The organism is Cytophagales bacterium, assembly GCA_033344775.1.
Classification (GTDB): Bacteria; Bacteroidota; Bacteroidia; order Cytophagales; family Cyclobacteriaceae; genus JAWPMT01.
Genome location: JAWPMT010000004.1, coordinates 115344 through 173014, shown reverse-complemented (window position 1 = coordinate 173014; position 57671 = coordinate 115344). Strand labels below are relative to the sequence as shown.

The following is a 57671-nucleotide window of genomic DNA, read 5'->3' as shown; positions in this document are numbered from 1 at the left end:
GACTTATCCTAGGATCCTCAATTGATAATAATTAAGGATTATGAATGATAGTGATCAAAACAAAAAGAACGAGTGGTATAAGGACATCAAAGTGGAGAAGAATATTGAATTAGCCGATATTATTAAGAGTATCGTTGGTTTGATTGGAGCGGTAGTAATCTACTTCAGTATTGATATGGCGAGTGTAAGAATAGCCAGGAACAGCTACCAACTAGAGCTAGTAAAGGAATTAAATGTACTACTACCCACTTTGGATAATAATTACACCAATGAATTAAATGAAACTAAAGACACTCTTAGTATCCGGGTAGTTATTCGAGTTGTATCGGAAATGCCAAGTTATATCCATACACCTCGGATTAGTTTAATTAATAAGATGGATTCCACAATCTTAGATAGGAGTTTATTTAGCGTTCTGGATAGTGCTCAATCCCAGGGAATATATAGTCCTGGAATTAAGAATGAAATTACTTATCACGTTAAAGTTGATCCTTCGATAGATTTTGAACATTTGTTTATCAGAGCACAATTTCTAAGTGAAATTCCGAATAGCATCTTAAATCGTTATGAAAGACTACTTGAAAAAGACGAATGGAATAACCTGAAGGGGTCATTAAGTATAGATTATGGTTATACTGAAAGAATCTACAATTCTGGAGAGAATCCGATTTGGGGTGATTTCTTTGAGAATCCCAGATAAGAAAAAGAATCACCTCGCCTTCCGGATATGGCATGAGCTGCCCTGCAGACCATAGGTGCGAAGGACTAAGCCAAAAAGGCAGTGCGGAGGGGCGTCCCTTCGTTTATCTAGGAAGCACCCCATGATCAGGATTCAGCGTGCCACTTGGTGCCTGGACTTCTAATATTCCAGGACTTTGCTTAGTTTACTTGTGCTAATTCAATTTCGCTATGTCTTCAAAATGGAGTACAGACCGGATCGTCAGCATCAGTGCCATAGTCGTCAGTTTGAGCACCTTGCTGGTCATTATCTATCAGACACATCTGATGGGCAAGGCACAACGGGCTGCAGTGATGCCTTATCTGGAAGTCCGGCTATCGTTGAGAGGAGACCGGCAAGTCATCATGGTAAATAACACGGGCATTGGGCCTGCCATGATCAAGGAGGTCCGGATCATCACACCGGATAGCACTTTTGTGGGGGAACCGTTTGCGTTCGCCAAAAAACTGGTGGATGTCAGCATCGACTTTGATTGGTACTCCACGGACCTGGTGCTACCCGGAAGATTGATCATTGCCTCTCAGAGCATCAGTGCCTTTTCGCACTCGGTCGTGGGTAATCGTGGGAATTTTATTAGCGATACGTTCCGTTTTCCCTATGATCCTCAAGGGTGGGCGGTCATTGAAGTGACTTATGCTTCTATCTATGGCGATCAGTGGGTAAGCCGTTCGGATCAGTTAACTCCGGAATCGCGGTAACTCTGACGAAGAGTGGAGGGTAGCGGCCTGACTTGACTTCCCTTTTGGGGCTAGGAGGATATAGTCTCAAGTATTATCCCATTTCTACATTTGAAGCTCGAGATTCCGGCGGATCAATTTCATCCACCATGCAATTCAAAGCTGATAATTAGATCACCGGAATGACGCTAAAATTTTGTACTGGGAGTAGGTTGTGACCTCTCGCCTTTTTGCAGTACTGGGCACCCCTTTAGGGACGCCCGGTTAGGGGATGGGGGTGGCTAGGCCTGTGATTTACCGTGGCATTGCTGCTAATCATGTGCGGATCGTCATCGACTGGAGTAGCAATGACAGTGATATTGACCTGTGGGTGATCGATCCGAATGGTGAGAAATGCTTTTATGGTCATAAATACACCCAGATGGGTGGCAAGATCAGTTCGGATTTTACCCAGGGTTATGGACCGGAGGAGTTTTCATTGAAAGAGGCTGAACGTGGTTTTTACACCGTTTATGTCAATTACTTCAGCGAGTCGCGGCAGACCATCACTGGTCCGGTAACGATCTACGCGACACTTTATACCAATTACGGTACTGCTCAGCAACAAATGGAGCGCATTGCGGTTCAGGTAACCGACAATAAGGAATCCAGACAGATCGCACAATTGGAGTTTGGCGAGTAGCATGGAACATGATGATGCAAGTATCCCGCCTGGCCAGTAGAGATTTTTACACTTCCAAGTTCCCCTTAAGGGACGCCCGGTTTGGGATTGGGGGTAGCTAGTAGAGGTTTTACAATGCTTCAGATTCCCTTACAATCATCAATGAGTAAGAAAACATTCATGGATTCGGGATGATTCCTGCCTCGTTCCGGCAGGCGGGCTGGGAACGACGAAGCATTGAACAGTTTAACCTTTTATTCGGATGTTCTAACCAAACGCCCAGTCAAACACCCCTTTAGGGGCTGGGGGTAGATTGCAGGCTCCTCCCCCTAAGCGTAGCATTCGCTACGCTTGCATATGACCGCTTCTACATCGATTAAAGGAGATATGAAAGTGTAGGTTCAACCTACACTTAGTCCGGGGTAGCTAGTAGAGGTTTTACCATGCTTCAGATTCCCTTACAATCATCAATGAGTAAGAAAACATTCATGGATTCGGGATGATTCCTGCCTCGTTCCGGCAGGCGGGCTAGGAACGACGAAGCTTTGAACAGTTTAACCTTTTATACGGATGTTCTAACCAAACGCCCAGTCAAACATGGGGGTAGATTGCAAGCTCCTCCCCCTAAGCGTAGTATTCGCTACACTTGCATATGACCGCTTCTACATCGATTAAAGGAGATATGAAAGTATAGGTTCAACCTTCACTTAGTCTGGATGGTAATCGGAGCACTACCTCGCCAGACTCGTCCGCGCCGGCCTGTCAGCGGACGAGGCATGTCTGGCGAAATAGGTGCGCACGGCTAGTGGTGCGTAGGAGCGTCCTTGGTGAATACTAATAAAGTTTGAGATCCATTGGTCACTGGATGACGATCAATCGGTTTTTAGATCCTTCTTTTTCCACAATTTCGTTGCACCCATTACCACCAACAAAACAATGAAGCCGAATAGGAGTCCCGTCAGGGATTCGAACAAAAGTCCTGGTATGGGAATCAGTTCTTCCAGGTGATGCATGAAGGCGAGGTTGTGGACAAATAGACCACCGGATACCATGAACAACGCAATGGTGCCAATCACAGAAAGGCTTTTGATCACTTTGGGTAAAGCGCGCACCAAAAAGTGACCCAGTTTATCAGAAAAAGTGTTGTCCTCCGGGTTAAGCTGAATGAGTTTGTATCCAACATCGTCCATTCTGACTATGAGTGCCACAATACCATATACACCTACAGTGGCTAATAAAGCAATCAGAGAGACGACTATGATTTGAGTGGTCAGTGGCGCATCGAGCACGGTGCCCAGGGCGATGATCACTATTTCTACGGATAGGATAAAATCCGTAATGATGGCGGACTTTACTTTTTTCTTTTCAACCACCAGCAACTCCTCTTCTGTGAGATTTTTTGCAGTGGGGTGTCGTTTGTCATGGGTATGTGGGAATAAGAATTCGTAGATCTTTTCTGCTCCTTCATAAGCCAGGTAAAGGCCGCCAATGATCAGAATGATTGTAATGGCTGCCGGTAGGAAGGCGCTGAGCAGAAAGGCAAAGGGCAGGATGATCGCTTTATTGAGCAATGATCCTTTGCCAATGGCCCATAAAGCGGGTAATTCTCGAGAGGACAAGAATCCTGATGACTTCTCCGCATTTACAGCCAGGTCGTCGCCGAGGATACCTGCAGTACTCTTACCTGCGACCTGGCTCATGGTAGCTACATCATCCATGAGTGTAGCGATATCATCGAGTAGTGCGAAAATTCCGGAGGCCATATATGATTTTGGTTTTGGTTCGCTAAAATAGTCTTTATGGGATCAAAACAAATTTTGGCCGTCAGAATCCTGGTAGTACCTGGCGTTAAGTTCCCTAGTTAAGAGGATGCTATCGAAGTTTGAGGTTCCTTTCGCACTGGATGACGGATAGTTTACGAACAGCTGGGACCTTTCGCGTTATACAGACGTAGGTAAAGACCGAACTGAATTCCCCTTTAGGGGTTAGGGGTAGCTAGTAGAGAACTATATCCATGCTTCAGATTCCCTTGCAATCAACTCCTCGAAACGGGAAATGGCAAGGATTTCTTTGTGATTCAGGGAATGCCCGTCTGCCGGACTAAGCATTGAACAGTTTTACCTTTTATTCGGATGTTTTAACCAAACGCTCAGTCAAACACCACTTTAGGGGCTAGGGGTAGATTGCAGTTCTCCGTCTAAAGATCGCCGCGGACTTCTATCAAAATCCTCGAGATGACGGAAGAGTAGAAGCAAATCACCCCTTTAGGGACGACCGGTTAGGGGCTGGGGGTAGAAAGTAGAACTTAGGCTGTTAATTGTCTATCCTTCCTGCCTTTCCGGCCGACAGGCGACGTAGCTCAGGATGACATGGGAAACAGAGAGCCCAGGGCCCTGTGGGTAGCTCAGGGCCCTGTTATTAGATGCCGGAGGCTCTCATGAAAATACTACAAGTGTGTTCGTTTCCGGCACATCGGGTCGCCATAGACCGGGTCAAGAAGACCGCTGGAAATTACCGCTTTCTGCCGACGGTAAATAGCCGTAGCAGCATGGAAAAGCGGTGTAGTCGTGTGCTGAGGTGTCGCTTTTTAGGAGAGGTGTCCGGCGCTGCTTGCTGGTGCAACAACCGGACTAACCTGACCACTGATTGCCATTTCATGATGGGTGATAGTGTTTGAGTACTCATGGGTTCGTATTGGTTTGTGCAAGCATTCCTTTTGAGGGCTGCTTCACGTTAATGAAATCCACCCCTGACTGGATCAGCTCTTTCCACAAGCCTTGATCGTTGGGGACGTCATACAGTCTTAACTTTTTTCCTTGTCGGTGCAGTGTTTTTGCGGTAGCCCGAAGGCTTTTAGGATCGAGATGGTCATAACTTACTCCGGTGATTGGCATGAGATACTGGGACGTACGCTGGTCCATACTGTGATAGTCGCCTTCTAATGTGATCAGGGAAGATGCTTGTTCTGAGATACTTTGAATCAGTGCCGGAGAAGGGTTGATCAATACCACTTTGACCGGATTGGCCTGGGTTTTCCAATGGGAGCCAGCAATCATCGCCTGATAGTTGGTCAATACTTGCTCCAGGGCCAGTCGTGTCCTGTTTTCATTGTCCTTGATCTTGATGAACAGGTAAAACATGTCCGAATGATCTTTATAGATGTGGCCATCGTTTTCCCGGAAACGATCAAACAGGGGAGTGAGGTAGCTGACTTCCAGCGTATGACTACTTGAAGCCATTAACTGACCATCGATCAGCTGGACTTCTGCCTTAACAGAAACATAGCCTTTGCGTAAAGCTGTGTAGATAATGGATTGGCAGGGTTTTTCTGCTTGAATGTGTGGATTCAGATCGGTTGAAAACTGAGCATGGGAGGACAAGGCCTGGAGTAAAAAGAAAAAAAGAACTCCTACTTTAAAGGCCTCCTGATTGAATTTTTGAATGAATTGATTCATGTTTTTGGCGTATTTGTGTGTGGATTCGAAATTGAGCATGACACACGCCATCATGAAATCCGATGAGTGAATGACCGGAATTGATGAGTAAATGAAGGAGTTTGTTGATTGGATGTGTGGGTGGAGGTAGGTTTAGAGAAGAGAATGTGACTTCTGAACAGACCCCCTCCTAGCGCGGAAGTTACTTCCCTGCGTTCTTCGTACCCTTCCAAAGCAAATATCTCCTCCGTGCCTGCTTGAACTAATTCCCGTACTTTTTTGAACTTACTTCCGTTTAAGTCTTCTAGCTCTTCTAGCGCGGAAGTTACTTCCGTGCTTGTAAGAACTCCGTGCCTTTTGAACAACTGTACTTCCGCGCTAGAGGGAGGGTTTTGTCGATTAGTTGAAAGGAGATGGTTAGAGAATGGTAGTCCCTGAGGCTTATAGATGTAGATGAGATGACGCGTGGATAATCCAACTAAAACGGTTTTACTACTTAAATGTGTGAATCCCTGATATCGATGAGTAAATGAATTCGGTTTCTTACCCCGGTTTTGTAAGTAAAAAGTGCCTCGAGATAATCACGGGCGCATATATGGACGTTATGTTTTTGACGGACGAATCCCCTGAATTCTTGAGTAAGTGATGGCTTCATGTACAAATCTTATAGGTACGCTTCACTATCTTTGGTTCATCACAAACCACAACCAATAATATCGTGAGTACCAAATTTTTTAACCTGAACTTAACCGCTACCACCGGATCTCTTTACGACTATTTGACCAACACTTGTCTGTCGCATGGTAGCTACCTTAACCCTGTAAAAGTCGGACCATTCATCCACGGCTGGACAGATGATACTTATCAGGGTGGCGAAATTCCCGCTATTGACCAATCGTTACCACAAATTGATGATTCCTACGATGCCATTCGCTGGCGTTCCAATAAATCCGATTGGCTCAACTATGATGATCGCATTGGTCAGCCTATACTGCAGTACATTGAGATCATCAACCTCAATCCCTTCGGTGATAATGGCACGCCCAAATATTACCAGCCCATGACGAAAAGTGATTGGAAGCAATACTTTAAACCTTATGATGAGGATGGCTTTCATGTGTCGCCCAATGGCAAATTATACATTACGCCGGAGGATAAGGATGGAAACTCAGCTTCGGTAAAAATCAAGGGGAATAACCCAGGCATTTTTGCAGGTTTCAATGTGGTCTTCCTGTTACCTGTTGATAACGTGAATTATTGTTGTATCATTGATCCGATCATTAAAGTGAAGAAGAAAGAGGACTGATCTTAAAATAATGGTTTATTGAAATTTAATCTACTCTTTTTATTAAGCCTAGCTTGCTTAATACCTAAGATTTCAATTGGTCAGAATCAACGTATTGCAGATAGCCTAAAATTCGTGCTCGAAAGCGAGGCTGAAGTCAGTGATTCGGCATTGTACCATGTTCTTAAAGAAATTGTTGATAATGAAGGCAAGCCGGATGTGGCGTTGAGTTATGGGTTGGACCTAATAAAGCTCTTATCCAATAGCAAGTACAAGTCCAATAGCAAGTACAAACGTCGACTTGGACGGGCGTATGATGATGTTCACCTGATACATCGTCAGCTTGGAAATTTGGAAATTGCATCAAAGTATTATTACAACGCCTTATCTATTTTTCAGGAAATCGGAAGGAAGGACGATTTAGCTGCAAGTTATGCGCAAGAGGCTTCGCTTCTAGTACTTGAAGGACAATACAAGGAAGCTGTATCCGAGTATATCAAAAGCCTGGAAATTTATCAAGAATTGCAGGATACCCTGATGACCAATATTATCAGGATCAATTTGGGTGAAACTTATCGACTCTTCGAACAATTTGATTTCGCAGCGCTATACAGTAAGTTGGCCCTAAGAGAGAACTTTCAGGGAGATGAAATCGTGACCGGTTATGGATCAGGCAACCTGGGCATGGTCTATTACGCCATAAATCAATTGGATTCTGCAAGGGTATTATTAGAAACTTCCATTACCATATTAGAGCCACTTGGTGATGTGTATTCCGTAGTGGTCTACTCTTTTGAGTTGGGGAAGGTGCTCGTGGCTCAAGGGGATCGTTCCGCGGGAGAAGACAAAATGTTGGATGCGTATCAGGTAGCATTAAATGAAGGATTGAAGGAACAGGTACGGGACTTCAGTCAGTATTTGGCCACTTATTATGCGGAACAGGAAGACTATCGGACTGCCTTGAGGTACCAAAAACAGTACGAAGTTTACAAGGACAGCCTGATCAATATCGACAATGTGCGCAATGTAGAGCGGCTGAGGGGGCAGCATGAAGTGGAGCAGCGTGATACGGAAATTGCTTTTCTGAATGAGTTGAACAAAAGCCAACAAAATACCCTCATAGCCATCGGTTCCGGGACGACCATTTTATTCATTTTATTGGCCCTGCTCTATCGCAACAATCAAGAGAAGAAGAAAGCCAATATTACTCTCGCAAGGCGGGAAAAAGAAAAAGGTCTGCTGTTAAGCGAGCTGAATCATCGGACAAAGAATAATCTGAACATGATCTCCAGTTTGTTGAACCTACAGTCTGATGAACTTGGAGATGCTTCAGCAGCGGAGGCGGTTCGGCAAGGACGCTACCGGGTGGACAGTCTGGCCCTGATCCATAAGAAGCTGTACCAGGAAGATTATTCCAGCCTCCAGATGGATCAGTACCTGCTTGAATTGCTGGAGCACCTACAGGAAAGCTTTGACCCGGGGGTTACCATGGATGCCACCATTCTGCCGGAGGCGATGAAGGTGGACCGGGCTATACCTTTGGCGCTGATCGTAAACGAGTTGGTGACCAATGCCTTGAAATACGGCAAGGCGCCCAATGGCAGTTCATTGATTCGGGTTTCACTGGAAGTGGTAGCGGCAAATTACCAACTCTTTATTCGTGATAACGGACCGGGAATGGAAGCTCCGGACGTGGATAATTTGTTGTCTTTTGGATTGAAATTGATTTACTCTCTGGCTGATCAACTCGAGGGAACACTGTATTTTCGAAACGTGAATGGGGCCGAATGGACCCTCACGTTTCCTAAATGAGCGAGAAAGCAAGCATACTTGTCGTAGAAGATGAAGCCATCCTGGGGATGGACATGGTCAACCGGCTGAAGAAAATGGGGTATGAGGTTTTGCCTTTGGCGAAGAACCCCGAGCAGGCTTTAGCGCAACTGGCTGAAAGACAACCTGATCTTCTTATGCTTGATATCCATCTCGGCGACCGTCACATCGACGGGATCGAGCTGGCGACGAAGATCAAACAGCAATACCAGTTACCTTTTATTTTCCTCACCTCCCACGCAGAAGGGGAGTACATTGAAAGGGCCAAAGCCGTCAAGCCCTCTGCGTATATCCTGAAGCCCTTCAAGGACAAAGAAATCAGTATTGCTATCGAAATGGCTCTGGCCAATTTTACAAGGCAGGATCGCGAAACGGTAACCATCAAAGATTCACTTTTTCTCAAAAAAGAAGACCGCTTTGAGCGAGTGAAGTTTCAACAAATATTGTGGCTGGAAGCAGATAGCAACTACACGGAGATCCATACAACAGCTGATACGTTTATCTACTCGGTTGTACTCAAGAAAGTGGAATTGGTATTGCCAAAAGATCAGTTCTATCGCGTTCATCGGAGCTACATCGTCAATAAAGAAAGTATCACAGGGTTTTCCGGGAATATGCTATTGATCGATGACCATAAAATTCCGGTCAGTACGCAATACCGAAACATGGTCTTTGGGTGGTTCAATACGATTTAGTGTGATTTTTATCGTCTTTGCGAGAACGATGCCAATCGGGCGAAGCAATCTTAGACGATGTGATCATTGCTAGCTTCAGTATTCCGTTTGGTTACTTGAAGAGGGGTGTATGTTTAGTAGTCGTCAATCCCCCTTTAGGGGTTAGGGGTGGATAGTGGCTTTAAGTTGCTACTTTGCTGGTCCAATTTACTACTTGGGTTATGATAGCCTTCACTTGCGTTCTCCTTAGGGCAAATTGGATCTAAAGATGAGCATTATCCTTTCTTTTTAAATCCACCCCGAATCAATAATCCTTTTCTAAAGGCGTCGGAAAGTGCTGCAGGTACTTCTGCCTCTGCCTCGATGACGAGTGCACGGGCTTTTTGAACTTGCGCCAGCATTTCCTGCTCAAGGGCCACAGCCTGAGCGCGCTTTTCTTCGGCTTTGGCCTGAGCAATTTCCAGATCCGCTGAGGCCTGATCAATTTGCAACTTGGCACCGATGTTTTGACCGATGTTGATGTCGGCGATATCGATGGACAAGATTTCGTAAGCCGTACCTGCATCCAGTCCACTGGATAAGACCAGTTTGGAGATGTCTTCGGGCTGTTCCAGAACGATTTTGTAATTCGTGGAAGCACCGATCTGGGAGATGATGCCCTGTCCGACGCGGGCTTTGATGGTTTCTTCGCCAGAACCACCCACGAGTTGGGCAATGTTGGTACGTACAGTTACCCGGGCTTCTGCAATGAGCTGAATACCGTCAGCGGATACCCCGGTAATGGCCGGAACGATAATCATGTAGGGGGTGATGGAGATTTGTACCGCTTCCAGTACATTCCTGCCCGCCAGATCGATGGCGGTAGCTTGCTGAAAAGACAAATTGAGATTTGCTTTATCCGCAGCGATAAGGGCTTTGATCACGTTGGTAAGATTGCCTCCGGCCAGATAGTGAGTTTCCAGTTGTTGCGTATTGATTTCTTTGATCCCTGCTTTCGTACCGACGATCAATGAGTTGACGATTAACTTTGGAGGTACTTTACGGAAGCGCATGAACACCAGTTCCAATAAGTTGACCCGAACGCCTGAGAAGATGGCCGTGATCCACAGACTAATTGGGAAAATGTAAAGAAGTAGCCAAATGGCGACTAATGCGATTCCTGCTAAGATCAATAGTTCAACTGGCATATGGTACGATCGTGGTAACTAGATAAGTAAGGCCTGAAGGTACGTCTTATTTCGTTGGAAAGTGGAATTATTTATCGTCTACCCATTGAGTCCATAAGCTTGCTGCGAATCCTCAGCGCGACACCCTGTATTAAATATCCTTATGAGTGGTGCTCTTTAGACGGTCACCCATTTAAATGCTGGGGGTAGATAAAGTAACCCATTCCTAAGGATGAGACACCCCTACGATTAAAGGAACGCATTCAAACAGATGGCATGCACGGATTAATCCGGGGAGTAACAGTAGGAGAGATGACAAAGAAGGATGGAAACGAGTAATTACCACAATTCTTTAATTTCCCTTTTATTCTAGTCCATAAGGCATGAATATTGCATTAACACGACGATGCTAAGGGTACTACTTACATGCTTTTTGTTTTTAGGTCTGTTGTCAGGCTATGGTCAGTCCATCTATACAGGTACTGTCACGGATATCGTGTCGGGTTCGCCGTTGGATGGTATGTCGGTGGATATGGTGCTGGAAGATGGAATAGTTTCCACGGTAACCAACAGAGACGGAAATTTCTTTCTCGAATACAATAACACGGTAGTTGCGTCGGATCAGCCGGTGGTTTTGCGAAATACATTGGCCTGGAGTGAGCAAGAAAACGTGCGGGTTGAGTTATTCGATTTGGGAGGGCGTGTGCTCCGTAGAGAACGAGTAGTTACGGATCGCTATATTATTCCATCGCTAAAACCCGGTATGTTCGTGATGCGAGTGACGGTGAATGGATCGGTCTTTGGCTACAAGGTGGTGTCAAATGGACTGCAGACCTATCTTGTAGACCTAAGGGCACAACACTTCCGGTTTTTAGAATCAAGTGATACACTGATCTTCAACAAAGCAGATTATCTTGAACGGAGAATGGTGGTCCATCAATCGAATGGGCATCAGCACATCAGGATGTTACGGACTTCCTATCAGGACAACCTGGACTTTTTGCCGGAGTTAAGCGATCCGATCGTGTTTGACCTGTTAGGAGGTAACCCGCCCAGGAGCAACCTTTCGGATGTCACGAGTATCAAGTTGATCTATGACATGGACAGAGACCGGATCTACTATCAGAATACGTCCAAATACATTTATCACTTTCAATTTGCTGAGCAGGTACTCGGGTACGATAAGGGACACTTTACATACAACATCACCCAATATCAGGAACATCCCGACAGGAGATACCTGATGGGTAGTGTGAATTATTACCATACGCAGGATCGATATGTCCTTCAATTGGTGACTGCCAATGAGATGAGCTGCAGTCAGTTGAAGACTTTGTTCAATAAGATCAGTGAGACGAGTTATTTCGGGGAAGAATTGACCTTTTTGATGCAGACTGATCGATATGAAACCTGCGACGGAATCCGTAAGATTGATCCGGATGAGTTATTAGAAGGGCAGAATTTTCAGGCCATGAATGCTGGTATCAACTATGGGTATTTGCGTAAAGTACGCCTGGAAGATTTGGAAACCACCTATCTCGGGCGTCGTGATCTTGTCGTGCTGGACGGCATTCCCAACGATATACCAGTAGTGGCCGGGATCATCACTACCGCATATCAAACACCACTAAGCCATATCAATATCCTGAGCCACAGCCGTGGTACACCTAACATGACATTGCGCGATGCTTTTGAAAGTGAACTTGTAAATGAGCTTGAAGGGCAGCTGGTGTACCTGGAAGTGAGGGCCAATGCATTTGAGCTAAGAGCCGCGACCTTTGAAGAGGCAGAACAACATTGGCAGGTGAATGAGCCTCAAGAAACAACTGTATTGGAAAAGAATACGGACTATTCTACATTGATCAGCATGCAAGATGCGGATTTGTCTTTCCTCAACCGAATTGGAGGCAAGGCGGCAAACTTTGGAGAGATTGCCAGTCTGGTGGATTCTCGTGGATTAGCTATGCCTGTACCTGAAGGCAATGCTTTTGCTATTCCTTTTCATTACTATGAAAGACACATGGAAAGATCAGGGATTGATGTCTGGATCAATGATCTCTTGCAAGATGATAGGTTCAATGAGGACCCAGCACACCGCGCTGAAATGCTCAAACAAGTAAGAGACAGCATTCGGGCCTATCCGGTGGAGCCAGGTTTGATCGAAGTAGTGGAAGAAAGAATCAACTTCTTTCAGGACTTTGATGCGTTTCGGTTCCGATCTTCTACAAACGCGGAAGACCTGGAAGGATTTACCGGAGCTGGTTTATACACCTCCAAATCTGCAAAAAAGGATAATCCCAATAAGACGGTGGAAATCGCCATAAGGCAGGTATGGGCAGGTCTTTGGAATTGGCGCGCGTTTGAGGAACGGAGCTATTTTAAGATCGATCACCTGAGTTGCGCGATGGGTGTGTTGGTGCATCGTTCATTCCCCAATGAAAATGCCAATGGGGTGATGATCACCACCAATCTATATAACGACAATGAGGGGTACATCATCAATGTGCAGTTCGGAGAAGAGAGCATTGTCTTCCCGGAACCGGGGGTATTGCACGATCAAATCATTTTGTTCGATGGTTCTATCGATGGTCGTGAACCGTTCATTGTAGAATACCTGAGTTTTTCGAACTTATCTGGTTATACCCGTCCGGTGATGACCGATGAGGAACTGTTTGAACTGGGCCGTTTTGCCAAGTTGATCAAGCGACATTACTTTTTCAATGTACCGAATAACTGCAATTGTAGGTATGAGTCGTTCGGGATGGATCTGGAGTTTAAAATAGATTCGCAAGTCTCGCCGCGAAAAGTATACATCAAACAGGCGCGACCTTATTATCAATATCAACGATGAAAACAACAAAACACATACTATTCTATCTGATGGTTTTGCTTTCGACGGGACTCATCAGTTGTTTCAAAGACGATGACGTATTACAATCAATTATTGTTTCAGGTCTAGAGCTTCATGCAGGCTTCATTACCAATGGGGAACGGATTAGTTGGGTTAGTCCTGCTGCTCCGGATTTAGAAGTATCACTTGCTGATTTTGGTCTGGAAGTAGAAATCACCGAATGGGAAGACGATGGTGCGGACATAAATGGAGCCAATACTTTTCTCTCGGTTAATACCATTGTTGAATTTTCGATCACTTCGGATAGTATCGTCATGGTCACACAGGATTCTATCTTCTTGCCGGGAGAAGACTTGTCGGCTTTGTTCATGACTGACCGAATAGAAAGAGTGACAGGCTTTTTTGGTCAGAGCCGTTTTGAACCAAGGTTTTCTGTTGATTACATGATCGGGAAAAGCCTTAGGATTGATCCGATGATTTTTCAATTGGTTGCCCCCCTGGAACGAGACCTGAACCAGACATTTTTTGTGGCTATTACCATGAATGATGGAGATGAATACTTTTTGCAGTCGAATGGTGTGAGGGTAATCAGGTAAGGGGCTGTAGTTTAAGTAGATTCACAATTTCTTCTACGAAAAGTATATATCAAACAGCAAGTCCTCATTAACAATACCAATGATGAAAACAATAAAGACGAAACTATTCTATTTTTTGATCTCGCTTTCCGCAGGATTGGTGGGTTGCTTAGAATCAGAAGAGGTGGTTCAACCAATTAATGTTACAAGCCTGGAACTAATCGCAGGAGGTATCACAAATGGACAGGGGTCTACTTTTGGAAGTTCCGTGTCTACAAATTTTGAGACTGATCTTTCTAATTTCGGTTTACTTATCTCAGTTGATGATTGGCAAGCGGCAGGCGATGAGGTAGAGGGGGCTAATACCCATGTTTCTGTCAATGAGATCATCGAATTTTCAATTACGTCGGATAGTACAATTTTGGTAACTCAGGATTCGGTTTATGCGCCAGGTGAGGATTTGTCTGACCTTTTTATGACCGATAGGGTTGGTAGTAGCTCTTTCGAGCCCCGATTTACGATGGATCGCATGATTGGAAGTAATCTCGAGTTTGATCCCGTGATCATGCAAATGGTCTGTACGTTGGAACGTAATCTTAATCAATCGTTTACCATTGAAATCACTATGGATGATGGTCAGGAGTTTTCCATACAATCGAATCGTGTCAGGGTGAGTAGGTAGTTGAAAATTCCTCCGGGCCCTAAAAGGGGATTCAGAAATGATCGAATATGAAGTGTGAATTGCAGTTATACAAAACAATGGATCGTCATTCCGGCGATCAAAGAGTAACATGGATGGATCAGACAAATTCATTGATCTGCCGGAATCTCAAGATCGTTTAGCTGCTGCTTTTTTGTTTGAGATTCCGGTACGTCACATTCATCGCATGCGGAGAGATATGATTCTGTTGTGACGACCGGCATGACGGTAAAAAAACTGGTTGCTCAAAATTCGGCATGACAAGCTGAAACCCTGTTATGACATGGATTCACTAACAGGGATTTATGGAGTCATTCTTTAAACGTAAACTGCTTCTCTTTCGCGGCTTGTTTGACAGACTGGAGAATGGCAACTTCCAGGGGATTTTCCACGGACAGATTGTCGTTATAGGCTTTGATATATCGGGATCTTTTCGAGCCTAACTCCTGGATCTGCTTTTGGTACACAGTGCGTGATTGCTTCTTATGCTGGATATACGTTTCTTTTTCTTTCACAGTCATTCCGGTCATTTCTTCGGGAAGCTCGGAATCCTCCAGACTAGACAAGTCAACTTCCTCTTCATCCAGGGCATCCACCAGGTCCCATGTAGCGTTTTTGTAGACGTGCTTGCTTTTGGAAATGGCTCGTCGCACTTTGTTGGCGCTGCTATAAGATTCAGCGTTGCTGTCTTCTTGCAATTGCTGTGCTTTCTTCTGTCTGCCCCGAACACCATAGGCGATATAGGTGTCATTGAGTAGGTTATTCAGACTGTCAATGGAAGCGTCGTAGGGAGTCGCAACATAGACTGTTTTCTGATCCATGTCGATGTTGAGGTAACTGCCACCGCCCAGATTGGCTCCTTTTTTCCAAAGTCCACTGATGCCTTGGTTGTAGGGACCACAAAAGATGGTATTGACTTGAATGTTACTTTGCTGCGCGAGTACGCATTGCTGTTCAAAGGAGATACTACCCTGATCGAATGGTTCATTACCCGCGATGAATACTAGCTTTAGGTCTTCAGGATCATTGCCCCAGTCCAGATCAGTCAGGGAGCGCTTGATAACTGTGCCACAATACTCCGAGCCACCATTGGTTTTCAGTGCAAAAAGTTGGGCAGATATATCATCAAGGTCTGTCGTAAATTTTGTGATCTGACGCACATAGCCGCTGCGCACGCTAAGGTTATCATTGCCGTATTCATAGAGCGAAATATTTAGTTCGGCTTCAGTCCCTCCATGTTCTGCATTGGCGAGTTCATCAACAATGTTCCATAACTGCGATTTGGCCTGATCAATTAAGCCATCCATGCTATTGCTCGTATCGAGTAATAATGCGAGGTAGATCCGTTTTTGTATGTGTTCATTGGTTTTGGGAGCTGAATTGGAGCGCGTTGCATGTGAAGCCAGCGGTTGAAAGATGCACATGATGGCCAATATGCCTATCACTTTCAGGTACTTATGGGGAGTTGAGGTGTTCATGATATCTTTTTTAGTATTATAGACGTATCTAGGGTAGCTGTTGGATCGCACCACTTGATGAACAGGTCACTTGACTCCTTGAAACGACACCCTGACCTCATCGAGACGATTTAACTTAGCGTTACAATGAAAGCGCATACGCTCATATTGCTATTGATGGCTTTTCTGGTCGGACCCTTTTCAGTGGCGCAGAAAAAAGAAGCAGACTATGCTCAGGTCAGGAAGGGACGATCTTTTGATTTTCAGGAAATAGAAAAATTGGCGGATAGTGATCCGATCAGAGCGCTGGATATGTTGGATGCATTGGTTCGTCGTAACTCCAGACTGCTGGATCAATCTTCTCAAATACGTGTGTATGAATTGGCGGGAAAAATCAATTATAACCTTGGTCAGTACCAATTGGCAGTGAACAACTACCGCAAAGCGGTGGAAGCCAATCAGGGCTCGAAGTTGTCTCTAGGTAGTCTTAAGCGAAGGACTGGGTTGTCAGGGAATGTACGGTTCGACTATGCCAGTGCACTATATGCCAATCAGCAATACGGAGAGGCGATGCGGTATGCCAATGAGTATGTGTCGGGAATGAATGACCCTAAATCAAAAATCAATGGTTTACTACTGTCTGCTAATGTCCTGATCGATTCCGGAGCGGTAGCAGGAGCATTTGAATTCCTGGATAAGGCGCAAGCATGGCTGGATAATATTGAGGATGCGGAATTGCAATTGGAATTGGAGCTGGCTCTAGGTAGGGCCAGAGAACAAGCCATTCAATTGGACTCCTCGTTGTTCAATTACCAGAATGCCCTGGAATTGTCGGATTCACTTAATTTGGAACAGCGTAGCGAAGATATTACCAATTCCATTGGTCGTGTCTATCAGAATCAAAACGACCCGGAAGCAGAATTATCCTTCAAGCAAAGCCGCCGTGCCCGAAGTATCGCCACTAATAACAGAGCGAGACAAAATACCCTCGATCTTGACATTGCGTCGATCTACCTGGATTTGGATCAGGCCGAAGAGGCCATTCCTTATTTGCAGGAAAGCGTGGAATTGTCCGAAGAAGAGGGAAACCTTGAGACCAACATCGCGGCTAGAAAATCATTGTCAGATGTGTATGCTGCTTCCGGAGATTATAATCGGGCGTTGGATAATTATCGTAGCTATACCCAATTGGTGGATAAGCTCTATCAGAACAAGGAAAGAGAAATTGCCTTGAGCGCGCAGGTTCAGCGTGATTTGTTTGAAAGGCAACAGACCATCAATTCTCTTGAAAAGGACCGGCAATTGTACGAGAATGAAATAGCCATTCTGGAGCAAGAACGTACTTTTCAGGCAGAATCCTTGTCGTTTCAGCGGCGATCTATCTATGGGCTCAGCTTGTCACTGTTGACGATACTGGGGATTTCATTGCTGTTGTATCGTTCCAATCGAAAGAAGAACTTATCGAATCAATTGCTAGCATTGAAGTCACTCAGGAGCCAGATGAATCCGCATTTTATATTCAATGCGCTCAATTCCGTTAACAGTTTTATTTCTATGAATGATGTTCGTGAGGCCAATCGCTACCTGTCGGACTTTTCTAGATTGATGCGCATTGTGATGGAAAACTCCCAGAAGGAATTTATCCCTCTGGAGGAAGAGTTGGAGGTGTTGAAACTTTATCTGAAGCTGGAGCATTACCGATTTCAGGATCAGTTTCAATATGAATTGCAGATTGATGATGGACTGGATTCGCAAGACTTGCAGCTACCACCGATGTTGGCCCAACCATACATTGAAAATGCCATCTGGCATGGTCTTAGGTACAAGGAAGAAAAGGGCCATTTGTACGTTGAAATGGTGCATGGCAAAGAGGAACTGACGATTACTATCAAAGACGATGGCATTGGAAGAGCACGGTCACGAGCACTAAAAACAACGAATCAAAAGAAAAATACCTCGACAGGAATGAAAAATACGCAGGAACGGATCGATCTGCTGAATGCTACTTATGGTAGCGACATTCGGGTGCTGGTAAAAGACCTGGAAGAAGGGACGGAAGTGACGATCCATTTACCAAAGAAATTGCTTACATGATGCTAAAAACGCTGATCGTAGACGATGAACAGGCGAGCAGAACGACCCTGAGAAATTTCTTGCAAGCGTATTGCCCTCAGGTAAAAGTGCTGGGAGAAGCGGCAAACATTGCTGAAGCCAAAGTTCAGATAGAAACGCATGTGCCTGATCTGGTATTTCTGGATGTTGAAATGCCGTACGGTAATGGCTTTGATTTGCTGGAGTCCATGGAAACTGTGGGTTTTAAGGTGGTATTTGTGACCGCCTTCAGTCACTATGCCTTGCGGGCGATCCAGTATAGTGCAGCGCATTACATCCTGAAACCGGTAGATATTGATGAGCTTATTGAAGCAGTAAAGCGGGTGACCGAAGAAGCAGATACTTATCCCGATAGTACACAAGTACTTCTGGCCAACATCAAAACAACGCAGAAGCAGAAAACGAAAGTTGTCCTACCGATCATTAATGGGTTTGAAGTGGTAGAAGCGGAGGAAATTGTCTTTTGTCAGGCGGAGGAGAATTTTACAAGGTTTTATTTGGAATCAGGTCGTGAGGTGCTGATTTGTCGTACGTTGAAGTACTATCAGGAAGTACTCGAGCCACTTGATTTTTTACGCATTCACAAGTCTTATCTGATCAATTTGCATCATGTGCGTAAATACAGAAAAGGAAGAGGTGGAGATGTGACCATGGCGAATGGTATGGAATTGCCAGTATCTCCTGCGCAGAAAGATGAACTAATGCGGTATTATATGGGGAGTTAGAAGTTGGAGGTGATATAAAATTCCCCTGACCTCCCTTAACAATGCTCTTAAGTTAAGGTTGAAATTTTAATTTACAGAAGTCATTCCAGAAATGGAATCTTTGGAAATCGGTAATCAACATAACATTTTTAGCAAAGACTCCCCTGGCCGTCCGCGGAAGCGGAGTGACCGTAACTTAAGAGCATTGGACCTCTCTCAAGAGGGGAGGATTTCAATACAAATACCAATCAATGCCCCATTCAGTGCCGGGGATGTTAGCGATGATGACCAGATTGCCTTTAACGATCCAAACCCAGATATCAGGAAAACCTGGGTTAGCGAAACGCCACTCGTTGGTTTCTCCCGTCTGTTTGTTGAGGAAATTTGGTTCGCCAAATAGGGTCAAAGCCTTATTTCGAGCTACTTCCTGGCTACCATAGGCGATTGCGATTTCATAAAGAGGCTGATGGTCCAGCTGATTGTCGATGAAATACATGATGCCTTCTATACTGTCCGTAGGATGCTCATGGAAGTACGTCCACCGGTACACATCGGAAGTGTCTTTGGTCATAAGACCGAGCTCCACTGCTTTTTGGAAATTGTCCAAAGGCATGCCAAAGAAAATGCCTTGGGGAATCTCCCAGGGGACAACAGCGGTGAGTTGTGGTTGAGCCGAAAGATAGATAGGGAACGTTACTGCAATTCCGAGCAGAATTTGTTTAAGTCTATTCATGGCGGTGAATTGTATAGGGAAGATACTAATAGCATTTTAAGATTGGAAGCAGGTACATAGGTCAAAGGCATCATCCGGAGTTCTGAGCCACAACTTCTAGTATACGAGCTGATAGAAGAGCTGATGCACCAACTTTAGTTTTGGAACATCTGTCTTGTGTTTCTACTGGTTGATCGAATACATTGGTAGCTTAACCTGCTATGAAGTAGTGTTGTATCATGAAGGAATTCTCAGGCTTGTCCACGAACATGGAGGATTTTGTTGATCTAAAGTATCAACTGATGTTATTGGATTGGGAAGGGCATGTGCTGGAGTCGAACAACCGACTTTTCACAGTGGCCAAGGATAAATTTCAATTATTCGAAGAGGAAGTGTTTGTGGGGATGCAACCTTATTTCGAAACGTTGGAGGAAGAAGATCCCTTTAAATGGGATTGTATAGAGACTGGTTTTTGTGGGCGTCACTCCATCTATGACTTTTCCGTTCAGGTGACCAGCTTTCAGGGGAATCGTGCCTATGTACTGACGGTATACGATCTGGAAGACGTGTATAACAAAGTGGTTGGATTACGGTATGAACGTAATGAAGCACTGGCGCTATCTGGGCAATTGAAAGTGGCCTATACCAAGCTAGAGGAGGCGTACGAACAACAAAGGGAAACCAACCGAAAATTGCAGGAAATGCAGTTGGAGGTACTCTATCAGGAGAAAATGGCTTCTGTGGGTCAACTGGCTACAGGTATGGCACATGAAATCAATAATCCCTTGAATTACATACTCAATGGCATGGTGGTCCTACAGGACACAATGGACCAGGAGCTAAATACGGAACAAACGGCTTTGGGCAACCGTGAGAAATTTGATCAGGTGATAGCAGTGATCGAACAAGGTGCAAAAAGAATTCAGGAAGTTGTTCGGGAATTGCAAGTGTTCAACAATTTTGGGAGCTCGGAGCGCAAGTGGGTGAATATCCATGATAACCTGAATCAGGTTGTCGAACTATTAATGCCTCAAATGGAAACGTCTGTTAAGGTGACCAAAAACTACGACCATTCTTTTGATATGGTGCGCTGTATTCCAAGGAAGATCAATCAGGTTTTTTTGAATCTGCTGACCAATGCTTCTTCATTTATCCCACCAGAAAGGAAGGGCATAATAGAAATACGCACCGAATGGGACGAATACTGGTTGGAAATCAGCTTCAAGGACAATGGGGCCGGAATTCCACCCGAAATTCAAAAGCAGGTGTTTGATCCTTTCTTTTCCACCAAGGCAACAGGTTCGGGCAAGGGGCTAGGCCTGGCAGTGAGCTACAAAATTGTAGAAGAACATGGCGGAAAGTTGATGTTTGACAGCATGGAAAAGGAAACAATTTTCCGTGTGATATTGCCATTAGGGGATGATGAGTCCTGATCAGTACTGCAAAGTGGTCATTCAATGGGCTACAAACCAATGTCGTTTAGTTAAGGCTCGTCACTGCGAGCATGCGAAGCAGTCTGTTTCATGTTTGTGCTCTAAAAGTGTATTTGAGATTGCTTCATTCTTCGCAATGACGATATTCTTCTCTTAACTAAACGATATTGGACTACAAATTACTAAATCGTTGAGTCGGTGTTACCCAAAATCGAGGCGAAATGGGGAGCCATTCTACCAATCAGGTTGAGGGAAATCAACCACTAAACAATGAAGATTTAGAGCGGTTGAAAAAGGCAATGAAAGATTTGCAATGCCAGGAGGTTACACTGCACTTTTCTTAGATAATATGTAATTATTACTGGTATTTATTGGCAGAATGAGAAGGAATCGGAATCGGTTGCAAACATGAAAATGGTAAACGTTTTCCATAGGTCTTTATTGCGAATATGGAATAGTATTTAGTTTAAAATTGAATGAAATATAAAAATATAGATATATCGTTAATTATTTCATATTAAAATGATCTTTTCTTTGTGAGTGTCGTGTTTATGTATTGAAATTTGCATCAACAATTAATAATTGATCAACAATTATGAGAACAATGGTTAAACTCATGGCGACACTTTTAATAGTTTTAAGTGTTACCACTTCTAATGCCAATGCTACACTCGATTCACTATATGTGGAGCCACAGTGTAAGTTATTCTCGGTAGACGATCGTCAATTCCGTATGATCTATGCGGCTGCTGCCCAGCAGAACATCCAACTTCAATTAAAGGATCATGAAGGCAGATTGCTTTACAAATCCAACGTTTCCTCGGAAGGATTTGCGAAGGATTTTGATCTGTCGTTTTTGCCAGATGGTGATTACACGTTTGTGTTGAAGTCCGGAGATTATAAGTACGAGGAATCTGTATCAGTATCGCAAGCTGCTGCACAGACTGCCGCACAAGCGCGATTCCAGGCTTCTCAACTGATGCTGGTTGGAGTTGAAGGGGATGCTTATGCACTTGTTGGTACCAACCAATCCGGAGCGAAGCTTGCCTATTCACTCAACGATGATCAGGGTAATGCACTGTATACCGGGACGTATGCCAGCAAGGAGGAGATCAAGGATCTGTTCACTTTCCGCAACGTACAGGGTGATGTGACATTGCAGTTCTTCCTGGAGGGTAATCTGGTAGATGAGCGAGTACTCGCATTGAAATAAGCACTTTAGTAAATACATAGATAGTTTGGAAAGCTCGTCTCAGGACGGGCTTTTTTTATGCTTGATGAATTAGTTGGTTGCTTTGAATACACCCAAAATGGTTCACCAGAACGAGGCAGGTTCCTTGTTAAATGTAGAAACCAAATTACTATCAACTCAATCACTAATGATCAGTGATGAATCATATTCCTCCAAGTGAATTCGGTTTGATCACGAATGCTTTCATTCAAGTCTTCGCTCTCGGTACCATTTACTGAATAGGACCATTAATCCTCCTGTCAATGCGACTAAGGCACCAAGTTTGGGATGATTGGAAATAGAGGTCATGCCTGAAATGACAAAAGTCAATCCGACAATAGAAAGGTATTTTACGTGTTTTGCGTTCATGATGCTATGCTTCAGAGGTAGGAGAGTCGAGTTCTGCCAGGCAGCGTTCCAGTTCAGTAAGATGTGTTCCGTACTTGGCTCGTTGACCAGATTTGGCAATGAGATGAAGGATCGGTATGCTGAAAGCAGTGATAACTGTAAGGCTTAGCATGCGAATGTCCCAGATAAATCCCGTGTCCCAGTATAGCTGAATGTAGGTGATCCAACATACAATGATGGGAGCCCCAATGGAATCGCTGAGGATACTGGCCCTCATTACACTTCGAATGCGAAGAATGGTGTCTGTTAGTGCTTCCCGGATATTACTCGCCGATGTTTCCAGGGCTCGAAGTTTGAGGAACTGTTGTCGGTTGAACCAGGCAACAACAAGTACGAAGAACGACATGAAGATCAACATGGTAAATAGCGTGTGATTTGAAATGTGTTCGCTTAAAAAGGATGGCCCTTCTTCTTTCATGAAAAGCATCACTAAACTTAAAACCAGGGATAGTGTGCCAACAGTTGATGCCGCGCGTGCTTTATTTCGAACCTTTATGGTGGCACTGGAAATGAAGGATTTAGATCTCATTGTGATCATTTCGTGGATTTTGGATGCGTGTACCGAGCGTTGATTTTCCTCGCCGGAAAGTCGTTTCCAGTGTGATTTTAGTTCGTCAAGCTCCATGATAACTGGTTTTGGATATTTTACTGAGTTTGGTTTTGATCCGGTTCATTTTTACCCGCACATAGTTTTGACTGATACCCACAATGGCCGCTATCTCTTCATTGTCCTTCTCTTCCAGATATAACATAACGATGGCTTTGTCGATGGGGCTTAGTTGTTCTAAAGCCTGATGAAACCATTGCAGTTTTTCTTCAAACTGATCTTCCTCTGGCATTTCCGGAAATTCGGGGACCTGGGCTAATGTTCCGGTACGATCTGGTCGACGTTTATAAACCCGCAGGTTTTGGATGGCCACATTAAGGCTGACCCTGTATAACCATGTTGAGAATTTGGACCTGCCCTGAAAGGAAGGGTAGGATTTCCATAATTGGATCAGGATTTCCTGAAACAGGTCCTGCCTTTCATGGGTGTCAGAAGCATACATCTGACAGATGCGGTGGATAATGCCTTGGGACTTAATTATTTGGTCCAGGAATGGTTGTTCCAGTGATTTATGGTTCAATTCGATCTGAGCTTCTGTTCTTCATTGTTAGGTTAGTTGAAGAAAAACACAAGAATTACACTTTTCAGTAAAAAGTTAATGAAAGTTGGAATGTCTATCAATCTGTAGTGCTTGTCGCATGGCAAATGCCTTAATGCTTATGGCCAAAATAATCGCGGATTCAGAGCATGATCACGGCTGCTAATGCATCACAAACGTCAATATCGAGATCGCAACTACTCCCAGTATGCCGATGATTACACCGACTAGTCTAAAGTCTTTAATCGATAGCACACCGGAAGAATAGACCACTGAATTAGGTGGTGTGGAAATAGGGAGAAGCAGGGCTGTACTACAAGACAAACCGACAATGACACTTGCTTCTATCGGATGGTTGGGCAACATCAATGATACCAGCGGTATGATGATCCCGGCGGTGGCGGTATTACTCATCAGATTGGAGAGACCAGAGGTGGCCAACCCGAGCAATAACAACACAAGAAAGGGTTGATCAAATTGCGGGAATAGCTCGATAAAAAGTGTTGCCAATGCTGATTTTCGTATCACATCTCCGAGGATCAGGCCTCCAACAATTAGAATCAAGGTATCCCAGGGAACATTGCGCATGTCCTTAGCTCCAAGGATTCCGGTGACGGTGAGGACGATGATCGGGATAAAGGCGATTACCGGAACTGGAATGCCGTGCGCTCCGGAACTCATCCAAAGTAATACGGTCACGAAAAAAGTGATGGTCACGATTCGGAATGTAGAACTTCTTGTATCTGGTTGTTCTTGCCTGACTTCTACGTGATCTTCTGAGCTAGGATAAAATTTCAATAAGAGTATCCAGCCTAAAAGGAGTAACAGTAGACTTATGGGAACGCCTACTAGCATCCATTCGGTGAATGTGATCGTGATACCTTGTTCGGCGAGGTTACCCACTGCGATGGCATTAGGTGCGGATCCAATGATGGTACCCATACCGGATACTGTTGCAGCAATAGCAATGCCGAGCAGCAATCCCTTCCTATACGGATTTTTTGATTGAAGTTTAGCAACTACTGGTGATACAATAGAGAGCATCATCACGGCTGTAGCGGTATTGGAGATGAACATGCTCAATACACCCGTAGTGATCATTACTCCGAATAGCACCCATTGAGGTTTAGTTCCAAAGAAGGAAAGGACCATCCTTGAAAAATATCGATCAAACCCTGTCTTGTGTGCCCCTTCAGCAAGAATGAACCCACCCAGAAACAACCACATCACAGTGCTGCTCCATTGTGCCGTGTATTCTTTCCATTCCGGATTGATGGTTGTGGGATTGAAGTCGTCGAGGAGGTAAATGGAAAATCCCAGGACCAGAAAACTGACTGCAAAAGACGGGATGGCTTCAGTGATCCAAAGCAGAGAAGCGAGAATCAGAATAAAAAGCCCGTTGGATTGCTGAGGCATCATACTCGGATCGATGAGCATTCGGGAAACGGCGAATGCCACCAATACAGAACCCAGGAAGAAAGTCAGCTTTTTCTTCAATGGCCATCTTTCTTTCAAATAGTGACTTAAGGCAAATATCCTGGAATCAGCCATGTGATTTTTGCTGCAATGATAGCCCTGGAATTGTCAACGAAACTGATATTGTTCCGGTTTTGAAACTGATTTATATCAGGGAATACGAATGCCTTTCTACAGGGGAAAATGAAATTAAGACAATGATAATTTTAGGTAGGAATTGTGGGTGTTTATCAGGAAATATTCAATGACCAACAGAAAGACTTTTGATCAATTAATCATCCCTTCTCCTGCGCTTCTTCCTGTGCTCGTCACCGACCTTGTCGAGGGTTTCGAGGAATTTCTGTCGTTGCTCAGGGGTAAATAGGGTGAAGATAGCCTGGGTATGATCGAAGTACTTTTGTTCCCTGACTTGATGCAGACTGTCCAGTTGCATGAGTAGTTTCCTGGCTTCAGTTTCCTGATCTACAGCAAGTGATTCGCTGATCCTCTTTTTGGTTTCGAATATGGCTTTGCTAAGCTGCCAAAATTCCTTCTTGTGGGTATTATGCAGCTTTTCGTAAGCTTCCTTTTGAGCATCGTCAAGGCCAAGATGTCTTGACATCCTACGTTCGAAATGTTCTCTGCGGTCGCCTTCACGTCGGTCTCCGGCTCTTCTTCGGTGATGATGCTCATCGCCATCAAAGAAAATGACACCTAGTAATACAATGTTGAGTACTAGCATCGCAATCGTAAGAATGGTCAGGCTTTTTGTTTGCTTACTCATAGCTACTTTCATAAATGTCCGAAGCGTCCAGGTACTGGTCGACTACCTGTGCCGTGAATTGGTCTGTTTGAGGAGCAGTGGTAGTCCCACGATTTAAAAGGGTAATGACATTCACCATGGCCATGAGGATCATGGCTGCGATGCCATATTTAAGGTACCGAAGCCATTCATCTCCCTTGGATGACTCTTCCCATCGGGCCATTACTTTCGACTTGAAATCCGGACCGGGTTGTGCGGGTTTTAATCCCTCAAGGCTATTGAGGGTCGCTTCGATTTCTTCATTCAGAGGCTTCATAGTACGCTTTTAATATCTTCTTCAAATTACTTTTGGCACGGTGCAGCAATGATTCCACAGATGCCACGCTTTTATCCAATACTTTGGCGATTTCTTCATAACTCAGGCCATCAACTTTGTGCAAAGTAAAAGCTGCCTGTTGGTGTTCGGCCAATTGCTCAATGGCATCAAACAAAATGGCGCTTCTTTCCTTTTGTTCCAGCACAACACCCGGATGATAAAATCGTTCACTTCCCACTTCCATTTCCTGCGAAATGCTCATGGTATCTCCTTTCCGCTTTTGCCGATTGTTTTTGCGAATGGCTTCCAGGGATTTATTGACTGCAATCCGATACAACCATGTTTTCAGATTTGCTTCCCCTCGGAACTTATCAATCGACCGAAATGCCTCCATAAATACCTCCTGAGCCATATCCTCCGCATCTTCTGCATTTTTAAGGAATCCCAGACAGGTATTATAAACCAATCCCTGATATTGATCTACAAGTGCACCAAAGTCAGGGGCGATGCTATGGGTAGGTCCTGTCTCCGTCACCCGGGGCAATTCAATTGATGTCGCATGCGCAAAGGCCATTTATTAACGTCGAGTTAAAGCTAATTTATTGAGTGGCAAAACTTGCTATGGATGTTTGACTTTGATCCCGCTTTTCAAAAGTGTAATGGGAGAACAAGTCATGATGAATCAGGACCCCCCACCGCTGAGAAGCCCCGATAACGACCTAAACTACATACCTCTTTTTCCTGCTGGCCCTCGTCTTAATTTCATTTTGTCAAACTTCAACTTCTGCTCTTCATCCAAAATGGTCCGTACTTCAATGCGATGAGCAATTTGCGCTTTCAATAAGGCGGTTTGCAACCCTCCAATCTCATCCGTCAACTTGCTGACCTCTTGCTCGCTGGGATCGTCATTAGCTACCAGATTACTCAACTCCACCATCTTCAACTTCAGCGTCTGCTGGTCACTTTTGATCGCCTTTTCGTGCGCAATGCGCATCATCTTCATCTGATCCTTCTGCGCATCAGTAAGATTAAGCATGGCTATGCCTCTTTCACGCAAATGACCACTTCGTTCACCTCGGGCTCTGTTGCGCTGACGCTCAGTTCTTTCACCCCGGTCTCTATTGCGCTGACGCTCACTTCTTTCTCTGTTGTGCTCACGCTCATAACCACTTCTGCTTTCGCCCTCGTCAGATTGCGCAATGGCACCAAGTGTACATACACCAATCAATAAGATTAAAAATGTCTTTTTCATACCTAATTCCGTTTGTGGACGTCTGTCCGTTTTATTCTGAGTTACTATAGGCTTAGATGTTGCTTGTCAAAAAAACTTGCGGTGGTATGAAAAAAAGATGTAAGGGTGGGGTGAAGCTATTTGATTCTCCTCAGAGTTATTCTCTGAAAACTCTGAGGTACATTGATAAAGATTTAATTATAGGTGTCAGGTAGTCATGCGGACTTGACCTCTCCTCAGCGTCATTCTCTGAAGATGCTGAGGACACATCGATATGGAACTACTCTTTCCTCAAAATATCTGCCGGATTTTGAATGATTGCCAACCGGATGTGCCAACCTATGGTCAGCAGGCCAATGAGCAAGACCATGATCAGACCGGACATGATTTCTACCGGACCAATATTGGTACGATAGGCAAACTCATTCAGCACATAAGTAATGACCAGGTAGTAGGTAAGTGGGATTGCAACCAAACCTGAAAAGAGCATAAGCCCTATGAATCCTTTAGATAACAGGGTAGAGAGGTTGCCAATACCTGCTCCCAGCACCTTTCGAATACTTATCTCTTTCATACGGCTCTCGGTGTTGAATACCGCCATTCCCAATAACCCAAACGAGGAAATGGAAATTGCCAGTAGCGCCAGAAAGGATGTGATTTCATAGGTCGCGCGGTATTGTGAATAGTTTTGAGCCAGCTGATCATCATAAAACTTAGCTTGAAATGGATGCAGCGGGTCGATCTTTTCATAAATGTCCGCCAGCTTGTTAATGGTGGCCAATACTTCCACACCCTGGATTTTCACGTTCAGAAACCACTTTTTGCTACGGTAATACTTGCTTCTGGCTTTTTGCATAAATACCATCGGTTCGCTGTTCATTTGATTGAGTGGGACTTTTACAAAATCCTTCACCACGCCTATGATCCGCATTTTAACATCTTCATCGCGCTGGTGCCATACTTGCCGGCCGATGGATTCTTCCGGGGATCCTAAATTGAGGGCTTTCAAAAATTGCTCATCGACGACCACATAGTTGAGACCTTGTCCTTCTTTTAGAGAAGTGGTAAAGCCCGATCCTGCAATGATTTCAAGGCCATGCATGGGAAGGTAATTTCCATCGATGTTATTGAGCATGAAAGTGATCGTATCGCTGCGATCTAATGCAATGGCAAACCCCCCACGACCAGTTAACCCAATCAAACCTGATGAACGAGAAGTTTCCATTACCTCAGGAAGTTTGTCGAACTCGTTAGTTAACAGGTCGAGGTACTGTTCATCAACCTCCATCTGAATGATGTTTTCAGTTTCAAAACCAAGGTCATAGTCCATGACATATTGATATTGTTTGTGAACGACCACCGCAAACATTATCAGGCCGATGGCCAATGTGAATTGAAAAACACTCAGCACTTTTCGTAGACTCATTCCGGTAAAGACCTTCACGCGAGACACTTCACCGAATAAAGCATTGGCTTTAAGTTTTGACAAGAGGAGGGCAGGCAATAATCCTGCGGCTACTCCAATAATTAGGGCAAATGCGATGAAGTAAAGGAGTGCAGGGCCAGTGATGTCTAGCGAAAACATGGGGTGGCTACTGGTTGTGGGATTGCCCAATTCCAGAAATCGCGGTTTGATCAGTATGAAAAGTAAAAAACCAATGATGAGCGCAATCAAGGACATGATGACCGCTTCTGTAATGAATTGGCTGAAGATCTGAAAGCGTCCTGCACCATTGACTTTACGAACACCAATCTCCTTAAATCGTCTCAGCGCTCTCGCAAAAGACAGGTTAGTATAATTGAAGCATGCGGATAATAACACGACCAAAGTGAGCCCGGCCATGATGTAAATCTTACTTTGAGCAAAAGTGGGGCCTGGTAAATTGCGATAACTCGGATCGGTCACAAAGGTGCTCAGAGGCTGTAGGCTGTGTGTGAAATTAGTATCGTCCCATCTGGCGTTGAAGGTTTCCATGAAACCTTCCATTGCTGCTTCGATGTTTGCAAAGTCTGCTCGTTCGCTGAGCACGAGGTAGACATAACTCGACCAGCAATCTTCCGGGTCATTTTTAAAGCCTCTTCGACGCGGGACAGGGCTGTTTTCCACGGTTTTCATCGCAGCCAGGACATCAAAGTCGATGTGTGAATTGACGGGTGGGTCAGCTATGACACCAGTAATGATCCCTGTTTGAAAATCCTGATTTCCTTCAACTGTCATGGTCTTTCCGAGTGGGTTTTCCTCTCCAAAAAGTTTATTGGCTGTCGACTGAGTGAGCACTATACTGCCCGGATTGGAGAGTGCACTAGCTGGATTCCCTTTTAGAAGTTCGAATGAAAAAACCTCAAAAAAAGAGGCTGTCGCGTAATAGCCTTTCACGGCAATGGCATGTTCATCTATTTTGAGGTCTGCGGTCAGGTCGTTTCGTAAAACGAGTACTTTTTCTACACCAGCCACGCCTTCCTGCAGTTGCTGTCCAATGTAATAGGAGGAAGTACCTACTTTGAAACCCCTGCTACCTTCCACTTTCGTGGTAACCCGGTAAAGATGGTCTTTATGTTCATGGAATTGATCAAACGAATAGAGCTCTGAGAGAAATATGATCATCAATAAGCCGACGGACATGCTAATGGCGAGCCCAACGATATTGATGCCCGAAAACCAGGCATTTTTCCTGATGCTTCGGAAAGAAGTCTTGATGTGATTTTTGAACATACCATAGTTGTTAAGATGTGTCTGACCTTCCAGCTTTTTCATGGCAAAAGGCTGTAAGAAGCAAAGAACATTCCAGAGAAACAGCCAATTGGCCCTGTGTTGACCAACATGTTTCACCCGCCGTTCATACAACTCTAATAGGTCGCCGAGTACTGCGTCTAATAGCTCTTCTTTGCAGATCCATGTGAAGAAGTGGATGATCCATTGCGGAGGTTGATTTTGTTTCATAGCGTCCCCTTGTCCCACACCACATTGGGAATTTGTTGCCACATGTTGTTCCGAAGTTCTTTGGTGTGTTTCAGTGCGGCCTGTCCGGACCCGGTCAGCACGTAGAGTTTCTTTGCTCTTCCGCCCCGGGATTCGGTAGCGCCACCCATGTGAGACTTCAAATATCCCTTCTCTTCCAATCGCACCAGCGACTTATGTACCGCGCTGATCGTTACGTTCCTTCCAGTCTGTTTTTCCAATTCATCGGTAATGCCCAGTCCGTAAGCATCATCGGAGAGTATGCCTACAGTCAGTAAGACCAGTTCTTCAAATTCGCCTAAATGTGTTCCTTTCATACGATTAGTTTCACCTTTGCCTATTTTGGGAGCAAAATAAAATCCCGAAGTGGGATCTTATTAGTTTCTACTTTGTCTAGTAACGTGCTGAAAACAGAAATGTTCAATAAAACCAGAAAATTTCTAGCATGCTTGATTGTTATGGGTAACAAACGGCCTCATTTCAAAAGCGTGATCAAGACATGCGCTTTTAATCGATACTTGTTTAATCAAAGTCGCTTTTGGCCACTTACATAAAACCTTGCGGTTGCTCCGTTGGAAATTATCAATTAACATAACTTTGGATGTTATTCCTTGCTTGATTGCTACTGCATAATCGATCGAAATGACCATAAAAAAACTACAAAGATTGGTGCTACTTCTGGTGCTGATCGCTACCCAACAGGTTCAGGCTCAACGTCCTAAAACTTACCATTCCGGTGAGGTGAGACAAATGCTCAAAAAGCTCAACGTACTGGGGACAGTACTATATGTAGCGGCACATCCCGATGATGAGAACACGAGTATGATCGCCTATTTCGCGAATGAGGAACTTTATCGTACCGGTTATTTGGCTGCAACCCGCGGGGATGGCGGACAAAACCTGATTGGTTCCGAGATCAGAGAAGGGCTGGGAATTATCAGAACGCAGGAGCTACTGGCGGCCCGAAGAACCGATGGTGGGCAACAGTTCTTTTCCCGCGCCAATGATTTTGGTTATTCAAAGAACTCCAATGAAACCCTGACCATCTGGGAGAAAGAAAAAGTGCTTTCGGACTTTGTGCGGGTTTTCCGTAAGTTCAGACCTGATGTCATTGTCACAAGGTTTACTCCAACCCGGGGAGGGCATGGACACCACTTGACTTCTGCGATCCTGGCGCAAGAAGCATTCAAACTGTCTGGCGATGCCGAAGCGTATCCGGAGCATGGCCTGGAGCCCTGGCAACCTTCCAAGATCTTCTGGAACACCAGTTTTTGGTTTTATCGCGGACAAGAATTTGATACCACGGAAATGGTGTCCGTAGATGTAGGAAAGTACAATCCAAATCTGGGACAATCCTATACGGAAATCTCAGCCTTGAGTCGTAGTATGCACAAAAGCCAGGGTTTTGGTAGTACAGGAAGAAGAGGAACCAGCAAAGATTGGCTGGTGCAATGGGAAGGAGAAAAATCCAAAGAAGTTTTTGGGGGACTCGATGCGACCTGGTCACGTGTGGTTGGAGCCGAGGAGGTGGCAGAATACCTGCAAATGGCGGAAGATAATTATAACCCACAAGACCCTTCTGAGACCTTGATGGCTTTGGCCAAAGGAAAGCGGGCATTATCTCGATTGCCGGATCAATTCTGGAAGGAAATCAAATTGAAAGAGATCGATCAGACCATTGCGGCTATTTCAGGAATGTACTTTGAAGTAGTGGCTGATGATTACGCCTATGTACCCGGAGATTCCATTCAATTGCGACTGGAAGGTATTTCACGTATCGGCAGTCAGTTTAAGCTAAAGGAAGTACGGTTCTCACCCTGGGATAAAACACAAGATTTCAACTCAGAACTCAAAGCCAACCGGCGGTTCAATCATGATTTGATGATGAAAATTCCAGACGACATGCCACTTTCCCAACCCTACTGGTTGCGGGAAGCTTCGTCGCTAGGTATGTATACGGTCAATGATGTCAACAAGATCGGATTACCAGAAAATCCTTCGGCGATGAACGCAACTTTTCTGGTTCAATTGGAAGATCAATTCCTGGAATTCAACGTTCCGATCGTTTACAAGCGAAATGATCCGGTCGATGGAGAAACCTATCGTCCCATTGCGATCACGCCACCAGTCATGGTAAACATGGAAAGTGAAGTGCTGGTTTTTGGAGATAACCAAAGCCGACCGATTGCCGTGACAGTTACTTCGGGGAGAGTCAATACCACTGGAAGATTGCAGCTCGATTTACCCAAAGGATGGTCTTCTAAGCCGGAGTTTCAAGACTTTGATCTTTCTATAAAAGGCGAGGAACAGATATTTACCTTCAGTATTACCCCTCCGAAAAAAGCAAATGTCAATTTCGTTTCAGCTTCAGCAACGCTTTCAGATGATTCCAAATGGAACAAAGGCATCAATGTGATCGCCTATGATCACATCCCTACGCAAACCACGTTCCCTGAATCAAGGGTAAAATTGGTGAAGCTTGACCTGGAGAAAGCCGGAGATAAATTGGGATATATCGCCGGAGCAGGAGATGTGGTGGCGGATAACCTTCGTCAAATTGGATACGAAGTAGATGACCTGGTTAAGGAAGACATTACGGCCGAAAACCTGCGCCAATATGATGCAATCATCCTGGGCGTACGGGCGTTCAATACGGTGGATTGGCTGTCATATAAGAATACGGATCTTTTCAAGTACGTCGAAAATGGTGGTACCATGCTCGTGCAGTACAATACCAACCGCAGGATGGTTACTCAGCAAGTAGCCCCTTATGACCTGACGCTCAGCCGTGACCGGGTAACGGTAGAAGAGGCTGAAGTTCGCATGTTGGCACCTGATCATCCTGTTTTGAACAAGCCGAATAAGATTACATCGAAAGATTTTGACGGATGGGTACAGGAACGTGGACTGTATTTTCCAAATGAATGGTCGGATGAATTCACTCCTATCCTGAGTTCAAATGACGAGGGAGAGACCCCCAAAGATGGTGGTTTGCTGGTGGCTAAATACGGAAAAGGACATTATGTCTATTCCGGATATTCCTGGTTCAGAGAGCTGCCTGCAGGCGTGTCTGGCGCTTATCGCCTCTTTGTTAATTTAATTTCACTCGGAGACGATAAACCCTCCAACTAGCATTTTATGAATTATATCGATCTCTTCGTCCTTGGAGGTACGTTGATCTTTATTGTGGCCTATGGTGTTTGGAAAACCCGTGGGCAGCAAAGTATGGACAGCTACCTAAGAGGGGACAATACGTTGAAATGGGGTACCATCGGATTGTCTGTGATGGCAACTCAGGCCAGTGCCATTACCTTTATTTCCACACCGGGTCAGGCCTATGAAAGTGGGATGGGATTTGTACAGAACTACTTTGGACTGCCGATTGCCTTATTGATTGTATCGTTTGTATTCATCCCCATATATTATAAGCTCAATGTCATTACCGCTTACGAATACCTGGAAAGCCGATTCGATGCGAAAACCCGTGCCTTAGGGGCATTCTTGTTCCTGATCCAGCGAGGATTGGCGGCAGGTATTACGATTTATGCACCGGCGATCATTCTTTCTTCTATTCTGGATTGGAACCTGAATTTTACTATTATCGTGACTGGTATTCTAGTGGTCATTTATACAGTCTCGGGAGGTACTAAGGCGGTCAGTATTACGCAAAAACAACAAATGGCTGTGATCATGGGTGGGATGTTCCTGGCATTCTTTATCCTGATCAACTATATCTCGGAATACGCTTCATTCTCGGAGGCTTTTAGCATTGCCAGCGTCCTGAACAAAACGCAGGCCATTGATTTTGATTTCAGTTTTGAGAAACGATATACGATATGGTCCGGAATTGCCGGAGGTCTCTTTTTGTCCTTGTCTTATTTCGGGACAGACCAATCGCAGGTACAACGCTACTTAGGGGGCAAAGACGCCCGAGAAAGTAAAATGGGCTTGATGTTCAATGCGATCTTCAAGATCCCAATGCAGTTATTCATCTTGTTTGTGGGGGTGATGGTGTATGTCTTTTACATCTTTTACACACCACCTGTTCACTTCAAAGAGCAGTCATTGGAGCAAGTACACGCTACGGATAAAGCAAGGCAATTAGAGTTATTAGAAACTGAATATGCAGTGGCAATGGAGGAGCGCAAAGTTGCCGCAGTGGAATACATTGAATCAGGAGATCCACGTAAACTGCAGACCTTAGATAAATATTCTAATAAACTCCGTCAAGATACCAAGGATCTGATCACCAGTGTAGATCCTGAGATCGCCACCAAGGATTCGGATTATGTGTTTCTGACGTTTATCCTGAATTATTTACCACATGGGATCATTGGCCTATTGATTGCTGTGATCTTGTCAGCAGCCATGTCCAGTACTTCCTCGGAAATCAGTGCATTGGCTTCCACTACAGCAGTGGATTTTTATAAGCGATGGTTCAAGAAGGAAGGTACGGATGCACATTATCTTCTGGCCTCAAAAGGGCTGATGCTACTATGGGGTATCCTGGCCATTGTATTTGCACTTTTGGCGCAGAGTTCGGAAAACCTGATTGAGGCAGTCAATATCGTCGGTTCAATCTTTTATGGGACTATCCTGGGTATTTTTCTGATTGCTTTCTTCTTAAAATTCCTGGGAGGCACCGCTACTTTTTACGGGACCATTCTGGCACAGGGAGTAGTACTGGCTTGTCATTTCCTGGCACAATCGGGGATCATCCAGATTGGCTATTTGTGGTACAATGCCATAGGATTAGGGGCGACCATTCTATTTGCAATGATCATCCAGGCCATTCTGCATAAGCCTTCGGTAAAGACCGATGAATGACATTAAGGCCAAGTGGGATCATTTGCCAAGATTATCAGAGGACTTTTATACCCGTGATGATGTAGTCCGGATTGCTAAAGACTTGATCGGTAAGTATGTTTTCACCCAATTTCAACATCAATTAACCGGTGGGCGAATTGTAGAAACGGAAGCTTATTCAGGTCGATTTGATAAAGCTTGTCATGCCTTTCTTAAGCGAACCAAACGGACGGAAACCATGTACCAAACCGGAGGAATTGCGTATATCTATCTGTGTTATGGCATTCACCACATGTTCAATATCGTGACGAATAAAGAAGGTTTGGCGGATGCGGTTTTGATCCGGGCTGTTGAACCGGTGATTGGATTAGATACCATCATCGATAGGAGAGGAGGCGATAAGAAGTACACTTTGACGAAAGGACCGGGTTCTCTGGGACAGGCTTTGGGCTTTAATAAGTCCCAGACAGGAACTTCATTGATCGAGAGTGAAGTCATGTGGTTAGCGGAAGACCCTAAGGCAACTCCACTGGAAATGGAGATAGATCGAAGGGTAGGAGTAGATTATGCGCAGGAAGATGCCTTGTTGCCCTGGCGCTTTTTTGAAAAAGGCAGTAAATGGGTGAGCAAGAAAGTGCAGAAACCGTTGATCCTGGCAGACTCTAAATAAAACATTTAAAAAGGCTTTTATTCCCTCTTAAAAAGAGGGTGAAGGGAGATTTTAAAGATGATTTTTTTAAATTTTTAAAGTACCTAATTTCAAACGCTTAAGAAGACCTTTCAAGAGATAGAAGACAATATGCTACTACTAGACTCAACCACCAAAGACCTTGCTCCATGGCTTAATGCCTTTCAGGAACAACTACCTGGGGAAGTCTGCCTTTGGGAAGATTTGAAGGACCCCTCAACAGTGGAAATGGCTGTGGTTTGGGGGCACCGGGAAGCCTTGTTTAATCACCTTCCCAATTTGAAGGTGGTGGCCTCTTTGGGAGCAGGCGTTGATCATATCGTAAGTGATCCCCTACTACCCAATCAGGTGCAAGTTTCTAAAGTAGTCAGTGAACACCTCAGCGATCCCATGAGTAATTTTTGTATCGGGGCGGTGATGTATTTTCATCGGCAGTTTGATAGATATCTGGAGGACAAGAAAAATAAGATCTGGGACCAACAATTTGATCCGGAAGTGCCGGTGCGTATTGGTATTCTGGGGTTGGGAACATTAGGTACGGATTTGGCGAAGAAGTTGAGCTACCTGGGTTTTGAAGTACATGGACTAAGCCGTAGCAAACGGCAATTAGGGGGTGTTAAAACCTACGTTTTCGAAGAGATGAATACCTTTCTCGGAAACATCAACCTGCTCATTGCTATGTTGCCTGCTACGCCTGATACCAAAGAAATTCTGAACAAGGAGCTATTTGATAGACTACCGGATGGTTCCTTTCTGATTAATGTAGGTCGTGGCCATCACCAAAAGGATGCCGACATATTAAGTGCCCTTGATTCCGGTAAACTGAACGGGGCTTTTTTGGATGTATTCCCGGTCGAGCCTCCAGCAAAAGATAGTCCGATGTGGGATCACCCCAAAGTATTCATTACGCCGCACATTGCGGTTGTTACCAAATTGGAGGCGGCTGTTCCACAAATCGTAGAGAACTATCGCAGGATGAAAATGGAGCAACCGTTGTTGAACTTAATCGATCGGAAGAAGGGTTATTGATGTTTTGGGAGCTTTACTTTTTATTCTGATCTAAGGGCAGTCACAGGGTTGGAGGCTGCCGTTTTCATGGCCTGTATACCAATGGTCAATAGTGCCAATACCAGTGTAATTAAACCGGTTACAATGAAAATCCACCAGGATAGATGGACCCGGTAGGCAAAACCATCGAGCCATGTGTTGAGTAACCACCAGGATACGGGTGTGGCGATTAAAAAAGCAGTGGCAATCAATCTTAAGAATCCACTGGAAAATAGGGTCAGGATATTGGAAACAGAAGCTCCAAGCACCTTACGAATTCCCATTTCTTTGATTCTGGATGCGGCAGCCGAAATGGCTAAACCTAGCAGACCTAAACAAGAAATGACCATTGCCAGTGAAGCAAACGCATTGGAAAGTTTATTGATGATCATTTCGCTGTTGTACAGGGCACTGTATTCATCATCCACAAAGGAATAGGCCAACGGAAAATTGGGATTAAACTCTTGAAAAGCTTTTTCCATACTGGATAGCGCCTCAATCGTTGCTCCTGGTTGAGTTTTTACCAGAATTAAACCAAAATCCAGGTCTTCTTTAACATCCACGATCAGTGGCTTGATCGGATCATGCAAAGAGCTTGCGTGGTAATCTTTCAGGATACCGATGATCGGTCCTCGTTTATCCCAGGCAGATATCCATTTACCGATTGGATCGGTCATGTTCATTTGTTTAAGTGCGATTTCATTGACCATGAAAGCAGTGGAATCGCTAGCGATCCGTCGATCGAAATTACGCCCCTCTTTAATCTGCAGGTTCATGATCTCTACAAAATCATATCCTACTGAAGTAGGTAAGAAACTTACTCCTTCACCTTTCGCTTGTCCTTGCCATTCAAAAGGAGGCATCATTTCAAAGCCCATGTTATGAGGCGCTTCGCTACTACGATCGACAAGCTGGATGCCCGGCATCTGTTGAAGCTCTTGTTTCAACAGCAAGTATTGTTGTCTTTCTGTGAGCTTTCCTTCGATCCGGACAGCTATCAGGTTCTCCTTGTCGTATCCTAAATGGGTATTTTGAATAAAATGAGTTTGTCTGGAGACGACAATGGTGGCAACCATCAGCAGCATGGAGATGCTGAATTGCAAAATGACCAGCCCTTTTTGCAGCCATGCAGACTTGCCTTTGGGTTTGCTATTTCGTTGCAAGACCAAATTTGGTTTAACAGACGAGAGGAATAATGCTGGGTAGAAGCCTGAAACACATCCGATACTCACTACCAGCATTAAGATCAATGTCCAAAAAGACGCCAGGTGCAATGGCATTATTAAATGCTTGCCCGTAATCTCAGAAATGATCGGCTGGAAATTCCAGGTAAGCATCAGTGCCAGTATCATAGCGATCACGGTCATCAGGATAGACTCAGTCAGCGACTGCATGATCAATGAATATCGAGAAGAGCCGATTACTTTTCTGATGCTCATTTCTTTGGCTTTTTTGATGGATTGAGCCGTCACCAGATTCATGAAATTGATACAGGCAACCAGTAAAATAAAGAAGGCCACAACGGAGAAGATTCGGATATACTCAATTCTACCGTTCAGCGGTTTTCCTTCTACAAAGTTGGAGATGAGGTATTGATCTTTAAAGGGTTGAATGCCTAGTGTAACATCCATCTCCCAGGAGTTTAAGCGGTCTTGCAAGAAATCCTGAAGCTTTGCTTGCAAAGCCTCAGGGCTGGCTGATTTTTCCAGGAGAAGAAAGGTGTTGATACCACTGCTGGAGAGCAGAATATTATCATTATGGGTCAAGTCCCAGTTGATCAAGTAATCAAATTGCAAACTGCTATTGTCTTTCACATCCTCAAAGACCGCAGTAATGACGAAATCTCTGACATTCTCGTAGCGCAAGGTTTGTCCCATAGCATCCGAGTGTGAGTCGAAGAATGATTCGGCCATACTTCTGGAAATAGCAATCCCTGATCGTGTAGATAGTGCCGTTTCAGGATCACCTGCAAGCAGAGGGAAAGAAAACAATCTGAAGAAGCCTGGACCTGCTACGGAGCCTTCAAATTTTTGCCGTTTGTCTTTCAATCGAAACGTACATGCGTGTCCCCAGGGCAACTCGTAGGAGGTAGCGTATGTTGTGGCTTCTCGAATTTCCGGGAATTGTGCTTTGAGCTCATTCGCTAATATTTTCGAGCCATCCATATTAGTATCTACATAATTGAAAGGTATTTCATAATTGCCGTATTTCCCCTGTGGCGTTGTTTCTGTGAAGTACACTGTGTAGAGCTCCTCAGCGTGCTTATGAAATTTGTTGACAGATGTTTCAGCGTCAATCCATAAGTACAAGCATAAAAAACATGTGATACCGAGTGCCAGACCACCGATATTGATCAGGGAAAGTGTTTTGTTGCGAAGGATACTTCTTGTTGAGGTCTTCAAATGTCTTTCGATCATGGTAAGGTGGTTTGGATTGTCAATGCGGATTCGACGGGAGAATTGGGGGCGGAGGTAAGCGAGCACTTCCCTAAAATAGAACCAGAAGAGCATCACCTTATTGCTGGAACGTACTTTTCTCAACTGATAACGTTCGTGCAGATTCCCCATGATTTCTTCCAGCTGATCCGGATCACAGCAGACTTTTAGTATTTGGTCCAGCCATCTTGGAGGTAGGTAAGGTTTGTTGCTCTTGCTCATTTTTGGAGAGATTGAATTTCAGGAATGGCACCAGGAGCAATACGACTCCATAAGGTTTCACGTATTTGCCGTACTTCTTCGAGTATCTTTCCTCCGGCAACTGTGACTGCATATAACCGCTTTCTTCTCCCGCCTCGTTCGGCAGTGGATTCGCCCATTCGGGAAGTTAAATAGCCCTTCTTTTCCAGCCTCTGCATGGCGGCATGTGTAGCACCTGTGGTGATGGTTCTTTTCAGGTCTTTCTCAAGGGCTTCGGCAATTGCTACACTATAGGCGTCCGGAAACTGCGTGGCGATGGTCAATAATACGAGTTCCTCAAACTCTCCTAAATCACTTCTTCTCATCGAATCATGTTATTACTTCTATTTCGGTATAACAAATAAGAGGCCAGATTTTCAAAAAGATCATTTAGATGCTGAAAAAGCGGTTTTTGAGAAATGGTAGGATATTGAACTGTAGCGTTTTGAACAGTTTTTCCTTTAAATCGGACACTGTCACGTGCCTCTTACAGAAGTCATGAAGAAAGCTTAGGGGCTTTTTATGATTCACAGGACTTCCAAATCCTCAATTCAACTAATTTTACCACTCAATAGATGAAGAATTTGTTCGTTGGTGTCGGTGTATGATCAGATCCGCTAGTTTTTTGCTTTGTATGATGACTGTGCAATTTGTTTTTGCGCAGGTTGCTTTTGTAGGACAATCCCAGAAAATTGATTCGCTGAATAGTGTTTCGGATGAAGGCTTCCTTCAATTAAGTCAGGATTTAGAAACACTTTACTTTACCCGATCCAAAAGCCCTCAAAACGTGGGCGCGTTGAATAATCCGGGCGGGATCTGGCAGAGTTCATTCGGTGAGGGAATTTGGAACCCGCCAGTCATATCAGATATTGAAGATCCTGGGGTAAAGGGAGTTATCATTGGAACCGATCGAGGAGATAAGGTACTTTTCGCCGAAATCAAACCTAATTTCAATACATATCAGACGGAGTTGTACACGGGTTCCAAAACGCAACCCATCAATCAGCGACCGCTGGAGATACCTTATTTTCTCAACGAAAGTGACGTCATTTCCGGTTACTTGTCGGCAGATGGTTCCATTCTTTTGTTGAGCCTGGAAGGGCGGGCAACCTATGGGGTCGAAGATATTTACGTTAGTTTTCGTCAGGGAAATGGATGGACTTCTTTGAAGAACTTAAGTTCTGCGATCAATACCCCTTTTCAGGAGTTTACTCCGTTCCTGTCCCGTGATAATGAGAATCTTTATTGGTCTTCCAATGGTCGGGATGATGGATTGGGTAGTTTTGATATCTATACTTCCAAGCGTCTGGATGATACGTGGCAGCGATGGTCGGAACCAGTCAACCTGGGACCATGGATCAATACGGAAGGGGCAGAGACTTCCTTTCAATTAGGAAGAGAATACGCTTATTTCATTTCTACACAAAACAGTGATGGTTACGGAGATATTCGACGGATCAAGTTGAAAGATGTCATTGACGTTTCCGAAGATACTGATTCAATCGCCATTCCAATTGCAGAATCCACCTCGATCACTTTCAACCTGAAAGACGAGGAGACCAATGAGACTGTAACGGCCAAAATTCTGGCGAAGAGTACCTCTGTGGACCTCTCTCTTGAAGCAGCCAGTTCTTTTGAATTACCCTATGCGATCGGAGAAGACATTCAGGTGCTGGCAGAAGCACACGGCTATATGGTGATGGAACAGATCATTACCAGTACAGAGCTGGATTCCGTCAATCAAGTGGATTTGATGATGGTGCCTTTGACTGTTGGGCGTACGATACAATTGGATCATGTGTTGTTCCATCGAGGGACAGATGACTTTATCGAAGGATCGCAGGAACAGTTGGATCAAGTCGTAAATATCCTAAAGGAAAATACAAGCCTTAAAATTTTGGTCAAAGGGCATACCGACAATCAGGGTGATCCAAGCCGAAACCTGGCTTTGTCCGAAAGGCGTGCAAAAAAAGTCAGGGACTATATTTTGAGACAAGGGTTCACCAGCAAACGCGTTCAAGCCAAAGGCTACGGAGGTAATGCACCACTCCACTCGAATGCCCAGGAAGAAACACGTCGCCTGAACCGGCGGGTAGAGTTTACGATTATTGAATAGTTTAGGGGTACACAAAGTTGAATCTCCGATGAATCCAAGAAGGTTCTTTCATGCCATTAGTTATTTGCAGTATCCAATAATGGCCTGTGCCTTGTATTTCTATGTTCCTTTTATTCAGAAGTTGTTTGCCACACAAGAGTTGGATTATCAAAATCTTGATTACTTCTTGATCATGCTTGGTGTGGCCTTAAGCTTTTCAACATTACAGGATACCACCAAAACACAGAACAAGCTTTCAAGAAAGGTCTGGGAAAATCCTTTATTTGGTAAGGTATTTCTGATTGTTGTTGCCATTTCAACTTTTCTGATGATTTTTTCGGGGCTCGTTTTTATCGTCTTGCCGATTGAAAGCATTTTAAAGGATATGGCTGTAGGCCTTACAGTCCTTGGAATAGGCTTTCTTGGTGTACTCAAAGCAGCCATTGAGATGTTTGAAAACCATCGCCTCGATAAGAACCCAAAACCGGAATAATCACTCATCTGCTTCGATGATGGTTTTCGATTGAATGATCAAAGGAAGTCGGAATCTTGTTTTAATGGGTTGTCCATCGGCGGTCGCGGGTTGCCACATGGGCATGTTTTGCACTACTTCCTCAATCTTCATAAATACAGAGTCAGCTGTCTCAATGGACAACTGAATACCAGAAGGTCGACCGTCCACTTCAATTGCGAAGGAGATTCTCAATGTATCTGATTCATTATTCGAACCTAATAATTCCTTGTTGATGAATTCCGTCAAATATTGATACAAGCTGTCATAACCCACCGTTGGATAGGCGCGCACAAATTCACTCGGAACAAAATTGGGTCGCTTTGCTATTGAGTCTTTGGACGTTTCCGTGGTTGTTTTCATTGCTGGCTTTTCTTCCAATTGAATGGTATCGGAGGCGGCAGCTATGCTGGCCCGATAGATGTCACTTTCTTCTTTACGATCCACAGCAATCTTTGGTGGCTGCTCAACAATAGGGTCAACCTCCACTGGCTCCTCTTGTTCAGTTTGGGTAGTCTTAACAAGATCAGGCTTCAGTACCGGTTTGATCTTTTGGATGCCAGACCAGTCAAAAGTATTGGTCCGATTGATTGTTGGTCCATAAGGAGCAGTATTATTCGGAACCTCAGCTGCACTTTCTGAACCACCATTTATTTTGAGGAATGTAAGCAGTAGCAATAAGAGGATCAGGAGCGTAGTTCCGATGGCGATCCTGATCGCTAATTTTCTTCTTCTGACTCTGCGGTTCAATGCCTTAAAGTCACGCTTCGGATAATTGATGACCTCATTCGAAGGATCATCCCAGACAATTCTCACGCTATGTGCTTTATTCTTCGACATAGTCTTCTCTCAGTTTATGGATGGTCCTTTTTACTCGCATTTTCACAGCCCCTTCCGTCAGATCACATAGTTCAGCAATGTCTTTGAAGGGCATGTTTTCATAAAATCGCAATTCCAGAATAGAAAGGTCCTTTTCCGGCAATGCGGAGAGGGCCTGTTCCAGATGCGATTTATCAGTTGGGTTAATTCCCCCAGGTTCATCGATCAGCTCACGCAGCAAATCGTCTATACTTATGACATATTGTGCGGACTGATTTTTTCGGAAATACATACGTATCTCATTCAAAGCAATTTTGAAAAGCCAGGATGAAAAGGTCAGACGATCCTCGTCATAGCTCCTTATTTTCAAAAGTGCTTTGTAAAACGTCTCTGAAGTGAATTCTTCGGCGAGTATTTCGTTGGCTACCTTTTTGTAAGTAAAGCGGTAGATGCGGTTGAAATACTGATCATAGATTGCTTCAAAGTACTTGGAGTTTCGTTTACTTTTTTTGATCAACTCCCGTTCCAGAGCCAGACTCCAGGGTTCTTTCACACGTTAAAAATATCTAACACCATAGACCCGAAGCTTTTCGCTCTTATTTTTTATGACAGCCTCGCCTGAAAAAACATTCATGGCATAGGCATTTTCAGCATCTATCTCAGTAGAAGTCCAAATCAGTGAACCATTTCCACTAAAGTCGCCAGATCGATTGAATGCTGTGATGTATTCTTGTGCCTCTTCAATCGAAGGTAAATGCCAGTCCGAATACCCGTTGATGGATTCATTATAAACCGTATAAGTACTGAATGGCTTGTATGTTTCATCAACCTCTATATCTGAGTTAGACTCATCCAACATTTGTGTAAGGAGATTAATGGTATTGGTTCTTCCTTCACCAATTCCGGTGCCGGAGGCGCCAATAAGTTCACCTTCAAATCCCCAGGACTGATCTAATCCAGTTTCGAAAGTACCGGGTGTCGGATCTGTGTATTGTGACCAAATGAATTTTTCTGATATTTCCATGTATCGCCAATCGTTAGCGTAGCTTCCTTTATCATAGATGACCAATCCGGCTTGTCCGGGGAAACGTACTTGAATTTCCTGATTCAAATTGCGGATGTACAACCTGGCCTGACCTAAGAACCCATTGAAATCACTCAGAACATCTACATGGATATAATCGAAATTGTCTGGTAAAGTGAGTAAAATCTCTCTAGGGTCCTCGCCGGGTGTAATGATCGCCTCACTTTCGGTAGACCAGGAGACTTCAAAGTTCATGTCTTCTTTGGAAGTCACTCGGCCATTCGAGTAGAATGCACTGTAGACTTTGATGGTTTCTCCTGGAGCGGCCACGGAGCTACCGCAAATATTGCAAGTCGTTCCGCGGTATTGCCCGACCCGGTTGATTAATTCATCATAGCAATCACCTACGCTTTTAATAGATGATTCTACTTGTATTTCAATGGTGGGGATTTCCCTGAAGGGTTCATTGAGTGCTTGTTCGCATCCTATGACCAGGATGACAAGCAAGGCCATGAAGGCGGTTCTTAATTGATACATGCGGTGAAGTTTAGTGTGTTATTATAAATATTCTATTTCCTAGTATGCACACCCATTCAAAAAGTAACATGGCAATAAGAAAATAGTAAAAAAATTCCCCGACGTATGCCGGGGAGTTTCATGTGTTAAAGTTTAACTAGTCAAATAGTTATGTAAAGGAGAATTTGTTCTACATCAAATCTTTAAGTCGTTTAACCCTAGAAATAGCGAACACCGATAGTTTTCAGCTTTTCATTTTTCTCTTCTACACTTACTTCACCGGTAAACAAATCGATAGCAAAGGCATGATCTGCATCTACCTCTGTTGAGGTCCAGATAAAGAGTCTTTGGGTTTCATTGGGGTCTTCTGAAAGAGTTTCATTGTTTTGAATGAGGATCTTTGCTTCTTCTAACGACGGAATGTGCCAATCAGAAAATCCATTTTGAGAATGCTCAGAAGCGATCCAGGCACTTAAGGTGTTAGCCTGATTGGTCTGATTTTCGGGATCAAGAAAATGATTTACCAATGCAACAGTATTCGCTTTGCCAGTGCCTATTTCTGTGCTTTCGATACCCGTTCGCTGATCCAGTGTTCCCCAGGCCATTTCAAAGCGATCATCTGTATTATTTGATCCTACAAAAAATTGAGTTGTTTCCATGAACTGCCACTCATCGGAGCGAACCCCTTTGTCGTGAATGACTCGTCCTGCTTGACCTGGATCACCGATTTCAATGGGTTGAGTCGCGTTACGAATGGTGAGAAATTCACTTACTGCTAGTCCATTGCTGGCCAGGTTTTCCAGTTTGATGACGACCTTGTCAAATGCTTCTGGCATCTGCAGCTGGATCATTCTTGGATCATCTGTCGGGGTGAAGTTCGCATTCCCTTCTACCATGGTCCAGATGATGTTATAGTCAAGATTTTCAAATGTTTGAATATTGGCATCATGAAAGTACGCTACGCCATAAACCGTAATGGTTTCTCCGGGATTTGCTGAAAAACTGCTACAAATCGAGCAAGCGGTACCTGTAAAATCCTCTCCAAGTCCGATAGTCATTTCCTGATAGCAATCAAAAGTACTGTTGATCGAAGATGCTGTCTGGATCTCCAATACGACCGATGGTTCCATGACTTCATCGATTTCCTGTTCACAGGAAGATAATATGATGATCGAAGCGATCACCAACATGCTAAATTTTTTCATAAGGCGGAAGTTTTAGTGTGTTTTCAAATTACTTCTGCCTGGTTATATGCGGGGATTTGAAAAAAGTAACAGGGGAGGGGTAAAAAAAAGACCCCAGCTTTCGCCAGGGTCTTTGCTATGATCTATTTGGGATTTGATCAGTTCAGATCAAACCTATCTGCATTCATCACTTTGGTCCAGGCTGCGATGAAGTCATGTACAAACTTCTCTTTGTTATCATCCTGGGCGTATAATTCAGCGTAAGCTCTCAAGATAGAGTTAGAACCGAATACAAGGTCAGCGCGAGTAGCCGTATACTTCATTTCACCTGTTTTTCTGTCCTTACCTGCGTAAGCGTTTGCTCCTGTAGGCTCCCATTTGTAAGCCATGTCTGTCAGGTTTACGAAGAAATCAGTGGTCAATGCACCTACATTATCAGTGAACACACCGTGCTTCGTTCCACCATAATTGGTGCCCAATACTCTCATACCACCGACCAAAACAGTCATTTCAGGAGTGGACAATCCAAGTAATTGCGCGTGATCCAACATCATTTCTTCTGCAGTAGCTGCGTAAGCTTTCTTCTGATAGTTTCTGAATCCATCAGCGAAAGGTTCAAGTGGGGCAAAAGAGTTTTCGTCAGTCATTTCCTGAGAAGCATCTCCTCTTCCGGCAGTGAACGGAACAGTGGCATCCACTCCAGCAGCTTTGGCCGCTTGCTCAATACCTACATTTCCAGCCAATACAATGACGTCAGCCACACTTGCATTGAACTCTTCAGCGATAGGCTCCAGTTTAGCCAAAACGCTTGATAATCTTGCTGGCTCGTTTCCTTCCCAGTCTTTTTGAGGGGCCAATCTGATTCGCGAACCGTTGGCGCCACCTCTCATGTCAGAACCTCTGAAAGTTCTTGCACTATCCCATGCAGTAGCAACCAAATCTGATACGGAAATACCTGCATCGGCGATTTTCGCTTTTACAGCATCTACGTCATAACCAGCATTCCCAGCAGGAACAGGATCTTGCCAGATCAGGTCTTCACCAGGTACTTCAGGTCCGATGTATCGAACTTTTGGACCCATGTCTCTATGTGTCAACTTGAACCACGCTCTGGCGAACGTTTTAGAAAAGTACTCCTGATCATCTTTGAATCTCAGAGAGATTTCACGGTAGATCGGATCCTCTCTCATGGCCATGTCTGCGTCAGTCATCATCGGCATGGTGCGGACAGAAGGATCCTCCACATCTACAGGCATGTCTTCTTCTTTGATGTCCTTAGGCATCCACTGATTGGCGCCAGCAGGACTTTTCTTCAATTCCCACTCGTGCTCAAACAACATTTTGAAGTAACCATTGTCCCACTGAGTAGGGTTAGTTGTCCAAGCACCCTCGATACCACTGGTAATGGTATGACGGCCTACACCACCATTTTGGGAGTTACTCCAGCCGAAACCTTGCTCTTCTATTGATGCACCCTCTGGCTCTGCACCCAATTTGCTGGCATCTCCATTTCCGTGTGCTTTACCTACAGTGTGTCCACCAGCAGTCAAAGCAACTGTCTCCTCATCATTCATCGCCATTCTGGCAAAAGTCTCGCGGATCTGTGCACCAGTCTTCACTGGATCGGGGTTTCCGTTCACACCTTCTGGATTCACATAGATCAATCCCATGTGAACTGCTGCCAAAGGATTCTCCAAAGTCGAAGGATCATCCAGATTTTCATATCGATTTTCACTAGGCGCCAACCACTCTTTCTCTGCTCCCCAATAAATATCTTTTTCAGGATGCCAGATGTCAGGTCTTCCGTAAGAGAAACCATACATCTCTAATCCCATTGTTTCATATGCGGCATTTCCTGCCAGGATGAACAAGTCTGCCCAGCTGATCTTGTTGCCATATTTCTTTTTGATAGGCCACAACAGTCTTCTTGCTTTGTCCAGACTGGTGTTATCAGGCCATGAGTTCAAAGGTGCGAATCTTTGATTACCTGTACCTGCGCCACCACGTCCATCAGAAATTCGGTAGGTTCCGGCTGCGTGCCAGGCCATACGGATCATGAATCCACCGTAATGTCCCCAGTCAGCTGGCCACCAATCCTGGCTATCTGTCATTAAAGTATGCATGTCCGCTTTAACAGCATCAAAGTCAAGATCTTTCACTGCTTCACGATAATCGAAATCCTCACCATAAGGATTGGTTTTCTCGTCATGCTGGTTCAGGATGTCAAGGTTCAGCGAATTAGGCCACCAGTCTTTGTCGGTGGTGCCTGTGGAAGTGTTTCCACCATGGAATGGGCATTTTCCAATGCCATTTGAGGATGTGTTATTTTCCATTTTTAGATCAATAAAAGAATGATTGGAGTGTAAATTTGGGATAATATTTATTTATAATTTTTATCGACACATAAGTAATGCTTATGACGCTGGCACAATTAAGATACGCCATCAATTTACAGAAATACGGATCATTTAAGAAGGCTTCTGAGAAGCTTTCTATAAGTCAACCAGCTTTGAGCCTTCAGATTCAGAAACTCGAGAATGAATTAGGTATTGGTTTATTCGACAGATCTTCGAACCCAATTGTGCCGACAGCCGATGGGATCACCTTTCTGGCGCAGGCTGCGGAAATTATTGCCAGTGTGGATCACCTGCAAAGTCGTACCCTAAATCTCAAAAATGAATTGGAGGGAACTTTAACTTTAGGCGTCATCCCAACACTGGCACCATTTCTTGTTCCACTTTTCATTGACCAACTGCAGGAAGCATTCCCCAAGTTTAAATTAGATATCCATGAAATGATCACGGAAGATGTGATTACGGAGGTAAGAGGGGGATTTCTGGATGCAGGATTGATCTCTACACCCGTTGACGTTTATGGCATTCGATCTATTCCCATTTTTTATGAGCGATTTTTCTTCTATACCTCAGCGGAGGCACGAGGGAAGAATATCGGCTTGGAAAACATTGATTATGATAGCCTCTGGCTATTGAATGAAGGGAATTGCTTTCGGGATCAGGTGAACAACTTTTGTGACCTGACCAAATTACAGGAGGGGAGGTCTTTCAATTATCGCAGCAACTCCATTGATGCTTTGATTAGGATAGTAGATACCAAAGGGGGAATGACCATTCTTCCTGAACTAACGACCTTAAGTCTGGACGAAAATCAGGAAGAGAACATTTCACCGATTGTAAAAAAGGCACGAGAGATTGGGGTCATTACCCAAAAGACTTCACTGAAAGAGCACTTTGTGCAAAAACTAATTGACTTCATCAAAGAGAACATTCCGGGTAATATGCTGTCCTCAGAAGGTGTAGAAATTGTAGATCCCGGGATTAAGATGAAGTGAGCAGGCTGACTTAGTGTTTCTGTTTTAATTTATTTTTTGCCTCTTCCAGGCTGTAAACCCGCCCTGCTTTAATGTCTTCCTCAGATCTCAAAGCACGCTTTATCATCAGTTGTTGCATGATGGTGTAGTGTAGTTCTTCGGGATGTTTTTTGTTTGATTTCATATCGAGATAAAAAGGAAAGTAGATGACTCAAAATAGCTTGTTGTTGATGTCACATTTCGACAAGCTCAATGTGACAGTATCTACTTTGAGACATCTTACTTTCACTACGGGTGGTTCTTAACAAGAAAGGCGCATTAATATTTTTACTCAACCCATAGGAGGGACGACATAGAAAAATTCTTCGCTGACGATTTTTCCATCAGCTACTTTGTAAACACAGATCTCTGTTTCTTTCACTCTGCCACGATCTTTAAAGGTGACATCATAACCCATCATCACTGAGAAGTAGTCATCAGCGATCAAAGGTTCAGACACTTCGCCTCCGTGGGATTCCTCTATCATGCTAGCAAAAATTTCACCCTTCTTTTTGATTGCATCCATCCCTTTCACCACATTATCTGGCATGCCTTCAGGTTCGATACTGACACAATCCGTGTGATAGAGTTCTTTTTGGGCTGTATCCCAGTCGCCGACTTTACATAGTTCTACGAGTCGATTTGCAATGTCTTTGATTTCCATGAGTTTTTGATTTAGATAATGAATACTAATATAAGTAGTAAATGTAAATAAAAAGCTACTATTATTAGTATTTATCTAAATGGAGAAACAAAAAAAGCCCAGCCATGAAATCATGACAGGGCCTATGTTTTATATAAGTCAGTATTTACAACGCTGCTAAGGCTGAGTCGTAATCTGGCTCATTGGCTACTTCAGAGACCAGTTCCGTGTGTTTCACCACACCTGATTCATCCACAACTACAATTCCTCTTGATAGTAAACCGTTAAAAGGGCCATCTACCAATCCGATGCCATAAGATGCTCCAAAATCATTTCCTTTTTTGAAAACCGATACGGCTTCAACGGATTCAATGCCTTCTGCACCACAAAATCTTTTCTGAGCGAAAGGTAGGTCTTCGGAAATGCAGAGAATAGCCGTGTTATCCAGTGATGCTGCCTTCTCATTGAATTTTCTCACCGAAGTAGCGCAGGTATCCGTATCCACGCTAGGGAATATGTTAAGAATGACCTTCTTTCCTGCATATGCAGATAATGAACTTTCAGAAAGGTCTGTTTTTACAAAACTGAAATCCGGTGCTTTTGATCCTACTTCGGGAAGTTCACCAGACGTATTGGAGGGTGTACCCCCAAGGGTTACATGTGCCATTTGTTCGTGTTATCTGTTTTTTGGTTAATCAAAATTCTTTGTCAATTTCTGAAGCATGAAAGTATATGCGACCTCTATTAAAAGCCAATCGCCGTATCATCTCCACGGGTAACATCCGCAGCCCCCTCTAATGTTCCATCAGGTTGTACCAAAATGGCATCAATTTTTCCCATCGTTCTTTCGCGACTACTGATTCCGTGGCCTTTGTTCATTAACCCTTCTAGCACTGCTTTGGTTAAAGCATTTGGCTCGATATAGATTGAATCGGGTAACCATTGGCTATGGATTCTTGCGGCATTGACAGCTTCTTGCATGGTCATACCGTGATCAATCACGTTCATGATTGTCTGAAAGACTGATGTGATGATCGTAGAACCTCCGGGAGTACCATTGACCATGAAGAGTTTACCATCTTTTTCAAGAATGGTGGGAGTCATGCTGCTTAGCATTCGCTTTTCTGGGGCAATGGAATTGGCTTCTGCGCCAACCAACCCAAACATATTAGGAACCCCGGGCTTGGCACTAAAATCATCCATTTCGTTGTTGAGGAAGAAGCCTGCTCCATCGACCACTACTTTGCAGCCATAGTAGCCATTGAGGGTGGTAGTGATGGATACTGCATTTCCATCCTTGTCCACGACTGAAAAGTGAGTCGTTTCCGTACTTTCGATGATATCAACCGCACCTTCCTTTATTTCTTGTGAAGAGGTTTTTTGGTCTTTATTGATGGTGCCAAAGCGTTCAGAATTATAGGCTTCGCTAAGAAGCATATCAACCGGGACCTCATAGAAGTCAGGATCGCCTAAATGCGTGGCCCGATCCGCATAGACCCGTCGTTCTAATTCGGTCAGAAGATGGATCGTTTCAGCCGTATTGTGTCCTAGGGTCTTCACATCATGCATTCCTGCTCCCTGAAGCAACTGGATTAATGCGACTCCACCACTGGATGGGGGAGGCATAGAAATGATTTTATGCCCTCTGTAATCACCGACTACCGGATCACGCCAAACTGCCTTATAGCTTTCCAGGTCATCGAGGGTGATCAGTCCACCTCCGCGTTCCATTTCTTTGACAATCTGATTGGCAACGATGCCTTTGTAAAATCCGTCCCTGCCGTTTGCGCTGATTTGGCTAAATGTTGTAGCCAATGCTCTTTGTATCACTGAATCTCCGGGATTCCAGCCACCGTCTTTAACCATCCAGGGTTTGTTAAGTGCATTGATTTCCGCAAATAGGTCTTGGAATCGGTTGAAGTTGCTTGCTCCTAAATCAGTGATCTTATATCCGAAGTAGGATAGTTCTATCGAAGGCTTGAGTAATTCTGCCCATGGTAATGATCCGTATTTCTGATGCATGGCCCACATGCCCGCTACCGATCCGGGAACTCCTGCAGCTAGATGACCCACACGACTTTTACCCGGGATCACATTCCCTTCATCGTCCAGATACATATCGCGATCTGCTGATTTTGGCGCTTTTTCTCGAAAGTCCAACGCAGCGTTGGTGCCGTCTGAGAGTCGGATGACCGCAAAGCCGCCACCGCCAATATTTCCAGCCTCAGGAAATACAACCTGTAACGCAAACTGGACCGCAATGGCCGCATCGATGGCGTTTCCACCTTCTGCCAGAATGTTGGCACCTATTTCGGATGCTAATGGGTGAGCACTTACCACCATGGCTTGTTGGCCGATTACACCCTGGAGGACATTATTGGAAGTTGTAGCTGGACCTTCTTTTTGTGATGGTTGACAGGCGACCAACATGGATAGTCCCAGTATGAAAATGAATCTCATGGTAAGATTAAGGTTGAGTGACTGCTTGCGAATGTAGTGGATTAATACTTGATTCCGCGATGTACCTTTTTGGTCACTGTCTTTGTGCGCTTTTTTCTGCGATCTTTATTCCCGTCAAAGAAACCCGTGCGTTTCTTTGGTTGGACAACCTTGACTTTATACATGTTGTTTGAGCAACTGGTGATGGATGTCGTCACTAACAGGGCTAAAACGATATAAAAGATTCGGATGAATTGTTTCATGCGGACGATGCAATACTAAGGGCACTTAGTCAACAAACGAAGAAAAAGTGGTGATTATTCCATTGCGACAACTCATTCTTATGTCAATTTTATTAGAGAGTTCCATGATCAGAATAAATTTGAAATAGAAATCCCCCCAACCACGGTCAAGTATTTCCGCGATTGGAGGGATCATTCTATAATGTCGAGGGAATATTAGAATTCCTTGGCAATTTTTTTCAATTCCTGGATGTGGTTTTCTGCTCCCATCTCTTCAAAACCTCTGGTTTCTACCGTAATATTTCGGTACTCCGCATTCCTCTTGAAGTCCTCTATGATTTCAATGATATCCGGATGGATATAGTGAGAACGGGTCGCATCAAAGATGACAGACGTGTTGTCCGGAATATGAGCCACTGTATCAATCATACTTGCTTTACTTAGGAAAGTAAGGTTTTCAGAAAGCTCCAAATGCAACTTGTGCGTGCCGTCTTCTTCACGTTTTTGGACGCCATAAGGCTTTTTAAAGTTGTTGTAAAGGATCTGAAAGATTCCGACGATCAATCCTAATACAATTCCCTTTAGCAGATCCGTGAAGATGATCCCCATTACCGTGATCAGGAAAGGAATAAATACATCTCTACCGCCGGCAATCATTTGTTTGAAAATTCCTGGTTTGGCCAGTTTATAACCTACGATGATCAAAATGGCAGCTAGACATGCCTTAGGGATCAGGTTCAATATATCAGGGATAGCAATCACACAGACCAGTAATAGTACGCCGTGTAAAATGGCAGAAAGCTTGGTTCTACCTCCTGATTGTATGTTGGCAGAACTTCTTACAATCACCTGAGTCACTGGCAGACCGCCAATCATACCGGAAACCGCATTTCCTACTCCCTGTGCAATAAGCTCGCGGTTGGTTGGGGTAATTCGTTTCAAAGGATCCAGCTTATCTGTAGCTTCCACACAAAGTAAAGTTTCCAGTGAAGCCACCAAAGCGATGATCGCACCCATGAACAAGACATCCCCTCTAAGTAAGGCCGATGGATCGAATAGTGTAAACTGCCCGAAGAAATCACTCATGGAGTCGGATATAGGAAGGCTCACCATATGTGATTCTCCTGTTATGTGAAGACTGGATCCGACAAATGCCAGATTGATGAGGATACTGGCCATTACAGCTACCAAAGGACCCTGAATAACCTGGAAGATCTTAATTTTCTTCATGAACCCTTGTTCCCAAAGGATCAGAATAGCCATCGCGATCAAGAAGATTATAAGTGCGCCTGTGTCAATGTTTTCTGGATATCTGAAAATGTCGAGGATCTCAGTAAATGTATTTTTACCGTCTACTTGCTCAAAACCCAGGTCTCCTTCAGGATCCTCGTCATATCCGAATGCGTGAGGTATTTGTTTCAGGAAAATAATGATGCCAATCCCTGACAACATCCCTTTGATTACAGAAGAAGGGAAATAGTATCCGATAATTCCCGCTCTCAGAATACCTAAAAGAATTTGGAAGACGCCACCAACGACAACAGCCGCAAGAAAAATCTGATAGCTTTCTAAATCTGTAATGGCTCCCGCTACAATTACTGCTAATCCAGCGGCAGGCCCACTAACGCCTACTTGAGAGCCACTGATGATACCAACGAGAATACCACCGACCATACCGGCAATAATTCCTGCAAAAAGTGGGGCTTCGGAGGCCTGGGCAATACCAAGACACAAAGGGACCGCCACTAAAAATACAACTAATGATGCGGAGATGTCGGTCTTGAAATTGCTAAAGAGACCAGATCTGTTACTGTTATTTTCCATTTGAGAGAATACTCGCGATTGAATGATAAAAATATGACTTCATTATAACAATAGATAAAAAGTGAATCCTTAATTCATTATTCCATTGTGCAAAGAGACAAGCAGCCGTAGTTTTTGCGATATAAAAAGTAAGAATTTTACTGATAATAGTATCACTATAGTTGATCATATTGGGTCTAGGGTAGATGTATAGTGTTACATCTTTACGATTAACAAAACTATATCGTAATTATAAATTAAAGGTTATGAAAAACTTCCGAATGGATTGGATACTCCTATGGACGACAAAAAACACATGACGAAATTCATCGGATAGATGCAATTGTAATTTCTTAAGTGTCTAATAATCAGGGTTAAATTTGGGTGACATTAAAGAGAAAAAACAATAGATGCTTGGCTGATTAATCTCCTTTTGCTATATTTCAATCGAGAACCATTTTACATCAACCGAGACTAGTTATCTACGAATGAAGAAGGCCGAAAGTGTAGTGAACAGCACTACCTTACCCAAAGGGTACAGAGCTTATAAGATCAGAGGAATCGACCAAACCATAATTGCGAAAAAAGGTGGTCCTTCGGCCGATCGAATCAGAAACGATGAATCTTACGAAGAGTTAAGGAATAACCAGAAAGAATTTGGTATTGCTTCAATGATGGCCAAAGCATTGCGTGGTTCTCTTTCAGATGGCATGTCAGAAATCTGCGAAACTTACGTTTCAGGGAGACTGACGGCACAGTTTCGAAACCTGGCCAAACAAGAGCAGGGAGAAACAGGCACTCGACCTCTTTACCCAAGCAAGCACGGTCATCTGCTCAGTGGCTTTGAATTCAACACAGCCGCTCCGTATGATGAAATTTTTGGTGCCAAATACTTTGTGAAACCCGGTTCAAGACGAGGACAGGTGATCTTGCATTTTCCTGCGTTCGTTCCCGATAAGACATTTAAAAAACCCTCTGAGGCCACCAACTTCAAGATCAGTGCACGACTGGTTGCGATTTCTGATTATCACTACGACTCAAACGAAAAGCAATACCAACCTTTGGATAGTAATTGCCACGGGAAGTTTGGATCGTATCATAGCAATATGTTGCCATTGCTCAAAATTCCGACAGAACCCATGACTGCTATGATCTCTGTTGATGGGGTAAAGAATTTGTCAGATAATACCGGATTATTTTTGGTTATGGCAGTAAGTTTCTTTCATTACAAAGACGGTAACTTCGAGCATATTCCCCGTGAAAGCGGCATGCAAATTCGTCGCGTTTACTAACCATTCCCCACTGAGCGTAGTTACCTGTTCATGGATGAACCATGGACCATTCAAGCGATCAACCGACAATTAGATCTTCACCGTCAGGAAGGTGATCCCCTGGCCGACGAGGTGTTTCAATTCCTCAAAAACGACCCGACAACTTATCATCAATTTAAGGAGTTAACCAGCAATGCTGATTTATTGGCTTTTGCTTTAGAAGCATCTCCGAAGGATTTATTGGATGAACTAAACAAGCAACTTGCCGAATTTGATCAGGTCTTATTGGAGCAGGGCCATCTGGTTTTTGAAAAGTATGCGGTCCCAATCATGGCTGTCCTGGCGCTGTATGCCTTGCCGTATTGCTACGCAGGTGAAAATGGTTCCAAAGTACTGGTTCAGTCAAAATACCTGGTGGAGAACCCTAGGAAGCGCCTTGAAGAAACTGGTGAATTCTTATTTGCTGTGGGAAGTAAAAATGCATTTACTCATGAAGGGTTTGGGCTTTTGCAATGTATGAAAGTGAGACTTTTACACGCTGGAGCTCGCTTCTATGCTAAGGTAGACGGAGAAGTGTCTGTCAATCAGGAAGACTTGTTAGGAACGAATCTGGCATTTTCTTTGATCACGATTCGAGGATTGCAAAAGGTCGGTGTAGAAATGTCTGCGGATGAAAAATATGCCTATATCTATCTCTGGAATTGTGTAGGTCTGTTGCTTGGAATTAATTCAACCTTGCTACCATCAGATATCAGACAGGCTGCTGTGTTGGAAAGAGCCATCAGAATTCGGCAATTCCGTCCGAATGCCGATGGTGCCACCTTGATGCAGTCCCTGGTTGATATGTATGCAGAGGATTGGCCATTTAAAGGATTACGCCCTGAAGACATGATCAGTGGGTTTTTAGGAAAGGAAGTATCCAAATGCGTAGGTCTCGATTTTTCTGATATCTTTTCAGGAGCATCATTAACTCCTATGAAACTAAAAAACAGCTTCACCCGCTTTTCTGCGGATAACTTTCCACGGCTTCAGGATCAGATTGCGAAGGGCCAGTTTACTTTTTGAATAAAAATCTGGTCACACTGAGCCTGCCTTGCTGGCAAGTGCATTATTTATGTCGATTTCCACAGGCTCAATCTGACAGTACTTAAAACCTCACCGACCAATTTCGCGTAATCAATTCTTATGCGATCCCTAACCTTCCTGACCCTATTATTTTTCGGATGTTATTCCTGGGGGCAGAGCAGTAGATATACTGAGCTTTACGAACAGGCTCAGGAACATTCATCCAAAGGAAATCAACAGGCAGCACTCGAAAGCATCAATGATGCGATCAACTTATTTCCTCAAGCGAATGAAGCTTATTTTTTGCGAGGGAACATTTTTGAATCTGTTGGCGATAATGTGCAGGCACTCAATGATTACTCCAATGCCATTCGGCTAAATGATTCCTTCAAAGAAGCGTACTTCAAACGAGGTGAATTGTTTTATCATTTGGGAGTTTATGATCAGGCCATCAAAGACTTTACCTACCTGATCAAACATCAGGGCGATGATGAAACACAGGCCGTGTTCTTTAAAGTTGACCCTACAGGACAGGAGCAGGTCAAAGTAGGGACCATGGTGACCATGATGAGCTCTGTTTATTCCTATCGAGGACTGACTTTTCAGGAATTTGGAGATTATGATGAGGCCCTCGATGATCTGGATGAAGCGATGAAACTCGATAGCTCCGCTCAAAACCTGGTCAACCGGGCGTTGCTTTATGAAGAGACAGGTAAAACGCATCAAGCCATTGCAGATTTGAAATTAGCGGTGCAATTAGATCCTATCAGTGAGATTGCCTGGTTCAATTTGATTGTATTAGATGCTTCAGTAGAGTTGCCGAGAAACTTGCTGGATCAAGCCAATTTTGCTCCAATGCTGACTTATCAGGGGGTGGAAGCGTATGATGCTGGTCGGTATGGAGAAGCGGATCGACTTTTTGGTCAGGCGATGCGAATGAACCATCGAGATCCTGATC

At 44.2% G+C, this 57671-nt stretch carries 50 protein-coding genes (1 of these 50 only partly in view); 23 read left to right on the top strand and 27 right to left on the bottom strand.

Going from position 1 to position 57671, the window contains the following annotated elements; all coding sequences use genetic code 11:
• Positions 1 to 40: 40 nt before the first annotated feature.
• From R8G66_09765 to R8G66_09755, 3 genes are all read left to right on the top strand, one after another.
• On the top strand, positions 41 to 700 hold the full coding sequence (locus R8G66_09765) for a hypothetical protein (GenBank protein MDW3192644.1): 660 nt from the start codon (positions 41 to 43) through the stop codon (positions 698 to 700).
• A 209-nt stretch (positions 701 to 909) separates the two neighbouring features.
• Positions 910 to 1437 carry a hypothetical protein gene (locus tag R8G66_09760; protein MDW3192643.1) on the top strand — a complete coding sequence of 176 codons (528 nt, stop codon included), beginning with the start codon at positions 910 to 912 and terminating at the stop codon, positions 1435 to 1437.
• A gap of 256 nt (positions 1438 to 1693) precedes the next feature.
• Positions 1694 to 2098, top strand: coding sequence for a DUF2135 domain-containing protein (locus R8G66_09755; protein ID MDW3192642.1), 405 nt, complete (start codon positions 1694 to 1696; stop codon positions 2096 to 2098).
• A gap of 851 nt (positions 2099 to 2949) precedes the next feature.
• On the opposite strand, the gene R8G66_09750 is transcribed toward R8G66_09755, so the two are convergent.
• From R8G66_09750 to R8G66_09740, 3 genes are all read right to left on the bottom strand, one after another.
• Positions 2950 to 3840 (bottom strand): DUF808 domain-containing protein, encoded by an 891-nt coding sequence (locus R8G66_09750; GenBank protein ID MDW3192641.1) that lies wholly within the window; start codon positions 3838 to 3840, stop codon positions 2950 to 2952.
• A 748-nt stretch (positions 3841 to 4588) separates the two neighbouring features.
• Positions 4589 to 4762 (bottom strand): hypothetical protein, encoded by a 174-nt coding sequence (locus R8G66_09745; GenBank protein ID MDW3192640.1) that lies wholly within the window; start codon positions 4760 to 4762, stop codon positions 4589 to 4591.
• Positions 4759 to 5532, bottom strand: coding sequence for a hypothetical protein (locus tag R8G66_09740; protein ID MDW3192639.1), 774 nt, complete (start codon positions 5530 to 5532; stop codon positions 4759 to 4761). The genes R8G66_09745 and R8G66_09740 overlap by 4 nt, the downstream gene beginning before the upstream one ends.
• Before the next feature lie 697 nt (positions 5533 to 6229).
• Here R8G66_09740 and R8G66_09735 point away from each other — a divergent pair.
• The 3 genes from R8G66_09735 (at position 6230) to R8G66_09725 (ending at position 9321) form a co-directional block, all read left to right on the top strand.
• The gene (locus tag R8G66_09735) at positions 6230 to 6817 is read left to right on the top strand and encodes a hypothetical protein (protein ID MDW3192638.1); all 588 of its coding nucleotides are present in this window, start codon (positions 6230 to 6232) and stop codon (positions 6815 to 6817) included.
• A 114-nt stretch (positions 6818 to 6931) separates the two neighbouring features.
• Entirely contained in the window at positions 6932 to 8608 is a 1677-nt protein-coding gene (locus R8G66_09730; protein MDW3192637.1) for a histidine kinase dimerization/phosphoacceptor domain -containing protein, read from the top strand.
• A complete protein-coding gene (locus tag R8G66_09725) occupies positions 8605 to 9321 on the top strand; it encodes a response regulator (GenBank protein MDW3192636.1) in 717 nt (238 codons plus the stop codon). Before R8G66_09730 ends, R8G66_09725 begins: the two co-directional genes overlap by 4 nt.
• 254 nt (positions 9322 to 9575) lie before the next feature.
• Here R8G66_09725 and floA read toward each other — a convergent pair whose 3' ends face one another.
• On the bottom strand, positions 9576 to 10487 hold the full coding sequence (gene floA, locus R8G66_09720) for a flotillin-like protein FloA (GenBank protein MDW3192635.1): 912 nt from the start codon (positions 10485 to 10487) through the stop codon (positions 9576 to 9578).
• Between the two features lie 385 nt (positions 10488 to 10872).
• On the opposite strand from floA, the gene R8G66_09715 reads away from it, so the two are divergent.
• From R8G66_09715 to R8G66_09705, 3 genes are all read left to right on the top strand, one after another.
• A complete protein-coding gene (locus R8G66_09715) occupies positions 10873 to 13317 on the top strand; it encodes a PEP/pyruvate-binding domain-containing protein (protein MDW3192634.1) in 2445 nt (814 codons plus the stop codon).
• On the top strand, positions 13314 to 13913 hold the full coding sequence (locus tag R8G66_09710; protein MDW3192633.1) for a hypothetical protein: 600 nt from the start codon (positions 13314 to 13316) through the stop codon (positions 13911 to 13913). The genes R8G66_09715 and R8G66_09710 overlap by 4 nt, the downstream gene beginning before the upstream one ends.
• A 79-nt stretch (positions 13914 to 13992) precedes the next feature.
• Positions 13993 to 14574, top strand: a complete 582-nt coding sequence (locus R8G66_09705) for a hypothetical protein (GenBank protein ID MDW3192632.1) — start codon at positions 13993 to 13995, stop codon at positions 14572 to 14574.
• A gap of 329 nt (positions 14575 to 14903) precedes the next feature.
• On the opposite strand, the gene R8G66_09700 is transcribed toward R8G66_09705, so the two are convergent.
• The gene (locus R8G66_09700) at positions 14904 to 16070 is read right to left on the bottom strand and encodes a hypothetical protein (GenBank protein MDW3192631.1); all 1167 of its coding nucleotides are present in this window, start codon (positions 16068 to 16070) and stop codon (positions 14904 to 14906) included.
• 126 nt (positions 16071 to 16196) lie between these two features.
• Here R8G66_09700 and R8G66_09695 point away from each other — a divergent pair, with 126 nt between their 5' ends.
• Together R8G66_09695 and R8G66_09690 are read left to right on the top strand one after the other, a co-directional pair.
• On the top strand, positions 16197 to 18143 hold the full coding sequence (locus R8G66_09695; protein MDW3192630.1) for a histidine kinase: 1947 nt from the start codon (positions 16197 to 16199) through the stop codon (positions 18141 to 18143).
• Positions 18140 to 18886 (top strand): LytTR family DNA-binding domain-containing protein, encoded by a 747-nt coding sequence (locus R8G66_09690; protein MDW3192629.1) that lies wholly within the window; start codon positions 18140 to 18142, stop codon positions 18884 to 18886. Before R8G66_09695 ends, R8G66_09690 begins: the two co-directional genes overlap by 4 nt.
• Before the next feature lie 211 nt (positions 18887 to 19097).
• Here R8G66_09690 and R8G66_09685 read toward each other — a convergent pair whose 3' ends face one another.
• Complete coding sequence (locus R8G66_09685) at positions 19098 to 19598, bottom strand: hypothetical protein (protein ID MDW3192628.1); 501 nt, start codon at positions 19596 to 19598, stop codon at positions 19098 to 19100.
• Between the two features lie 218 nt (positions 19599 to 19816).
• Here R8G66_09685 and R8G66_09680 point away from each other — a divergent pair, with 218 nt between their 5' ends.
• Both R8G66_09680 and R8G66_09675 read left to right on the top strand, forming a co-directional pair.
• A complete protein-coding gene (locus tag R8G66_09680) occupies positions 19817 to 21010 on the top strand; it encodes an ATP-binding protein (protein MDW3192627.1) in 1194 nt (397 codons plus the stop codon).
• Positions 21011 to 21626: 616 nt separating this feature from the next.
• Positions 21627 to 22223, top strand: coding sequence for a hypothetical protein (locus R8G66_09675; protein ID MDW3192626.1), 597 nt, complete (start codon positions 21627 to 21629; stop codon positions 22221 to 22223).
• A 222-nt stretch (positions 22224 to 22445) separates the two neighbouring features.
• On the opposite strand, the gene R8G66_09670 is transcribed toward R8G66_09675, so the two are convergent.
• From R8G66_09670 to R8G66_09625, 10 genes are all read right to left on the bottom strand, one after another.
• Positions 22446 to 22610, bottom strand: coding sequence for a hypothetical protein (locus R8G66_09670; protein MDW3192625.1), 165 nt, complete (start codon positions 22608 to 22610; stop codon positions 22446 to 22448).
• A 4-nt stretch (positions 22611 to 22614) separates the two neighbouring features.
• A complete protein-coding gene (locus R8G66_09665) occupies positions 22615 to 23274 on the bottom strand; it encodes a hypothetical protein (protein MDW3192624.1) in 660 nt (219 codons plus the stop codon).
• Entirely contained in the window at positions 23264 to 23776 is a 513-nt protein-coding gene (locus R8G66_09660) for a sigma-70 family RNA polymerase sigma factor (protein MDW3192623.1), read from the bottom strand. The genes R8G66_09665 and R8G66_09660 overlap by 11 nt, the downstream gene beginning before the upstream one ends.
• Before the next feature lie 180 nt (positions 23777 to 23956).
• Entirely contained in the window at positions 23957 to 25345 is a 1389-nt protein-coding gene (locus R8G66_09655) for a DASS family sodium-coupled anion symporter (protein ID MDW3192622.1), read from the bottom strand.
• Positions 25346 to 25541: 196 nt separating this feature from the next.
• Positions 25542 to 26033, bottom strand: a complete 492-nt coding sequence (locus R8G66_09650; protein ID MDW3192621.1) for a periplasmic heavy metal sensor — start codon at positions 26031 to 26033, stop codon at positions 25542 to 25544.
• A complete protein-coding gene (locus tag R8G66_09645; GenBank protein MDW3192620.1) occupies positions 26026 to 26328 on the bottom strand; it encodes a hypothetical protein in 303 nt (100 codons plus the stop codon). The genes R8G66_09650 and R8G66_09645 overlap by 8 nt, the downstream gene beginning before the upstream one ends.
• Entirely contained in the window at positions 26312 to 26902 is a 591-nt protein-coding gene (locus tag R8G66_09640; GenBank protein MDW3192619.1) for an RNA polymerase sigma factor, read from the bottom strand. The genes R8G66_09645 and R8G66_09640 overlap by 17 nt, the downstream gene beginning before the upstream one ends.
• A gap of 150 nt (positions 26903 to 27052) precedes the next feature.
• Entirely contained in the window at positions 27053 to 27580 is a 528-nt protein-coding gene (locus R8G66_09635; GenBank protein MDW3192618.1) for a periplasmic heavy metal sensor, read from the bottom strand.
• Between the two features lie 259 nt (positions 27581 to 27839).
• A complete protein-coding gene (locus tag R8G66_09630) occupies positions 27840 to 30500 on the bottom strand; it encodes an ABC transporter permease (GenBank protein MDW3192617.1) in 2661 nt (886 codons plus the stop codon).
• Positions 30497 to 30835 (bottom strand): PadR family transcriptional regulator, encoded by a 339-nt coding sequence (locus R8G66_09625; GenBank protein ID MDW3192616.1) that lies wholly within the window; start codon positions 30833 to 30835, stop codon positions 30497 to 30499. Before R8G66_09625 ends, R8G66_09630 begins: the two co-directional genes overlap by 4 nt.
• 325 nt (positions 30836 to 31160) lie before the next feature.
• On the opposite strand from R8G66_09625, the gene R8G66_09620 reads away from it, so the two are divergent.
• The 4 genes from R8G66_09620 (at position 31161) to R8G66_09605 (ending at position 37041) form a co-directional block, all read left to right on the top strand.
• Complete coding sequence (locus R8G66_09620; GenBank protein ID MDW3192615.1) at positions 31161 to 33650, top strand: PIG-L family deacetylase; 2490 nt, start codon at positions 31161 to 31163, stop codon at positions 33648 to 33650.
• A 6-nt stretch (positions 33651 to 33656) separates the two neighbouring features.
• Complete coding sequence (locus R8G66_09615; protein MDW3192614.1) at positions 33657 to 35345, top strand: sodium:solute symporter; 1689 nt, start codon at positions 33657 to 33659, stop codon at positions 35343 to 35345.
• Positions 35338 to 35994 carry a DNA-3-methyladenine glycosylase gene (locus R8G66_09610; protein ID MDW3192613.1) on the top strand — a complete coding sequence of 219 codons (657 nt, stop codon included), beginning with the start codon at positions 35338 to 35340 and terminating at the stop codon, positions 35992 to 35994. Before R8G66_09615 ends, R8G66_09610 begins: the two co-directional genes overlap by 8 nt.
• A 129-nt stretch (positions 35995 to 36123) precedes the next feature.
• Positions 36124 to 37041 carry a glyoxylate/hydroxypyruvate reductase A gene (locus R8G66_09605; protein ID MDW3192612.1) on the top strand — a complete coding sequence of 306 codons (918 nt, stop codon included), beginning with the start codon at positions 36124 to 36126 and terminating at the stop codon, positions 37039 to 37041.
• Between the two features lie 20 nt (positions 37042 to 37061).
• Here the strand turns inward: R8G66_09605 and R8G66_09600 are convergent, their stop codons facing one another.
• Both R8G66_09600 and R8G66_09595 read right to left on the bottom strand, forming a co-directional pair.
• Entirely contained in the window at positions 37062 to 39716 is a 2655-nt protein-coding gene (locus R8G66_09600; protein MDW3192611.1) for an ABC transporter permease, read from the bottom strand.
• A complete protein-coding gene (locus R8G66_09595; GenBank protein ID MDW3192610.1) occupies positions 39713 to 40060 on the bottom strand; it encodes a helix-turn-helix transcriptional regulator in 348 nt (115 codons plus the stop codon). Before R8G66_09595 ends, R8G66_09600 begins: the two co-directional genes overlap by 4 nt.
• 308 nt (positions 40061 to 40368) lie before the next feature.
• Between R8G66_09595 and R8G66_09590 the strand changes: the two genes are divergently transcribed.
• Both R8G66_09590 and R8G66_09585 read left to right on the top strand, forming a co-directional pair.
• Positions 40369 to 41850, top strand: coding sequence for an OmpA family protein (locus R8G66_09590; protein ID MDW3192609.1), 1482 nt, complete (start codon positions 40369 to 40371; stop codon positions 41848 to 41850).
• A gap of 28 nt (positions 41851 to 41878) precedes the next feature.
• Positions 41879 to 42322, top strand: a complete 444-nt coding sequence (locus R8G66_09585; protein ID MDW3192608.1) for a hypothetical protein — start codon at positions 41879 to 41881, stop codon at positions 42320 to 42322.
• Here R8G66_09585 and R8G66_09580 read toward each other — a convergent pair whose 3' ends face one another.
• From R8G66_09580 to katG, 5 genes are all read right to left on the bottom strand, one after another.
• Complete coding sequence (locus tag R8G66_09580) at positions 42323 to 43180, bottom strand: hypothetical protein (GenBank protein ID MDW3192607.1); 858 nt, start codon at positions 43178 to 43180, stop codon at positions 42323 to 42325.
• Positions 43167 to 43712: a sigma-70 family RNA polymerase sigma factor gene (locus R8G66_09575; GenBank protein MDW3192606.1), complete on the bottom strand. Its 546-nt coding sequence runs from the start codon at positions 43710 to 43712 to the stop codon at positions 43167 to 43169. Before R8G66_09575 ends, R8G66_09580 begins: the two co-directional genes overlap by 14 nt.
• A gap of 3 nt (positions 43713 to 43715) precedes the next feature.
• On the bottom strand, positions 43716 to 44720 hold the full coding sequence (locus R8G66_09570) for a hypothetical protein (GenBank protein MDW3192605.1): 1005 nt from the start codon (positions 44718 to 44720) through the stop codon (positions 43716 to 43718).
• Between the two features lie 197 nt (positions 44721 to 44917).
• On the bottom strand, positions 44918 to 45904 hold the full coding sequence (locus R8G66_09565) for a hypothetical protein (GenBank protein ID MDW3192604.1): 987 nt from the start codon (positions 45902 to 45904) through the stop codon (positions 44918 to 44920).
• A gap of 137 nt (positions 45905 to 46041) precedes the next feature.
• Positions 46042 to 48216 (bottom strand): catalase/peroxidase HPI, encoded by a 2175-nt coding sequence (gene katG / locus R8G66_09560; GenBank protein ID MDW3192603.1) that lies wholly within the window; start codon positions 48214 to 48216, stop codon positions 46042 to 46044.
• Positions 48217 to 48299: 83 nt separating this feature from the next.
• Between katG and R8G66_09555 the strand changes: the two genes are divergently transcribed.
• Positions 48300 to 49232: a LysR substrate-binding domain-containing protein gene (locus tag R8G66_09555; GenBank protein ID MDW3192602.1), complete on the top strand. Its 933-nt coding sequence runs from the start codon at positions 48300 to 48302 to the stop codon at positions 49230 to 49232.
• A gap of 310 nt (positions 49233 to 49542) precedes the next feature.
• Here R8G66_09555 and R8G66_09550 read toward each other — a convergent pair whose 3' ends face one another.
• The 4 genes from R8G66_09550 to R8G66_09535 all read right to left on the bottom strand — a co-directional run bounded on the left by R8G66_09550 (position 49543) and on the right by R8G66_09535 (position 54398).
• Entirely contained in the window at positions 49543 to 49914 is a 372-nt protein-coding gene (locus R8G66_09550; GenBank protein ID MDW3192601.1) for a nuclear transport factor 2 family protein, read from the bottom strand.
• Between the two features lie 145 nt (positions 49915 to 50059).
• Positions 50060 to 50560, bottom strand: a complete 501-nt coding sequence (tpx, locus tag R8G66_09545) for a thiol peroxidase (GenBank protein ID MDW3192600.1) — start codon at positions 50558 to 50560, stop codon at positions 50060 to 50062.
• 77 nt (positions 50561 to 50637) lie between these two features.
• Complete coding sequence (ggt, locus tag R8G66_09540) at positions 50638 to 52353, bottom strand: gamma-glutamyltransferase (protein MDW3192599.1); 1716 nt, start codon at positions 52351 to 52353, stop codon at positions 50638 to 50640.
• 437 nt (positions 52354 to 52790) lie between these two features.
• On the bottom strand, positions 52791 to 54398 hold the full coding sequence (locus R8G66_09535; protein ID MDW3192598.1) for a SulP family inorganic anion transporter: 1608 nt from the start codon (positions 54396 to 54398) through the stop codon (positions 52791 to 52793).
• A 467-nt stretch (positions 54399 to 54865) separates the two neighbouring features.
• Here R8G66_09535 and R8G66_09530 point away from each other — a divergent pair, with 467 nt between their 5' ends.
• The 3 genes from R8G66_09530 to R8G66_09520 form a co-directional block, all read left to right on the top strand.
• Positions 54866 to 55669 (top strand): hypothetical protein, encoded by an 804-nt coding sequence (locus tag R8G66_09530; protein MDW3192597.1) that lies wholly within the window; start codon positions 54866 to 54868, stop codon positions 55667 to 55669.
• A gap of 30 nt (positions 55670 to 55699) precedes the next feature.
• Positions 55700 to 56713, top strand: coding sequence for an oxygenase MpaB family protein (locus tag R8G66_09525; protein MDW3192596.1), 1014 nt, complete (start codon positions 55700 to 55702; stop codon positions 56711 to 56713).
• Between the two features lie 120 nt (positions 56714 to 56833).
• Positions 56834 to 57671, top strand: partial view of a tetratricopeptide repeat protein gene (locus tag R8G66_09520; GenBank protein ID MDW3192595.1) — the 5' portion only. 335 nt of this gene lie beyond the right edge of the window; the window shows 838 of its 1173 coding nt (coding positions 1-838); it begins with the start codon at positions 56834 to 56836; its stop codon lies beyond the right edge, outside the window.

Excerpts from the sequence above, each read along its gene's own strand:
- R8G66_09765 (MDW3192644.1), top strand. The coding sequence starts at position 41 with ATGAATGATAGTGATCAAAACAAAAAGAACGAGTGGTATAAGGACATC.
- R8G66_09760 (MDW3192643.1), top strand. The coding sequence starts at position 910 with ATGTCTTCAAAATGGAGTACAGACCGGATCGTCAGCATCAGTGCCATA.
- R8G66_09750 (MDW3192641.1), bottom strand. The coding sequence starts at position 3,840 with ATGGCCTCCGGAATTTTCGCACTACTCGATGATATCGCTACACTCATG.
- R8G66_09745 (MDW3192640.1), bottom strand. The coding sequence starts at position 4,762 with ATGAGTACTCAAACACTATCACCCATCATGAAATGGCAATCAGTGGTC.
- R8G66_09740 (MDW3192639.1), bottom strand. The coding sequence starts at position 5,532 with ATGAATCAATTCATTCAAAAATTCAATCAGGAGGCCTTTAAAGTAGGA.
- R8G66_09725 (MDW3192636.1), top strand. The coding sequence starts at position 8,605 with ATGAGCGAGAAAGCAAGCATACTTGTCGTAGAAGATGAAGCCATCCTG.
- floA (MDW3192635.1), bottom strand. The coding sequence starts at position 10,487 with ATGCCAGTTGAACTATTGATCTTAGCAGGAATCGCATTAGTCGCCATT.
- R8G66_09715 (MDW3192634.1), top strand. The coding sequence starts at position 10,873 with ATGCTAAGGGTACTACTTACATGCTTTTTGTTTTTAGGTCTGTTGTCA.
- R8G66_09710 (MDW3192633.1), top strand. The coding sequence starts at position 13,314 with ATGAAAACAACAAAACACATACTATTCTATCTGATGGTTTTGCTTTCG.
- R8G66_09705 (MDW3192632.1), top strand. The coding sequence starts at position 13,993 with ATGATGAAAACAATAAAGACGAAACTATTCTATTTTTTGATCTCGCTT.
- R8G66_09700 (MDW3192631.1), bottom strand. The coding sequence starts at position 16,070 with ATGAACACCTCAACTCCCCATAAGTACCTGAAAGTGATAGGCATATTG.
- R8G66_09695 (MDW3192630.1), top strand. The coding sequence starts at position 16,197 with ATGAAAGCGCATACGCTCATATTGCTATTGATGGCTTTTCTGGTCGGA.
- R8G66_09690 (MDW3192629.1), top strand. The coding sequence starts at position 18,140 with ATGATGCTAAAAACGCTGATCGTAGACGATGAACAGGCGAGCAGAACG.
- R8G66_09685 (MDW3192628.1), bottom strand. The coding sequence starts at position 19,598 with ATGAATAGACTTAAACAAATTCTGCTCGGAATTGCAGTAACGTTCCCT.
- R8G66_09680 (MDW3192627.1), top strand. The coding sequence starts at position 19,817 with ATGAAGGAATTCTCAGGCTTGTCCACGAACATGGAGGATTTTGTTGAT.
- R8G66_09675 (MDW3192626.1), top strand. The coding sequence starts at position 21,627 with ATGGCGACACTTTTAATAGTTTTAAGTGTTACCACTTCTAATGCCAAT.
- R8G66_09670 (MDW3192625.1), bottom strand. The coding sequence starts at position 22,610 with ATGAACGCAAAACACGTAAAATACCTTTCTATTGTCGGATTGACTTTT.
- R8G66_09665 (MDW3192624.1), bottom strand. The coding sequence starts at position 23,274 with ATGGAGCTTGACGAACTAAAATCACACTGGAAACGACTTTCCGGCGAG.
- R8G66_09655 (MDW3192622.1), bottom strand. The coding sequence starts at position 25,345 with ATGGCTGATTCCAGGATATTTGCCTTAAGTCACTATTTGAAAGAAAGA.
- R8G66_09650 (MDW3192621.1), bottom strand. The coding sequence starts at position 26,033 with ATGAGTAAGCAAACAAAAAGCCTGACCATTCTTACGATTGCGATGCTA.
- R8G66_09645 (MDW3192620.1), bottom strand. The coding sequence starts at position 26,328 with ATGAAGCCTCTGAATGAAGAAATCGAAGCGACCCTCAATAGCCTTGAG.
- R8G66_09640 (MDW3192619.1), bottom strand. The coding sequence starts at position 26,902 with ATGGCCTTTGCGCATGCGACATCAATTGAATTGCCCCGGGTGACGGAG.
- R8G66_09635 (MDW3192618.1), bottom strand. The coding sequence starts at position 27,580 with ATGAAAAAGACATTTTTAATCTTATTGATTGGTGTATGTACACTTGGT.
- R8G66_09630 (MDW3192617.1), bottom strand. The coding sequence starts at position 30,500 with ATGAAACAAAATCAACCTCCGCAATGGATCATCCACTTCTTCACATGG.
- R8G66_09625 (MDW3192616.1), bottom strand. The coding sequence starts at position 30,835 with ATGAAAGGAACACATTTAGGCGAATTTGAAGAACTGGTCTTACTGACT.
- R8G66_09620 (MDW3192615.1), top strand. The coding sequence starts at position 31,161 with ATGACCATAAAAAAACTACAAAGATTGGTGCTACTTCTGGTGCTGATC.
- R8G66_09615 (MDW3192614.1), top strand. The coding sequence starts at position 33,657 with ATGAATTATATCGATCTCTTCGTCCTTGGAGGTACGTTGATCTTTATT.
- R8G66_09610 (MDW3192613.1), top strand. The coding sequence starts at position 35,338 with ATGAATGACATTAAGGCCAAGTGGGATCATTTGCCAAGATTATCAGAG.
- R8G66_09605 (MDW3192612.1), top strand. The coding sequence starts at position 36,124 with ATGCTACTACTAGACTCAACCACCAAAGACCTTGCTCCATGGCTTAAT.
- R8G66_09600 (MDW3192611.1), bottom strand. The coding sequence starts at position 39,716 with ATGAGCAAGAGCAACAAACCTTACCTACCTCCAAGATGGCTGGACCAA.
- R8G66_09595 (MDW3192610.1), bottom strand. The coding sequence starts at position 40,060 with ATGAGAAGAAGTGATTTAGGAGAGTTTGAGGAACTCGTATTATTGACC.
- R8G66_09590 (MDW3192609.1), top strand. The coding sequence starts at position 40,369 with ATGATGACTGTGCAATTTGTTTTTGCGCAGGTTGCTTTTGTAGGACAA.
- R8G66_09585 (MDW3192608.1), top strand. The coding sequence starts at position 41,879 with ATGAATCCAAGAAGGTTCTTTCATGCCATTAGTTATTTGCAGTATCCA.
- R8G66_09580 (MDW3192607.1), bottom strand. The coding sequence starts at position 43,180 with ATGTCGAAGAATAAAGCACATAGCGTGAGAATTGTCTGGGATGATCCT.
- R8G66_09570 (MDW3192605.1), bottom strand. The coding sequence starts at position 44,720 with ATGTATCAATTAAGAACCGCCTTCATGGCCTTGCTTGTCATCCTGGTC.
- R8G66_09565 (MDW3192604.1), bottom strand. The coding sequence starts at position 45,904 with ATGAAAAAATTTAGCATGTTGGTGATCGCTTCGATCATCATATTATCT.
- katG (MDW3192603.1), bottom strand. The coding sequence starts at position 48,216 with ATGGAAAATAACACATCCTCAAATGGCATTGGAAAATGCCCATTCCAT.
- R8G66_09555 (MDW3192602.1), top strand. The coding sequence starts at position 48,300 with ATGACGCTGGCACAATTAAGATACGCCATCAATTTACAGAAATACGGA.
- R8G66_09550 (MDW3192601.1), bottom strand. The coding sequence starts at position 49,914 with ATGGAAATCAAAGACATTGCAAATCGACTCGTAGAACTATGTAAAGTC.
- tpx (MDW3192600.1), bottom strand. The coding sequence starts at position 50,560 with ATGGCACATGTAACCCTTGGGGGTACACCCTCCAATACGTCTGGTGAA.
- ggt (MDW3192599.1), bottom strand. The coding sequence starts at position 52,353 with ATGAGATTCATTTTCATACTGGGACTATCCATGTTGGTCGCCTGTCAA.
- R8G66_09535 (MDW3192598.1), bottom strand. The coding sequence starts at position 54,398 with ATGGAAAATAACAGTAACAGATCTGGTCTCTTTAGCAATTTCAAGACC.
- R8G66_09530 (MDW3192597.1), top strand. The coding sequence starts at position 54,866 with ATGAAGAAGGCCGAAAGTGTAGTGAACAGCACTACCTTACCCAAAGGG.
- R8G66_09525 (MDW3192596.1), top strand. The coding sequence starts at position 55,700 with ATGGATGAACCATGGACCATTCAAGCGATCAACCGACAATTAGATCTT.